The organism is Kitasatospora sp. NPDC088134 (genome assembly GCF_044741705.1).
In the GTDB taxonomy this organism is placed as follows: Bacteria; Actinomycetota; Actinomycetes; order Streptomycetales; family Streptomycetaceae; genus Kitasatospora.
Genome location: NZ_JBIUTD010000001.1, coordinates 1 through 57671 on the forward strand (window position 1 = coordinate 1; position 57671 = coordinate 57671).

Consider the following 57671-nt stretch of genomic DNA (forward strand, 5'->3'; position numbering starts at 1 on the left):
TGATCAATATCGCGGACACGGACCCGGTCGCCACGAGATCCTGGAATCGAGTCCGTGCCGCAGCGATCAAATCCGGACAGTTGGGGGGAATCCCCTATCGAACGCCCTCTTAGAGGAGGCTCGCATGGACAGCACTATGGACGTGGAGAACTCGGGCGGAGACGGGGGCGGTAGCGGGGGCGACGGTCATCCCGGCACGCCGTGGACTCCTCCGCCCACGCCGCCGTCGCCGGACGGGACCACCCCGCCCGGTGACGGCGGGCGCCGCAAGTGACCCTCGCACCCGGCCAGAGGGGCCACCCCGGTGAGGGGCGGCCCCTCCCTGTCTCCGACGCGTGGGCGCCGACATTCGCCGCCGTGCCCCGGGCGCTGTTTCTCCCGGACCTGGTATGGGCACACGACATGGCCAGCGGAACCAGCCGGCCCGTCGAGAGGAGCGCGGACGAGGCCGGCTGGCGGGCGGCCGCCGCCGCGGACGTCCCGATCGTCACGCAGTGGGACGACGGCGACCACCAGGGCACCGAGCCCGGCACAGTCCCCACCAGCTCCGCCTCGCAGCCCTCGCTGGTCGCCTCCATGCTCGACGACCTGAAGGCCGAGCCCGGGATGCGGATCCTGGAACAGGGCACCGGGACCGGCTGGAACGCCGCCCTGCTGAGCCACCGGCTCGGCGACAGCCACGTGACCACCATCGAGATCGACCCTGCCGTCTGCGCCCAGGCCCACACCGCACTCCACACCGCCGGCTTCCACCCACACGTGGTGTGCGGCGACGGCGCACACGGCCACCCGCCCGGTGCCCCCTACGACCGAATCATCGCCACCTACGGCCTGCGCGACATCCCCCCGGCCTGGATCGAACAGACCCGCCCCGGCGGACTGATCCTCGCCCCGTTCGGCACCCACTACTCCAACGCCGACGCCCTGCTCCGCCTCACCGCGACCGGCGACGGCACCGCGTCCGGGCCGTTCCTCCAGCCCGTCGAGTTCATGAAGATGCACTCCCACCGCCTCGCCTGGCCTGCCAACCCCGCCCCCGGCGGCACCGTCACCGAAACCACCACCACCGCCCAACTCCCCGACCACGGCAAGTTCGACCCCTTTCCCTTCGCCGCCGGACTGCGCCTGCCCGACGTCGTCCACGCCATCCAGCCCCACCCGGACGGCGCCCGGACCCTGTGGCTCTACTCACTGACCGTCCCTGCCTGGGCAGCAGTGGCCTTCCGCGACGGCGAGGACGTCCACCAGGTCCGCCAATACGGCGGCCGCCACCTGTGGGACGAGTTCGAAAAGGTCCTCACCTGGTGGCACGACGCTGGTGAACCACGTGTCGAACGACTCGGACTCACTGTCACCCCGGCCGGCTGGCATGCCTGGCTCGACGAACCCGGCCAGCCTGTCTGACCGCACCGGTGGCCAGAGTTCCGCCTGCTCGACGACGGCGAGCAGACGCCCCCACGCAGGCGGGGATGACCCTCAGCTGTCAGTCTCCTGCTGCTGGCGGGAGGCCTGCTCCCCACATCCGCGGGGATGGTCCCGCGATGCCGTCGAGGCTGAAGCAGCTGGCGTCCTGCTCACCGCGCCTGCGGGGATGGCCCCGAGGAGGAGCTGGCCCGCTGGTCGGACACCCCCTGCTCCCCGCGCCCGCGGGGATGGCCCCTACAGCGTTTGTAGCAGCAGTACCTGGCGTCACTGCTCCCCGCGCCCGCGGGGATGGCCCCGACGTCGCCAGGAGATCGGAGGAGTAGAGGCCCTGCTCCCCGCGCCCGCGGGGATGGCCCCATCACCGAGCTTCCGAAGGCTCTCACCGCTTTCTGCTCCCCGCGCCCGCGGGGATGGCCCCCCAGGTGTCCTGTGCCAGGTCTTCGGCGTTCGCTGCTCCCCGCGCCCGCGGGGATGGCCCCTGTATCGGTTCTGGCAGAACCGATGGTCGCCCCTGCTCCCCGCGCCCGCGGGGATGGCCCCCGCTCCACGTACGGGCCGCTGGAGACCGTGACCTGCTCCCCGCGCCCGCGGGGATGGCCCCATCACCGAGCTTCCGAAGGCTCTCACCGCTTTCTGCTCCCCGCGCCCGCGGGGATGGCCTCCGCCACCGGTCCAGTGAGGCGCTGTCGCGTTTTCTGCTCCCCGCGCCCGCGGGATGGCCCCCGGGTACTCCGTCCACCGGCCGCGCTGCTGCCCTGCTCCCCGCGCCCGCGGGGATGGCCCCGCGGCGATGGCGACCATCTTCGGCTCCGACGCCTGCTCCCCGCGCCTGCAGGGATGGCCCCGGGTCGGTGTCGAACGCGGCGACCGCGAGGGTCTGCTCCCCGCCTGCGTGGGGATGGTCCACAGGTGCGGCCGGTCCCGGGACGGATCAGCCGCTGCTCCCCGCCCGCGCGGGGATGGTCCACAGGTGCGGCCGGTCCCGGGACGGATCAGCCGCTGCTCCCCGCCCGCGCGGGGATGGTCCCGAGCCAGGGCGGGGCGGGACACGGATCGGGCGCTGCTCCCCGCCCGCGCGGGGATGGTCCCACGGGTGGGTCGCCGACCTACCCGGTGCTGCGCTGCTCCCCGCCCGCGCGGGGATGGTCCCGACGGCCTTGATCTCGCCCGCGATGCTCTCGACTGCTCCCCGCCCGCGCGGGGATGGTCCCTGGGCTTACGTCGTGGAGGAAATCCAGGTCAGCTGCTCCCTGCCCGCGCGGGGATGGTCCCCCCCTCGACCCCCACCCCTCGGCCAAGCGCGCTGCTCCCCGCCCGCGCGGGGATGGTCCCAACCGGCTGACCGACGCGATGCTGTCGCAGCGCTGCTCCCCGCCCGCGCGGGGATGGTCCCGGGCTCGGCCGCGACCTCGGGCCGAAGGTGATCTGCTCCCCGCCCGCGCGGGGATGGTCCCGGGGCGCTGAACACCGTCCAGCCGTCGCGGCGCTGTTCCCCGCCCGCGCGGGGATGGCCCCACCACGGACCATCCGCACACACTCGTGCACCTCTGCTCTCCGCGCCCGCGGGGATGGCCCCGGACGGCCCATCTCGTCCTCGGCGTCGGCGTACTGCTCCCCGCGCCCGCAGGGATGGCCCTCCCCCGACAAAACCGCAGGTCAAACATTCCCCCTGCTCCCCGCGCCCGCGGGGATGACCCTACGGCAGGGGCGGGTTCGGAACAGTCCATGCTCCCCGCCCCTGCGAGATGGTCTCCACGTCCGGTCGTGGTGTTGGGCGATGGTGACCTGCTTCCCTGGCTCTGTTCACGTCGCAGAGCAGCATTTCGACGGCAGTTTGGGAGTCAGCGCCCGAGCCGAATGTTCACGAGAGCGGTCAGCACCTTGGTAGTGACCAGCAGGACACCGGTTGCAGCCCACTTGGGGCGCAGGACAAAAGCGCTGGCTACGGGGTTCAGGCGGGAGCGAGCACCGCGCCGTTGCCGGACACCAGCGGATGACTCCCGTTCTCGTGAACATCGAGTCGTCCGGTCCGCAGGTGCCTCCCGAAGTCGTGACGAACTGACTCCGCAGCCCGTGTACAAAGCCACTTCCCCGGCTGTGGTGGGTCGGCGGCCTGTGCGGGTGGGCGGGTTCGGCGGATCGTGGTGCCGTGTCGTACGGCTGTGGGAGCATCACCCGGCGCCGCCACGCTCCTTGACACCTCCACAGCACCACCCGGCACACCATCACTCGGGCGACACCACACCCGACCACCGCCTTCCCTCCCCCTGTCCCCCTGCGAAGCACAAGGCCCGCCTCGACGCAGAGATAGAGAAGGTGGCGGTATGTCACTTATGGCCGAATCCCGCAAGATGGCGAATTCCCGCACTGCCACCGCATAACACCGCAGGTCAACACGCTGCTCCCCGCCCGCGCGGGGATGGCCCCGAGGAGGCCGGCGACCTCTTCAACCGCTTCACCTGCTCCCTGCCCGCGCGGGGATGGCCCCTACGAGGTGGCGAGCTGGATCGTGAAGCTCTGCTGCTCCCCGGGTCCGCGGGGATGACCCCGCGGAGTACGCGTTGACGACATCGGTGACCCACTGCTCCCCGCGCCTGCGGGGATGGCCCCCGGCGCAGGAAGCTGGTCTGCCGCTTGGCGAGCTGCTCCCCGCCTGCGCGGGGATGACCCCCACCAGAAGCACGGGAAGTACCAGAGCCTCCCCTGCTCCCCGCGCCTGCGGGGATGACCCCCGCTCCGCCAAAGCTGCCTCACTCGGCCACGGCTGCTCCCCGCGCCCGCGGGGATGGCCCCGGGCCCGCCACCACCTTGTTGCGCGTGCCGTCCTGCTCCCCACGCCCGCGGGGATGACCCCTGCTTGTCGAAGACGACGAGGAACACGGAGTCCTGCTCCCCGCGCCTGCGGGGATGGCCCCTGCTCGGTGGCGCGCCGGGCGGGCTCCGCTCGCTGCTCCCCGCCCGCGCGGGGATGGCCCCGACCTCCTCTACGAGGTGCGCACCGACCGACCCTGCTCCCCGCCTGCGCGGGGATGCCCCCGTGAACTTGCCCGACAAGCCGAACACCAGCAGTTGCTCCCCGCCTGCGCGGGGGTGGACCGGGTGCGGGTGAGTGGGTTCGCCGGATCACGGCGTCGTGTCGTACGGCCGTGGGAGCATCGCGCCGTACTCCGGGCTCCTTGACACCTCCACAACACCACCCGACCGACAACCCCCTCCTTCCCCGGCGGAGCACAGGCCTCGTCTCGACACTGAGAAAGTGACGGTATGTCACTTATGGCCGAATCCCGGAAGACGGCGAATTCCCGCACTGCCACCGCATAACACCGCAGGTCAACACCGCTCCCCGCCCGCGCGGGGATGACCCCAACTTCGGACTCAGCGGCGCGCAGACGACCACCCGCTCCCCGCCCGCGCGGGGATGACCCCGCGACCACGCAGGGCCAGCTCGCGCTGCTGGTCTGCTCCCCGCGCCCGCGGGGATGGCCCCTCAGCCCGAACACAGTGGCGGCGATCCTCGTCCTGCTCCCCGCGCCCGCGGGGATGACCCCTGACGGATCGACAGCCGCAGCACCTCCTGGAGGTGCTCCCCGCCTGCGTGGGGATGACCCCGTTGCGGGGATCGAGGCGGTCGATCCAGTCCCCTGCTCCCCGCGCCTGCGGGGATGGTCTGCTCCCCGCCCGCGCGGGGATGGTCCCGGCCGCCCGGACCTGACCCCGCAGGACAAGGCCTGCTCCCCGCCCGCATGGGGATGACCCCCAGGGGCCGATGTCGTACACCGGCGTGCCGTCCTGCTCCCCGCCCGCGTGGGGATGGCCCCAAGACCGCCCAGGACTTCCTGGAGGGCGACCGCTGCTCCCCGCCTGCGCAGGGATGGTCCAGCACCTGAGTCTCGTGCGAGACGCCGCCCAGTTGCTCCCCGTGCCTGCGGGGATGGCCCTGCGGTGATGGTTCTTGGTGGCTGGGATTTTCCGGGGGTGGGTGTTCAGCCGATTCGACCGAGGTGGATCACGATGACGGTGACGGTGGTCTCGGTGATCTCGTACATCACGCGGTAGCGGCCGACGTGTATGCGGCGCAGGTCGGCGGAGCCGTACTCGGTGCTGCCCGGCGGGCGCGGGGATGCGGCGAGCAGGTCGACGGCGTCCATGAGCTGCCGCAGGCCTTCGGGGTCGTCCTTGAGGAACCGGGCGGCGGCGTTGATGGCCGGCTCGTCCCAGAGGATCGTGTATTTCAAGCGGTCGGTCCCAGGCCGAGCTGGGCGCGGACCTTCTCGTGGGGCAGGCCGGTGCTCTCGCCGGCCGCCTGCCGTGCGCGGTACTGGGCCAGGGCGAGGGCGTCCTCGAGGTCGGCCAGTTCCTGCGGGTTGATCAGGACGGCGGCCGGCTGGCCGTGGTCGGTGATGGTGATGCGCTCACGGGCGTGGGAGGCACGCCGCACCAGCGAGCCGAGACAGGCCCGCGCCTCCGTGATCGGCAAGGTGTCACTCATGTACGCAACTGTACACTTCAATACTCTGCCGTACAGTCGACTTGAAACGAGCGACTCGGGACGAGTGACCTGCCCGCGCGGGGACGGCCCCCCGGAGGGCGGGTTGTCCTTGTCGAGGTCGGACTGCTCCCCGCCCCTGCGGGGATGGTCCCCGCCTCGCCGAAGACGTCGCCAACGCGTGGTTCTGCTCCCTGCGCCCGCGGGGATGACCCCGCCGCGCGGTCCCAGGCGCTTACCCACGGGGCTTGCTCCCCGCCCCTGCGGGATGGTCTCCACGTCCGGTCCTGGTGTCGGGGGTGGTGGTCTGCTTCCCCGGCTGTGGTGGGCCGGCGGCCTGTGCGGGCGGGCGGGTTCGGCGGATCGCGGCGCCGTGTCGTACGGCCGTGGGAGCATCACCCGGCGCCGCCACGCTCCTTGACACCTCCACAGCACCACCCGGCACATCACCACTCGGGCGACACCACACCCGACAACCGCCTTCCCCTCCCCCGGCGAAGCACAAGACCCGTCTCGACACAGAGAAGGTGACGGTATGTCACTTATGACCGAACCTCGGAAGATGGCGAATTCCCGCACTGCCACCGCATAACACCGCAGGTCAACAAGACTGCTCCCCGCCTGCGCGGGGATGCCCCCGCGATGTACTCCCGGCTGCACGCGAGCCGGAAGCTGCTCCCCGCCTGCGCGGGGATGCCCCCTAGCCGACACTCGGCGACACCTGGCGGACAGGCTGCTCCCCGCCTGCGCGGGGATGCCCCCAAGTGGGCCGTCCCGGTGGCGACCAGGACGGCCTGCTCCCCGCCTGCGCGGGGATGCCCCCTACTACGCGCTGAGCGCCGAGCAGCAGAAGAACTGCTCCCCGCCTGCGCGGGGATGCCCCCGGTCAGACCGACATCGCGTCCCGTATCTACACCTGCTCCCCGCCTGCGCGGGGATGCCCCCGGGATGAAGCCGTCGGCCCGCTGGGTGGGGACCTGCTCCCCGCCTGCGCGGGGATGCCCCCCCTCACCCAGAACGGGCCCGGGGACTCCGCCCTGCTCCCCGCCTGCGCGGGGATGCCCCCCGCACCCCCGCGACGGCGAGCAGGCACTGGACCTGCTCCCCGCCTGCGCGGGGATGACCCCGCATCCTGATCAGAAGGCGTGGATATGGACACCTGCTCCCCGCCTGCGCGGGGATGCCCCCCGCGGCTTCACCCGCAGCCGGATCATCCTCAACTGCTCCCCGCCTGCGCGGGGATGCCCCCGATCAACGTCCGAACCCCGACGGCAGATGAAGCTGCTCCCCGCCTGCGCGGGGATGCCCCCCACGCCGGTAACGTCCGGGCCGAGGTGATCGACTGCTCCCCGCCTGCGCGGGGATGCCCCTTCGCGTCCGTGTCGAGCATTTTTCCCCGCGGCCTGCTCCCCGCCTGCGCGGGGATGCCCCTCGGGGTCGATGGGCATGATGTCCATGGGTGCTCTGCTCCCCGCCTGCGCGGGGATGCCCCCTGCTGGATGCCCGATGCGGTGTGTGCGATCACCTGCTCCCCGCCTGCGCGGGGATGCCCCCGACACCATGAACAAGATCTTCACGCTGGGCATCTGCTCACCGCCTGCGCGGGGATGCCCCTGATCTGAGTGGGGGTCAGGTGACTCCCCACCGCTGCTCCCCGCCTGCGCGGGGATGACCCCGGGCTGTCCGCGAGGCTCGTGGTCCAGCCGGGCTGCTCCCCGCCTGCGCGGGGATGCCCCTCCTCCTCGCGCACCTGTGCGGGGACTACCTCCCTGCTCCCCGCCTGCGCGGGGATGCCCCCGCCTGGGTGTAGCTGGTGATCTCCCACAGCAGCTGCTCCCCGCCTGCGCGGGGATGCCCCCGGCAGATGGAGGCAGACGCCACCGAGGCGATGCTGCTCCCCGCCTGCGCGGGGATGACCCCGTCACCGGTCCTCCCGACGGGCCATCAGGTAGCTGCTCCCCGCCTGCGCGGGGATGACCCCGACGGTCCCGATCAGCGACACTTTGGTGTCGTCTGCTCCCCGCCTGCGCGGGGATGGTCCCGGCCGCAATGACGGCGTCCGTCCGAGTACCGCCTGCTCCCCGCCCGCGCGGGGATGGTCCCGCCCGGGCACCGGACTGCCCCACCGTGCCGAACTGCTCCCCGCGCCCGCGGGGATGGCCCCCGCCTGTTGGAGAAGAGCGCGCCCTACCGGGCCCGCTCCCCGTGCCTGCGGGGATGGCCCGCCGGCCGACCCGCCCCCGCCCTGCACAGCCAACTGCTCCCCGTGTCTGCGGGGATGGTCCCTCCGACCGCGGCGCGATGGCGGCCAGGGGCAATTGCTCCCCGCCCGCGCGGGGATGGCCCCCTGCAGCAGTCGGTGTCGCTGGTCCGCTGGAACTGCTCCCCGCGCCTGCGGGGATGGCCCCCACACGAGAGGTGGTGGCGTGATGCAGGGTACCTGCTCCCCGCCTGCGCGGGGATGGCCCCGGCCCGTCACACAAGTTTTCGAGTGCAAGAGTCTGCTCCCTGCGCCCGCGGGGATGGCCCCTCGCCGGCACCCGCGGCCTGGTGGAGCGCTACCTGCTCCCCGCGCCCGCGGGGATGGCCTCGCCGGCACCCCGCGGTGGTACCAGAGCATGTTCTGCTCCCCGCCTGCGCGGGGATGGCCCCGCCGACCGGCACGGCAACTTCGTCCTGCGCCACTGCTCCCCGCCTGCGCGGGGATGGTCCCCAGACGTCCGCCGTCGAAGCGAAGGCCTCCCGCTGCTCCCCGCGCCTGCCGGGATACTCCCTGTGTGCTGCCGATGTTCGAGGTCAGCCCCATCTGCTCCCCACACCTGCGGGGATGACCCCGTCAAACCGGCCCGTACGTGACCCCCAGTGCACTGCTCCCCGCGCCCGCGGGGATAGCCCCGGCCAGTGGCCCATGATCCCCTGTCCCCGGAACTGCTCCCGCGCCCGCGGGGATGGCCCCCAGGTGATGTGGTCCCAACTGATGCGCCCCCCGCGCGGGAATGGTCCCGGGACGGCGACGCCGACGGAGGCGACCACCGCCTACTCCCCGCGCCTGCGGGGATGGTCCCCGCTGCCGACGCAAACCGCCGACGGCCAGTTCCTGCTCCCCACGCCTGCAGGGATGGTCCCAGGCGGTGGACACGGACAAGATTCCGGCCCGGCTGCTCCCCGCCCGCGCGGGGATGGCCCCGAGGTCCTGCGCCTGCGCCAGGTCAGCTCTCTCTGCTCCCCGCGCCCGCGGGGATGGCCCCCGAGGTCGTGGCCGACATGGCACCGTTCCGGCTGCTCCCCTCCTGCGCGGAGGTCAGCCGTCGCTCTCGACCGCCTGGGCGCTGGCCGGGGAGTCCTCTCCGCAGCTGCGGAGGTCAGCCGGCCGCCGGCTCGTGGCCCGGCTCTGGTATGAAGTCCTCTCCCCGGTCGCGGAGGTCAGCCGGCGTTCCAGTCCATGCCGCCGTCGCGTAGGCCGTCTTCTCCGCGAACGCGGAGGTCAGCCGTCGTTCGGTGGAGCACCATGACGGGCTCTCCTGTCTTCTCCGCGTCCGCGGAGGTCAGCCGCCCGAGTGCCGGGTGCGGGCGTGCGAGGGGCCGTCCTCGAAGCGTTCCACGGCCTCCAGCCGGCCCCGCTCCCTCGCAGCCCTCCCCGCCCGCCGCCCTGCGCGTATCTCACGATCCAGGGCCACCGGGAGGGACCCGCCACCGTCAGGCGAACGGCATCGACATCACCGATCAAGTTCAGCAGCCGGACCGGGCGATCCGGCGCGGGTTCCGGGCAATGGCAACGGCGAGCAGTTCGGCGGCGACGAGGGCCGGGGCCCAGAGCCAGGTGCGGGGCAGGAAGGCGGCGGCCCCCAGGGCGACCAGGAGTGCGACGCCCTGCAGGGTGGCCGTGATCTCCGGGAGCACGCCCGGTGTCCGCCCCGTCGCGGACCGGACCGCAGCAGTGCCCCACAGCGCGGGGAGGACCAGGGAGAGCAGCAGGGCGAAGCCGAACAGCGGGACGGCGAGCACGCTGCCCAGGTTCCCGCCGCCGGGCGAGTCGTCGCCGGGGACGGGCACCGGGTGTTCGACCTGCCAGTTCGCTAGCCGGGTCGCCTGCAGGAAGACCGCCGGTACGACGGCCGAGGCCAGTGCGGCCGCGCTGTAGTGGCGCCAGTTGCGCGGTGTGCTTGCGCCGGTCCCTGTCATCGTCCCCGCCCCTGTCCCTCGCGCCGTTGTGGTCCTGCGCTCGCTGTTCGGACGTGGCGGGGAGCCGCGCCGGTTCCCGGGCCGCGCGGTTTTCACGGGTCCGGGTCGGACGGCCCCGGGCGGGGAGGTCCGCCTGCCAGCACCCGCGGCGAGACCCCCACTCGAGGACCGGGTCCGACCCGGGGAAGACATCACCGGACCGGCAACTCCCCGCTCCCCGGCGTCCTACCTGCATGCCACCATGAACCCGCACCGCTCCTTGACACCACAACACGCCCAACAACCAAGACGGGCAAAGAACCTGCAAAGCCGTCACAACGCCCCAGGTCACGAAGGTCCTTTCCGCCAGCACGGAGGTCAGCCGTAGTCGAGTTCGAGGGTCTCTTCCGCGAGCGGGTCCTCTCCGCAGCCGCGGAGGTCAGCCGTGCCCCCGATGGCGTAGATGTACAGCCGCTGCGTCTTCTCCGCGAACGCGGAGGTCAGCCGCGACCGCATCGGGCGCCGAAGCCGGGGGCCGCGTCTTCTCCGCGAACGCGGGGATGGTCCGGGGGCCTTTGTCCACACCCACAAGGGGTGCTTCTGCTCCCCGCGCCCGCGGGGATGACCCCTTGGCGGCCGGTGCAGGCCGTAGCGACGAACGTCTGCTCTCGGGCCCGCGGGGATGGTCCCGACTGCGCGATGGCGTAGTTCGGGATTTGGGCTCGCGACGCTACTTTCCGTGGCAGCATCGTCTCTTCTGCGTCGCATTGTCTTTGCTGCTGGAGCGTGAATGCCGTCGCCGTATGACGATCACCGCCGCATACAGACTGCCGTGATCGGCAGTGGAAGTTCGGATCTGGCGATCATTCTTCCCATGCAGGCGGACGAGCTGGCTGTGTGGAGACGGAAGCATCCCACGTACACCTACTGGTGCGGCACGTTGCTCGGCGGTTGCGGCGAGCCGCTGACCGACCGTCTCTATACTGATAAAGTCTGCCATTTCGCCCACCATCCGCATCATGCCTGCACGCGGACAGCTACGGGGGAGGACAGCGCAGACCATCTCTTCATGCGCCAGACGCTGGTTCAGTGGCTGCCCGAGCAGGGCTTCGCCGGCGATGTGCGGTGGGCAAGGAAGACAGAGGTGCCGAACTCGGGCATCGATGTGGACCTGTATGACGGGCGGACCCTCCGGATCCGGCTGGGCCGCGGGGCCGAGCACCTTTGGGGGGCCTCTGCGGAAGTGGTCCGACCCGGCCGTGGCGACTGGGTCTTCGGCACAGGCATGCCGGTGCCACGCGAGTTCTTCGACGAGCAGGGGTTCGTCTTCCGCATCCGTTTCGAGACACGTGGGGCAGAGCGCTGCCCCTACCTGGGCGTGCAGCAGGCAACTGGCGGCATCGAGTGGGCCCCCTTCACCCAAGCAGTGCTGACCGGCGACGGACTGACCACGCCGGCCACACGAAAGATTCGTGCCACCCGTAGGAAGACACCGGTCGGCGACCCTGCCACCGTGCCGAGATCATCGACAGACACGGACTCCGGACCCCGCGATATGGACGGTGACGTCCTGGTTACCGCTCTGCGCGAGGCCCTGGAACTGGACGCCCGTTGGGGCAATCGCCCGACCTGGACCCGTCTGATGCAGACGGTTGACACAGATCTCTCCAGTCGAAGCGACGAAGAACTGCAGGACATCCTCGCCGCCGTGGATCAGGTCTTCCACCGGAACGACCCAGTGCTCTCGGCGCTCATACGGACAGAATCCGGCGACCCGCTGCCCTTCCTGCCCGACGTCCTGGAGGATCTCGGGATCGGGCGAGCGTCATCGAGCGCGCAGCTCAGAAGGTGGTGCCAGAGGGAGTCCGATCGGGCTTTCGCCAAGTACGGTGTCCCACCGCGTACGATGCCGTCCCCGCTGCCCCTCGACGCAGCCGTCCCGGAGATACTCGTCGGACAGCCGCTCCAAACCCGGCAGCGCCGGTCGCCCGTGAGCAGTCGCCCTCCCCGACAAGCACCGGATCGCACAGCCCAACGCCAAGCCGCAGAACGAGACGCACTGGAGAAGCTTGTCGCCGAAGGCAGAACGCTCGCCAAGACGGTAACCGACGCGGCGACAAAGAAGCGGCTCACCGACGAACTGAGGCTCGCCCGGCGCTACCTCCAAGGAACCCTCCAGACCGCGGACAACAAACGCGGCAGTCAACTCCTGCGGAGCATCACCATCGAACTGGAAGCCGCCATCGCGGCAACACGCGCGAAAGCGGACAAGAAGAGCAGGAAAGAGCGCCGTTCACAGCCCGATACCCCCGCAGTACCGCGCCTCGACGAGACCATCGCCGCCGAGCAACGCCCCCAACACCTGCGCGACCACCTGATCGCCGTCGCACGACAAGGCGGAACGACAACCTGGCCCCAACTGCCGAAAACCACCGCGACCGCAAGCGACGCAGAACGCCGCCGACTGCTGACAGCCGTTGAACGCGAAGCCAGCTGGGCCGATGGCCCATTGATGTCCGCACTCGTGACAACTGCCGACGGAGGACCGCCCGCATACTTCCGTGGAATCCTTAAGAACCTCGGATTCGCCGTGCCGGTCTCGGACGAGGTCCTGCTGAAAATCTGGCACAGAGAACGCCAACGCGCCTACGCCGCTTACGCCGTACCTTCCCAACCCGTCCCACCCCGGCTGGTACCCCGAGCAGCCGACGTCGGCAACACATAACAAGGCCGACGCGGTCCACATCTGCGTCCTACACCTACGGAAAATTTCCCAGCCGGGCGGCCGACGAGCCGCTCTGGGCTGACTGCTCCCTGCCTGTGCGGGGATGACCCCAGGCCGTCGTCCAGGTACAGGTCGGGGCTGCCCTGCTCCCCGCCTGCGCGGGGATGGTCCCCACGTCTGGTCGTCGTATCGGCCGGTGGTGATCTGCTTCCCCGGCTGTGGTGGGCCGACGACCTGTGCCGTTGGGGCGGGTTCGGCGGATCGCGGCGCCGTGTCGTACGGCCGTGGGAGCATCGCGCCGTACTCCAGGCTCCTTGACACCTCCACAGCACCACCCGACCGGCAACCTCCCTCCCCAGCGAAGTACAGAACCCGTCTCGACACAGAGAAAGTGACGGTATGTCACGTATGACCGAATCTCGGAAGATGGCGAATTCCCGCACTGCCACCGCATAACACCGCAGGTCAACAAGACTGCTCCCCGCGCCTGCGGGGATGGTCCCACCGTCTACGAACCCATCTCCGCCGAACCCCCCTGCTCCCCGCGCCTGCGGGGATGGTCCCATGCCGAGCGCGCCGCCGATCAGCAGGGACTTCTGCTCCCCGCGCCTGCGGGGATGGTCCCGAGCAGTGGCAGCGCCGCGCGGTCAGCATCCTCTGCTCCCCGCGCCTGCGGGGATGGTCCCGTCAGCCATCCAGGAACTCCGCGCGCCAACAGCTGCTCCCCGCGCCTGCGGGGATGGTCCGGAGAACCGCGACCAGGACGCCGCACCCAAGGCCTGCTCCCCGCGCCTGCGGGGATGGTCCCTTCGCCGCCTTGGGGCGCGCAATCGGTGTGAGCTGCTCCCCGCGCCTGCGGGGATGGTCCCGGGATGGACGGGGACGACTGGAGCCGGATCAACTGCTCCCCGCGCCTGCGGGGATGGTCCCCGGGCCGGCAGCCCGACGAACTCCGTCGCGGCCTGCTCCCCGCGCCTGCGGGGATGGTCCGCTCGCTCGGCCGGTCGGGGTTCTGGATCAACTGCTCCCCGCGCCTGCGGGGATGGTCCCCAGTGCAGCAAGTGCCGGCCGCTGCCGAGGTCCTGCTCCCCGCGCCTGCGGGGATGGTCCTCCAAAATGACACGCCTGGAGAACGCGCAATCCCTGCTCCCCGCGCCTGCGGGGATGGTCCCTCGGGGGAAGTGGCCGCGCTGGCTGGGAGCATCTGCTCCCCGCGCCTGCGGGGATGGTCCCGAGCGCCTTCACGGTCTCGCCGAGCTTGGCGGCTGCTCCCCGCGCCTGCGGGGATGGTCCCTTCGCGCGAAGCCAGCCGGTCCAGCCCTCCGGCTGCTCCCCGCGCCTGCGGGGATGGTCCCGGGCAAGAGGCGCGGCAAGGCCGGCGGCCCCACTGCTCCCCGCGCCTGCGGGGATGGTCCCAGCGGGCAGCCGCCGGACTGCTGGACCAGCGGCTGCTCCCCGCGCCTGCGGGGATGGTCCCTGCACGGTGTTGAGGGCCGGCGGCGCGTCGGATTGCTCCCCGCGCCTGCGGGGATGGTCCCAGGGCGAAGTGCGTGGCGGCGGCGGTGTCCGTCTGCTCCCCGCGCCTGCGGGGATGGTCCCCAGAAGGAGCTGCCGGACCCGGCCGGGTACGGCTGCTCCCCGCGCCTGCGGGGATGGTCCCTGCACGGAGTGGCAGGGGCCGGCGATCGTCACCTGCTCCCCGCGCCTGCGGGGATGGTCCCGATTCCGTGCTGCTGCTTGGCCAGCAACTCGTCTGCTCCCCGCGCCTGCGGGGATGGTCCCTCCGCCCGGTCCACCGCCTTCTGTGTGGCCGCCGCTCCCCGCGCCTGCGGGGATGGTCCAGCTGCCGCAGCAGCGCCACCCCCTGATCGAGCCTGCTCCCCGCGCCTGCGGGGATGGTCCCCTCCGCAACTACGGCCCGAACAAGATCTACTCCTGCTCCCCGCGCCTGCGGGGATGGTCCCCAGCGCCTCCACGCCGCCAGGCGCCAGCAGCACTGCTCCCCGCGCCTGCGGGGATGGTCCCGGTGAGAGCATCGGTCTGATGAACCGACGGTTCTGCTCCCCGCGCCTGCGGGGATGGTCCCAACATCGCCTTCCGCACCACCGAGCGAAGCGCCTGCTCCCCGCGCCTGCGGGGATGGTCCCAGCCTGGTCAGTCCTGCCCACAAGGGCCCATTCTGCTCCCCGCGCCTGCGGGGATGGTCCATAGGAATGCGCGGAAATCCCGTGCGGAATGCACTGCTCCCCGCGCCTGCGGGGATGGTCCCACCGGCGCCAAGGTCGGTGCCGGACTGGTCACCTGCTCCCCGCGCCTGCGGGGATGGTCCCGTGCCGCTGGCGTCATACCAGTCGATCACCGGCTGCTCCCTGCGCCTGCGGGGATGGTCCCGACACGGTCCCCGGTGCCGGGTCGAGGCCGAGCTGCTCCCCGCGCCTGCGGGGATGGTCCCACGTCGTGCGCGTCGCTGCCGATGTTCGCTCGCTGCTCCCTGTCCGCACGGGGATGGCCTCGTCAACGGCGTGGCCTTGTTCCGCCCCGTGGGCTGCTCCCCGCGCCTGCGGGGATGACCCCTGACCCGAGAACATCAGGATCAGGTTCAGCACCTGCTCCCAGCGTCCGCGGGGATGGCCCCGGTTCGTTTAAGGTTCGGATCTCGGCGCTGACCTGCTCGCCGCTCCCGCGGGGATGGCCCCTGGCCTGGGCAGTTCGCGCGCTTCTGCACTTCCTGCTCCCCGCCTGCGCGGAGATGACCCCGGCCCGCTCGCTTGGAACGCCGCGTCCAGGAGCTGCTCCCCGCCTGCGCGGGGGATGACCTGATCCCTTGGCCGCTGTTGCCGGCCAGAGCAACCCCGCCTGTTCCGCGCCTCCGCGGAGGTGGCCACGGTGTGGTGTCGGAGGGCCGTGGGAGCATGCGCCCGCACCACCGCGCTCCTTGACACCTCCACAGCACCACCCGGCACATCATCACTCGGGCGACACCACGCCCGACAACCGCTCCCTCCCCTGCGAAGCACAAGACCTGCCTCAGCGCAGAGAAGGTGACGGTATGTCACTTATGACCGAATCCCGGAAGACGGCGAATCCCCGCGCGGCCACCGCATAACACCGCAGGTCAACAAGCTGTTCCCCGCCCGCGCGGGGATGCCCCCTACAATCCCTGGTGCGACATGGCCGTGTCCAACTGCTCCCGGCCTGCGCGGGGATGCCCTCTCCCCGCCGATCACCGGGGCCGTTCCGAACCTGCCCTGCTCCCCGCCTGCGCGGGGATGACCCTCAGGGCATGCGGCTCGTCCAGACCACCGGCAGCTGTTCCCCATGCACACGGGAGTGGCCCCGCGGAGGTCAGCCGCACTATGACTCCGGTGTCGCCATGTTGGTCGGGTTCTCTTTCCGGGCGTGGGTTTGATAAGAGTGCCCTCCCCTGCTGGTACACCATCGGTATACCAGCAGGGTACGATCGTGGTATGGCTGATGCGACGATCAAGGTCTCCCCTGATACGCGCGACCGGCTGGCCGCTCTCGCGGCGGCCCGCGGCACCACGATCGGCGCTCAGGTGGCCCTGCTGGTGGAGCAGCAGCCCACTGTGGAGCAGATCGCCGAACGTGTCGCAGAAGGCCGTCGCCTGCTGCGGGAGCGCTTCGGCATGACGCTGCCGGACGCGGAGTTGGACCGGGGTCCGGATCTGCTGCAGCGGGTCTACGACATCGCTGCGGCCGACGCGCGCGCCAAGGTCGCTCCCCGGCGCAGCGCGTGATCGTCCTGGATTCAAGTGCCCTGGCCGCCCTGGCCGCCGGTCATCCGCGCCTGCACCGGATCGTGGACTCCGCACTGCACAGCCCGTTCCAGCACCTGCTGATCCCTGTGCTGTGTCTGGTGGAGGCGGAGCTCGGGGACGAGGGCGTGGCGCAGGCGGTCCTGGCGCTGCCGGCGCTCGAGTTCGAGTCCCTGGACGCGACGTCCGCGGTGGTGGTGGCGACCATAGTCCGGGACGGATACGGAGGCCAGGACGTGGCCCACGCCATCGCCACGAGCCTGCCCACCCCGGTGCGCCCGCAGCAGCACCTGATCCTGACGGCCCGCACAGAGCTGTATCCGCCCGGGATCGCCACCGTCGACATCGACGACCCCCGCCTGGAACCGTAGACGCCGAAACTCTGGCGTCGCACCCGCGTGCCACGATGAATCTGCATCGCTCCCTGGCGCCACAACACACCCAAACAATCAACCCAGGCAAAGAAACTGCAAACCCCGCACAACATCGCAGGTCGCGAGGGGCTTCTCCGCTAGCGCGGAGGTCAGTCAGGCGGTGGGCGAGGGCCGGTGGGGGCTGCGTCTTCTCCGCCAGCGCGGGGATGGCTCCATCGCCCAGGAGCGCGAGCGCGCGGTGGCCTGCTGCTCCCCGCCCACGCGGGGATGGCCCCAGCATCACGGCCTGTTCGGCGCCGGCCGCCGCCCGCTCCCCGCGCCTGCGGGGATGGTTCCCACCACTGGAACTCCGGCACGCTGCCCATGGCCTGCCCCCCCTTGCGAGTGGAAGGCAGTTCGAGAATGGGCGAGTTCCCTGCCGGTGCCGCAGCGGCCCTGAAGGCCGCGGAGTCCCTGTGCGGGCCCGTCACGCTGACGGCGATCAGTGACCGGCGCGGCTCGGCGGTCTGGAAGGCCGGCGGTTCGGAGGGGGCGGTGGCCGTCAAGCTCGGCACCGGGGAGGCCGCCGAGGTCACCGCGCGCGAGGCGTCCGTGCTGGAGCGGCTTCCCGGGTACGACGTGCTGGTCGGCCGGATCGACGGCGGCGGGGTCTGGTACGTCACGCGCTGGGAGGAGGGGCCGAGCACCTGGCAGCGGTTCAGGTCCGTTCGCGCCGGGCGCGCCGACGCGCGGCCCGAGGCGCTGGCGAGCGCCGTCCAGGTCGCCCGGGCCGTCGCGGACCTGCACGGCCCCGGTTGGATTCACGGCGACCTCCAGCCCGCCCACGCGCTCCACACCGCGGACGGGGTGCGGCTGATCGGCTTCGCCTGGTCCCGCCGGCTCGGAGAAACGCCCTGGACGGCGTTCCGGGGAACGATGGTGCACCTCACCGCGCCCGAGCTGGCCACCGACATCACGGCCGGCGGTCAGCCCGTGCTGACCACCTTCCTGTCCGACGTGTACGCCCTCGCCGCCTCCCTGTGGACCGCCGCGACGGGAGACTGGCCCCTGGACTACGAAGCCGCGGGGATCGACCGGAAGGCCGCCGGACCGGTCGTGCTGCTCGAAGCGATCGGAGAACGGACCGTACCGCTCACCCCCACCGAGGCATGGCCCGAGCTTCAACAGGTACTCAAGGACGTGCTGCTGACCGATGCCAAGGACCGCCCGCCGGCCACCGAACTCGCCGACCGGCTCACCGCTCTCCACGAGGCCGGCCGCCGATGATCGAACTACGGGAACCGGTGCTCGACGACGCCCGGGCCATGCCCGGCATCCACACCCCGAGGCCGTGCGCTACCTCCTGCGACCGGACTGCGACCGGACACCTGGAACCGGGGCTGTGCCACCCTCGCCGTCCGCCACCTGCTCGGCCCGGCCCAACGCTTCGGCGTGTCCCGGGTGTACGCCCGGCACCACCCGGACGACCCGGCGTCCGGCCGCGTCCTCATCAAGGCCGGCTTCGCTCCGACCGGCGCGGAAGCCGGATTCCCGACCTGCTCCACCACTCTGCCGCGCCGACTCACGCCCGTCTCCGAAGCCTCCCCCACGGGCCCGCGCCTGCTCATTGACCATGCCTGACAGGTACTCAGCAGCGTGATCATCGCCCCCGCCGGATATGTCGCCCGCGATCCGGAGGCAGGCCCCGCAGCGCGCCACCCGAAGGGCATGGCTCCGCTGCGGTTCGCAGCCCGCGGCGGGGCGGCCGGGCCCGGGTGCCACGGGGCGGTGGGCGTCGCATGCTGGAGGCAGCCGAACGGAGGAGGCTTCCGATGGGTGTGCCGGTGGTGGCGGTGGTGGGGGCGGGGCCGTACGGGCTCGCGGTGGCGGCGCACCTGCGGGCGCGCGGGGTGCCGGTCCGGGTGCTGGGCGTGCCGATGGAGAGTTGGCGGGAGCGGATGCCGCCCGGCATGTTCCTGAAGTCGACGCCCGCGGCGTCGACCATCGCGGCGCCCCGCCCCGGCCACACCTTCGCCGACTTCCGCCGCGACCGCGGCGAGGCCGCGGTCGACGACCGGTACGCGATCCCCGTCGAGGAGTTCGTCCGGTACGGCGAGTGGTTCCAGCGGCGGTGCGTACCCGAAGTGGAGCGCGCGCAGGTGGCCGAGGTCGGGCGGGACGCCGGAGGGCTGCGGGTGCGGCTCGCCGACGGCACGGCGTTCGGGGCGGGCGCGGTGGTGCTGGCCAGCGGTTTCCCGCCGTACGCGTGGGTGCCGCCGGTGCTGCGCGAGTTGCACGCCCGGGGGCTGGTCTCGCACTCCAGCGCGTTCGGCGACCCGGCCGCGTTCGCCGGGCGGCGGGTCGCGGTGGTCGGCGCCGGGCAGTCCGCGCTGGAGGGGGCGGCGCTGCTGCGCGAGGCGGGCGCCGACCCGGTGGTGATCGTGCGGCGCCCGCAGGTGCCGTTCGGGACGCCGCCGCCGGACGGCGCGGCGCGCCCGGCCCCCGCCCGGCTGCGCTCCCCCGTGTCGGCGCTCGGCCCGGGCTGGCCGCTGCTGGCGATCAGCCGCGGCCCCGCCGCGTTCCGCCTGCTGCCCGACCGCACCCGCGCGCACCTGGTCCGCACCGTGCTGGGCCCGGCCGGGGCGTGGTGGCTGCGCGGGCGCTTCGAGGGCCGGGTGCCGGTGCTGGCCGGCCGGGAGCTGACGGGCGCGGAGGCCGTCGACGGCGGTGTGCGGCTGCGCCTCGCGGGCGCGGCGGAGCCGGTCGAGGCCGAGCACGTGCTGGCGGCGACCGGCTACCGGGTGGACGTGGCCCGCCTGGAGCTCCTCGACCCGGCGCTCCGGCGGGCGCTGCGCACCCACGGGGGCGCGCCGCGCCTGTCGGCGGGTTTCGAGTCCTCGGTGCCGGGCCTGTACTTCGCGGGCCTGGCGGCGGCGGACACCTTCGGCCCGGTGATGCGCTTCGTCTGCGGCACCGGTTTCGCGGCCCGCCGCCTCTCCCGCACCTTGACACGAAGGAACTGACGTAGCGTCAACTGCTTCCGGCAATAAGGCTCTTGGCCTTTCCCGCCGCGCGGGTCGCGCCGGTGCCCGCGCTGCGGGCGATTTCGAGGAGCAGCGGGACGGGGTCGTCGCGGCAGGCCCAGGCGCGGACGGTGCCGCGGACGGGCAGCAGGTGGCGCGGGGGGCGGCGGTCCTGCCAGGCGTGCGCGGCGGCGGAGAGCAGGTCGAGGCGTCCGACCCGGAAGCGGCGCACCAGTTGGGGGCCGGCGGGGACGGGGCGTCCGGTCAGCCACAGGTGCAGGGCGCGGACCACGTCGATGCCGGTGGTGGTCTCGAAGAGCCGGAACTGGGCGCCCTGGCGGGGGTTGAAGTCGACCAGCTTGTACCGGCCGTCGCGGCGGTCGTAGCGCCAGTCCAGGTCGGCGATCCCGCTGTAACCGATCCGGCAGCACAACTCGACTGCCAGTTCGGCGAGTTCGGGGTTGGGCAGCGACTGGGCGAGGGTGGTGAAGCCGCCGCCGGGCGGCCAGTCGCGTTCCTTGCGGCCGGTGAACACCAGTAGTGGCACGCCGTCGGGGCCGCAGGTCAGGTGGGTGAACCAGTCCTCGCAGTGTTCGGGCGGTAGGAACTCCTGGGCGAGGAGCACGGGTTGGCGTTCGCCGCGGTCGAGGTCGGGCAGCTCGGACTCCTGCCGGACCACGGTGGTGTGGCTGACCACGGGGTGGGCGAGGCGGCTGAACGGGGCGAGGTTCTTCAGCACCAGCGGGTAGCCCAGGTCGCGGGCGGCGTCGACGAGTTCGGCCGTGTCGGCGGGGGTGGCGGAGCGCGGGGCGGGCACGTCGTGCTCGCGGCAGATCCGGTACAGGCCGCCCTTGTCGGCGAGCCGGCGCGGCAGGTCGGCGGGGACGGGCGGCAGCAGCAGGTCGGGGGCGAGTTCGGCGGCGTGCTCGGCGAGCAGGCAGGCGGACTCGTCATCGGTGCAGACGGCGACCGCGGGCCGGCCGATGGAGCGGGCCACCGATCTCACGGTGTCGAGGAGTTGGGCGTCCGGTTCGGATCCGGTGGTGGGCCGCACGTGCACGCCGGCCAGGTAGCGCGAGGCGGCGGTGGCCGTCCACCTGCTCTCGACCATGGCGTGCACGGGCACGCCGAGGCGGCCGAAGGAGCGCACCGCGCCGATCGGGCTGTGCGAGTAGGGGTAGCGGCCGATCCGGACCATCAGGACGGGCACCTCGCGGTCCAGTTCGGGCCGGGCGGTGCGCGGCGGGGCGTGGTGCGACACGGTGGTTCACCTCTTTCGTTCTCCGGTGGGGCGGTTCGACAAGGGGGTGGTTCGACAAGGAGACGGTTCGGCAAGGGGCCCGACTCGTATGCCCGGTAAGGGAGTTCAGTGCTGCCAGACCTGCACCCAGTCGACGTCGAACCGGGCGGTGGTGGCGTCGGCGGGCGGTGCGGAGGGGTAGCCGACGGCCAGGTTCAGGACGAGTTCCATCGGGACGTGCGGGACCCGCGCCGGGTCGGTGATCCGGAAGCGCTGCACGCCGTCGACGTACCAGGTGACGGAGTCGGGTTCCCAGTCGACGGCGACCAGGTGGTAGCAGTCGGCGAGTTGCACCGGGCCCCAGGTGGTGCCGGTGTGGGCGTCGGCGCCGTCGGCGGTCTGCCAGTGCAGGTTCATGTTGACGGCGCTGTTGGTGCCGGGGAACTCGGCGATGTCGAGTTCCGGCGGGGCGGTGCGGGTGCCGGCGGGGATCAGCCAGACGGCGGGGAAGAAGCCTTCGGCGGGCGAGGGGAAGCGGACGGCGGCGGCGAAGTACCCGTAGGTGAAGGTCCGTCGGGGTTCGGCGTTCCAGCTGTCGCGGCCGGTGGTGACCATGCCGGAGGTCCAGGGGTACTGCTTGCCGTCGCTGCCGGTGGTGGCGCCGCGCTGCGCGGTGAGGTGCAGGGCGCCGCCCTGGACGGCGACCCGGCTGGGCAGGTACCACTCGGTTTCGCCGTTGCCGCCGTTGGTGCAGCCGTCGACGTTCCAGTCGTAGCAGGTCGCCCAGGTGCCGCGGTCGAGGCCGGTTCCGGTGCCGGTACCGGCGAAGTCCTCGCGCAGGACGCTGTGCCAGGGGCCGCCGGTGGCGGGGGCGCCGCCGTCGGCGGCGGCGGGGGCCGCGGCGGCGGCTTCGGCGAGGTGGCCGTCCCGGTCGGCGGCGGGGTCGCCCTTGCCGAGGCCGGAGCAGCCGGCGAGCAGCAGCAGGGCGAGGACGGCGACCAGCGGGGCGAGGTGGCGGGTGCTCGGGCGCCGGGGGCGGCGGGGGGCGAGGGCGCCGAGAGTGGTGAAGGCGGCGAGCAGGCCGAGCGCGCGGACGGTGGTGAAGGTGCCGGTGAGCAGCAGGGCCTCGGCGGTGAGGGTGGCGAGGGCGAGTCCGGCGCCGACGGTCAGCCCGGCGAGGCCGATCAGTTCGGGCAGCGCGGTGGGCCGCAGGAGGGGGCGGGCCAGCCGGACGGCGGCGGTGCCGGGGCCGACCAGCAGGAAGGCGGCGGCGAGAGCGGCGCGGACGGGGTTGCCGGGTTGCAGCGCGGTGGCCAGCACGGCGGCCCAGCCGGAGGCGGCGAGCAGCAGCCGGGCGGGGGTGGGGCCGGTGTGCGGAAGGAGCGGGTGGCTGGTCATCGCGCACCTCCTCGGCCGCCGGGTGCGGCGACGGGCGGCAGGTAGCGGTAGACGACGGCGTCGGGGGTGGTGAAGACGGCCTGGAAGCGGGGCGAGCCGGCGACGGCGGCGTGCACCAGGTCGACGGTGTCGGCGGGCAGGCGGCCGGTGAGCCGGCATTCGGCGGCCTGGGCGCGGGTGAGGATCAGGTAGGAGGGGCCGGTGGTGCGGGGGTCGTCCATCAGCTGCTGGACGACGGGCAGCGGGTCGGTGACCAGGCGGCGCTGGTCATCGGCGGTCAGCTGGCCGAGCACGGTGCGTTCGAGCTGGTCGTAGCGGCGTTCGCCGCCGGGCAGATCGGCGGTGACGGAGACCAGCCGGGAGCCGGGCGGCGCGGTGGCGGCGACGTAGTCGACGGCGGCGATCTCCTGGGTGCTGAACCAGTTCATCGCCTCCTTGCTGTAGTTGCCGAGCAGCAGGCCGGTGAGCAGGACCAGGACGGCGGCGCAGGCCGCGGGGGTGCGCCAGGGGGGCCGGGGGGTGCGGCCGCCGAACAGCAGGGTGGCGCCGAGGAAGGCGGCGGCGGGCAGCGCGAACAGGTAGGCGCGGAAGATCATTTCGCCGCCGTAGGGGTTGGCGAGCAGCAGCGGCAGCGGGGCGGCGAGCAGCATCGGCAGGCCGGTGCGGCGCAGTCGCCGGTCGACCAGCAGGGCGGTGAGGGCGAGCAGCAGGACGGCGGCGGCGGTGGCGCGGTCGGTCCAGGCGACCAGGACCTGGCCGGGGGCGGCGGCGCCGAGTCCGGCGACGCCGGAGAGCACGTTGCGGTCGGGCGAGAGCAGGGCGGCGGTGAGGTCGCCCAGGTTGGCGGCGACGTAGCGGCGGGCGACGGTGGCGTCCCACAGGACGGTGGTGGCGACGGCCGCGGCGAGCACCGGCAGCACCGTCCGCCGGTTGCGCCGGGGCAGCGCCAGCAGCAGCAGGGTGCTGATCAGCATCAGGGGGGTGAGCTGGTGGGAGGTGGCCACGGCGGCGGTCAGGACCAGCACCAGCAGGAACGGTCCGACCCGCCAACGGCCGCCCGGGGAAGGCCCGTTCGGGGAAGGCCCGTCCGGGGAAGGCGTGCTCGCGGCCAGGCGGCGCACCACCAGGGCGATCACCAGCAGGTACAGCAGGTAGGCGAAGGCCTGCGGGGAGTAGTAGTCCTGGCCGACCCAGCTGGTGGCGTAGTAGAGGAAGGCGCCGCCCCAGATCAGCCGGGGGTCGCGGGTGAGGGCGGCGAACAGCAGCAGCAGCGGGCCGAGCAGCAGCAGGTTGGCCAGCGGCTCGTACCAGTCGGCCAGGCCGAGCGCGGAGTGCAGGCCGGTGGCGCGCAGCAGGAGCACGTTGAGCTGGAAGAACCCGGGCCACTGGTTGTAGATGTCGAGGCCGTCGGCGTGCGGGACGGTGCCGTCGTGGCGCAGCATCGCGTCGACCACGGCGAGGTGCTTCCACGACCAGGCGTAGCGCGGCCCGGGGTAGAGCAGGCTGGGGGTGGCGTGCACGGCGGCGATCAGGGCGAGCACGTAGCCGGCGGCGAGCGCGGCGGGCGGGCGGGGCAGGCGCAGCAGCAGGACGAAGCCGGCGGCGAGCAGCGCGAGTGCGGCCCAGTACGCGGGGGGCAGCACCTGGAGCAGGCCGAGGTCACCCATCCGGTCGAGGCGGACGCCGCGCAGCGCGAGCAGCCAGAGCGCGACGGCGAGCGGCAGCGCGCCGTACGCGGCCCACCGGGTGCGGGGGGCGCGCTGCGCGGCGGGCGGGTCGGCCGGGCCGGTGGCCTGGTCGGGGCGGGCGGTGCGGGCTCCGGTCATGGTGGCGGCGCCTCAGGTCTGCGGCGGTCCGCCGACGGGGCTGCCGAGGGCGGTGCGGACCCGGCGGTAGCTGCGCCAGGCCCGGGTGTAGAGACTCTCGGGGGCGGGGGCGAGGCGGGCGCCGCGGCCGAGCGCCCACCGGTCGAAGACCCGGGCGGGGGTGTCCTGGTGGACCATCAGGCGGGAGATCCGCAGCGGGTCGTCGTTCTCGGTGCTGAGCCGGTTCTCGACGGCGGCGGCGGAGGTCCAGCCGGCGGTCCGGACCTTGGCGCGGACGGCGCGGCTGGAGTAGCCGTGCGGGTAGGCGTAGGCGGTGGCGGGGTGGCCGAGGGCGTCCTCCAGACGGTGCTTGCAGCCGGTGATCTCCTCGTCGAGGCGGCGGCCGTACACGGTGTCGAGCGGGACGTGGGTGACGGAGTGGCCGCCGATCTCGATGCCGAGGGTGTCGAGGGTGGTGACCTGGCGCCAGTTCAGCATGGGGGTGGCGGGCAGCAGGCTGCCGCCGGCCCGGCGGCCGGGCGGGTGGATCGCGCCGACGGTGAGGTAGAGGGTGGCGGCGAGGCCGCGGTCGGCGAGTTCGGGGGCGACGGTCCAGTAGAAGTCGGCGTAGCCGTCGTCGAAGGTGAGGACGGCGGCGTCGGGCGGCAGCGCGGGGCCGCCGTGCAGGGCGGCGACCAGGCGGCGCAGCGGGACGATCCGGCGGCCGGCGTCCTGGATGCGGTCGAGCTGGAGCTTGAAGGCGCGCGGGCTGACGGTGTAGGGGGCCAGCCACTGGGGCGGGTGGTCGGAGACCGAGTGGTAGAGGAAGACCGGGATCGTGGTCACGGCCGCCTCCCGGGGCGCGGGGCCGCGGCGGTGCCGACCGCGTAGCCGAGGACGGTGAGCACGGTGCCGGCGCAGAGCGCGGCGGCCCGGGCCAGGCGGGCGTGCCGCAGGTCGCGGGCGAGGGCGGCGGGCAGGGCGCGGCGCAGGTGGCGGCGTTCCTCGGCGAGGGCGCGGCGCGGTCCGGCGAGGCGGGCGACCCGGGCCTTGGAGCGGCCCTCGGCCCAGCAGCGGGCCCGGAAGTAGGCCCAGGCGGCCCGGGTCTCGGGGACGTGGTGGCGGACCACGGCGGCGGGGTCGTAGCGCAGCCGGGTGCCGGGGTGGCGGCGGGTCAGGCGCAGGCAGAGCTCGGTCTCCTCGCAGCCGAGCGGGCGGGTGCCGATCCGGCCGAGTTCGGTGCGGAAGCCGCCGGCCTCGCGCAGCGCGGCGCGGCGGAAGGACATGTTGGCGCCGGTCAGGTTGCGGACGGCGGCGGCGCGGCGGGGGGCGCCGCGGTGGGTGCAGCCGACCACCCAGTCGAACTCGGGCGGGAACCAGCGGGGCCGGCCGCCGTCCCAGCGGGGGGTGACCAGTCCGCCGACGCCGAGCACGGCGGGGTCGCGGTAGCCGTCGAGCAGGTGGCGGGTCCAGTCGGGGGCGGCGGTGGCGTCGTCGTCGAGGAAGCAGACGATCTCGCCGCGGGCGGCGGCGACGCCGGTGTTGCGGGCCCCGGACAGGCCGCGCGGGCCGCTGTTGGCGAGCACCGTGACTCCGGCCAACCCGGCTGCCCTGGCGGCGAGTTCGGGGTTGTGGTCGGCGATCAGCAGCAGTTCGTCGGCGGGCCGGCGCTGGGCCCGGACGGAGGCGACGGCGGCGCTCAGGTCGTCCCACCGGTCGAGGGTGTAGGCGCAGATGACCACGGTGACGGTGGCGGGTGGGGTGCTCATGCCGGCCTCCTGGGCGGTGCGGGCAGCCACCGCGGGAGGGTGGCGAGCAGTGGGACGGCCAGCGCGCAGGCAGCGATCAGCCAGGCCAGGCCGACGCCGGTCAGGCCGAGCGGCGGCAGCAGCACGGCGACCAGGGCGAGGACGAGTCCGGCGGAGCCGAACTCCAGCAGCAGCAGGGTGCGCAGCGCGCGGCGGACCCGGGCGACCTCGACGGCCACGCCGAGGACGACGTTGGGCAGCGCGGACAGCGCCATCAGCCGCAGGACGGTGCTGCCGTGCTCGGCGTAGCCGGCGCCGAACGGGAGCAGCAGCAGCGGCGCGGCGGCGGTGACGGCGGCGCCGGCGAGGGCAACCAGCGCGGCCGCGTGGCGCAGCATCCGGCGGCCGTACTCGGCGAGCCGGGCCGGGTCGCGGACCCCCTCGACGACCAGCGAGCCGCCCATCGAGGTGACGGCCACGTAGAAGGTGTCGGCGATGATGAACGCCAGCGCGTAGTAGGCGGCCCGGTCGGCGCCGAGCCGGCCGAGCACCAGCAGCGGGACGGCGGTGCCGCAGGCGACGGCCGCGGTCTTGCCGAAGTAGTCGGCGGTGGCGTACCCGAGGACCCGGCGGGGCCGGGGCGCGCCCGCGCGGTCGGCGCGCTGGTGGGCGGGGATGGCGTGCCGGAACAGCACGGTGCTGGTGACGGCGATCGCCGCCAGCAGGGCCAGCGACCAGGCGACCAGGATGCCGGCGGAGACGGCGAGGGCGGCGCCGAGGCCGAGCAGTACCGCTTTGACGACGTTGAACAGGGCGTTCTCGCCGAGTACCCAGCCGGTGCGGCGCAGCCCGGTGAGCGCGCCGTCCTGCAGCACGAAGACGGAGTAGCCGGCCGTCGCCACCAGGAACGCGGCGGCGGGCACCGGGTCGCGCAGGAAGGCGAGTTCGGGTGTGATCCAGGGGACGAGGAACAGGAAGCCGACGGCGGCGAGGCCGCTCGCGCCGATGCTGACGGCGTAGCAGCGCAGCACCAGCCAGCGGGTGTGCCGGCCCGCGGTGGGCACGAACCGGGTGAGCACGTCGCCGAGGTTGAACCGGCCGAGGCCGGAGAGCAGGCCCGCCACCGACAGTGCGGCCGTGCACCGGCCGACCGTCTCGGGGGGGTACCAGCGGGTGGCGAGGACCCAGAACACCGCGCCGAGCGCGGCCGAGAGCAGGGCGCTGCCGGCCAGCATGTGCCCGTTGCGCAGCAGTGGTTCGGCCGGGCCGCGGCGGGCCCGCGGCCCGCGCACCGGCGCGGTCCGCTCCCGCAGCGCCTTGGCGAGTTCGGCGCGCAGCAGGGCGGTGAAGGGGCGGGGCCGGGCCTCGACCCGTTCGGTGGTCGTGGTCATGGCTCGGCTCCTTCGCCGGCGCGGCGGCGTTCGCGGGCGCCGCGCAGGTAGCCGGCCGGGCCGTGCAGCAGGCCGAGCAGTTCGCGGTGGCCGAGGGCGGCGAGGGCGGGGTCGCGTTGCCGGGCGGTCCGGTCGCGGCGGCGCAGCGCCTGCCGGGCGCCGCGCGGGAGGCGGGCGGCGAGGGCGGGCAGCAGGTCGGGGTGGTGCACGGCGGCGGCGGTCAGGTAGGCGCCGAAGCCGATGCCGAAGTTGTGGACCTGGTCGGCGAGTTCGGGCCCGGTGCGGCGGTGACGGTGCCAGACCAGGGCGTCGGGCCGGTAGGCGAGGGTGGCGCCGGCCCGCAGCACCCGCAGGAACGCCAGCAGGTCCTCGCCGCCGCGCCCGGGGCTGCCCGCGCCGATCGCGGGTTCGAACCCGCCGATGCGGCGCAGCAGTTCGGTGCGGAAGGCCATGTTGGCGCCGGTGCCGCAGCGGCTGACGGTGAACGGGAACAGCGGGTCGTCGGCGGGCGGCCGGTCGAGCCGCCAGGCGGCGGGGGCGAAGCCCCGGGCGTAGCCGCAGTAGCGTTCGAAGGCGACCTGGGCGGGGGTGTCGAGTTCGGCGGGCAGTACCAGGCCGGTGACGCAGCCGATCGCCGGGTCGGCGGCGAAGGCGTCGGCGAGGGCGGCGGCCCAGCCGGGGTCGGTGAGCGTGTCGTCGTCAGTGAAGGCGATCAACTCGCCCCGGGCGGCGGCCAGTCCGCGGTTGCGGGCGCGGGCCAGGCCGGGGACGGGTTCGCGGAGCCGGCGGACCGGGCCGTCCGGCGGCTCCGCGCCGGCCGGTCGGCCGGGTGTGTTGTCGACGAGCAGGTACTCGATCCGCGGGTGGCGGTTGCGCAGCAGGGAGTCGAGGCACTGCCGCAGCATCCCCTCCCGGTCCCGGGTGCAGACGACGACGCTCACCAGCGGGCCGCCGACCGGCGCCGGTCGGCTCTGCCGGGGGTCCTCGATTCGCTCCGCCTCCGCCACCAACTCCCTTTCCAGCTTCCCTGGTCGGCCACGGTCGGCGGTGGTCGCGAGCAGCCCGAGCGGGCGGCCCTGCCGACGGATCAGCGCGAGCACCCGCCCGTCCGGGTCGGCGGGCCGCCCGTCGGGGCGGCGCGGTCCGCCGGGCCGGTCGGGGTCGAAGTCGACCACGGCGGCCGGCGCGTCCGGGATCAGCCCGCGGACCCCGGTCACCGCGGCCCAACCCTGTTGGGCAACAGGCGTGTTCATCGCTGCCCACCCCCTGCGGCCGTGGCCCCGACCGCCTGGGCGTGCCGGTCGACGGCGCGCTGCCGGCGGACGCTGATCAGGTAGCCGAGCGGGCCGTACAGCAGGCCGCACAGTTCGCGCCGCCCGAGGTGCTGCGGCCCGGCGACGGGGGCCGGCCCGTCGGAGCGGGTCCCGGCGCGGGCGCGGCGGGCCGCCTCCCACTGCCACAGGCCGCGCGGCAGGCGGCGCACCAGCGGGACCAGGGTGGCGGGGCGGTGGGTGACGGCGGCGGTCAGGTAGGCGCCGAAGCCGACGCCGAAGTTGTAGACCTGGTGGGCGAGTTCGTCGTCGGTGCGGGGGTGCGGGTGCCAGACGATGGCGTCCGGCTGGTAGGCGATGGCGGCACCGGCGGCGAGCACCCGGTGGAAGGCCAGCAGCTCCTCGCCGCCGCGGGCGGGGGTGCCCGCGCCGGTGGCCGGGTCGAACCCGCCGAGGCTGCGCAGCAGTCGGGTACGGAAGGCCATGTTGGCGCCGGAACCGCAGCGGCCGACGGAGAAGCGCAGCAGCGGGTCGTCGTCGGCGGCCAGCGACCAGGTGCGGGCCCGGTAGCCGCGGGCGTAGCCGCCGTACTGTTCGAGGGCGCGCTGGGCAGGGGTGTCGAGTTCGGCGGGCAGCACCAGACCGGTGACGCAGCCGATCGCCGGGTCCTCGGCGAAGGCGTCGGCGAGGGCGTCGATCCAGGCCGCGTCGACCAGCAGGTCGTCGTCCGCGAAGGCGGTCAACTCGCCCCGGGCGGCGGCCAGTCCGCGGTTGCGGGCGCGGGCCAGGCCGGTGACGGGCTCGCACAGGTAGCGGACCCGGTCGCGGTAGTGGTCGTCGATCAGGCGGCGGGCCCGGTCGTCGGCGGGGGCGTTGTCGACCACCAGCACCTCGTAGTGCGGGTAGGGGGAGCGCAGCAGGGTGTCCAGGCAGCGCCGCAGCGTCCCGGGGCGGTTGTGGGTGGGGACGACCACGCTGACGGTGGGGCGCTCGGCCCGGGCCCGGTCCCGCTCGGTCCGGCTGTGGCCGGCCGCGGGGACGGCGGTGGACCGGGCGGGGACGGGCAGTTCGCGGTGGGCGGCGGCGACCAGCGCCCGGGCGAGCGCGCCGGGCCGGCCGCTCGTCCCGGTGGCGTGCACCATGCCGAGCGGGTGCCCGTGCAGCCGTACCAGGGCCGACACCCGCCCGTCGGGGTCGGCGGGGCCGCGGCCGCCGGGCGAGCGCACCTCGCCCGGGTCGTCCAGGTCCAGTTCGACCACGGTGACGGGGGCGTGCGGCCGTCCGGGCGCACGGCCGCGCCGGTCACCGCCGTTCGTCGGGCCACCGGCGTTCGTCGCACCGCAGCTGTCCGTCGGGCCGCTCCCGTTGGTCGTACCGCAGCCGTTCATCGAGCCGCTCCCGCCGCGCCGGGGCGTTCCGCGAGCAGGGTGCGCAGGACCCGGCGGCCGTCGGCGACGGCGTGCAGGTGGGAGCGTCCGCTGCGGCGCGGGAGTTCGAGGCTGGGGACTTCGGCGATCCGCAGTCCCGAGCGCAGCGCGTGCACGATCATCTCCGCCTCGATCTCGAACCCGGCGGCGTGCAGGTCGAGTTCGGCGAGGAAGCTGCGGCGGAACGCGCAGTAGCCGTAGCACAGGTCGGTCAGCAGGGCCCCGTAGAGGCGGTTGGCGACCAGCAGCAGCGCCTTGTTGCCGAGGGCGCGCAGCAGGGTGAGGTCGAGCGAGCCGCCGCCGGCGATCCGCCGGGAGCCCTTGACGAAGTCGTAGCCGTGGTCGAGGAAGTGCAGGTAGTGCGGGATCTCGCCGGGGGACATCGAGCCGTCGGCGTCGATCATCACGATGTACTCGCCGGTGGCGGCGGCGAACCCGGCGCGCAGCGCGTTGCCCTTGCCGGGGGCGTCCTGGTGGACGCTGCGGACGGCGGGCAGGCAGGCCCGGGCCATCGCCACGGTGGCGTCCCGGGAGGAGCCGTCGACCAGGATGACCTCGTCGACGCAGACCGGGATCTGTTCGAACACCCAGGGGATGTTGCGGGCCTCGTCGCGGGCGGGCACCACCAGGCTGACGGTGTGTCGGCTGGTGTAGTCGCCGGCCCGGCGCCGGGGGCGGTCGCCCTCGGCCGGGTCGGCGGCGGGGTCGGCGGGGTTGGAGGGAGTGGCGGGCGGACCGGCGGGTCCGGTGCCGGCGGGTTGCCCGGTGGGCAGGGTGGCGGTCATCGCGGTGTGCCTCTCGCTGAGGCGGCAGCGGGCACGGCGGTGCCCGTGCGGAGGATGGAGTGCGGCGCCCGGCGTCCGACGTCAGGTGCGGTGGCCGTGGCGGCCGCGGTGCGTGGTTCCCCCGGCGTTCCCCCCGGCCGGGCTCCCCTGCCCGTCCCCCGCCCGGTCCCGCGTGGACGGGCGGCGCCGGAAGAAGGGCGACCGCCGTCCGGGGCGCGTGGCGCGCCGCGGGTGGGCCTGCTCGGCCGGGCCCGGGACGGTGCCCGTCCGGCGGAGTCAGGGTCTCATCGTCCGCCCCGGACCGGCGGACTGTCAATCACCTTTGCCCCCCTATGTCCGATTCTTCCCTCCGGAGGGGGCGTCCCTCCCGGTCCGGCCCCCGCGCTGTCCGAAACCGCCCATCCGCCGGCCGGAGCCTCGACCCCGCCGACCGGTTCCTCAACTCTCCTGGTCGACGCGGCTGTTCCGGTCGTTGCAGTCGTCCCGGCCGTCTGCGTCGGCGGCGGAGAGGTCGGCCTCCAGATCGGCCTCGGCGATCCGGCGGGCGATCTCGGCGGGCCGGACGGGGCGCCCGAAGTGCCAGCCCTGGGCGAGGTCGCAGCCCATCAGGCGCAGCCGCTCGGCGTCGGCGGGGCTCTCCACGCCCTCGGCGGTGACGGACAGGCCGAGGGTGTGGGCGAGCGAGACCAGGCCGCTGACGATCCGCCAGCCGAGGTGGGTGTCCTTGGCGGGGTCGTGCAGGTCGCCGACGAAGGAGCCGGCGATCTTCAGGTTGGAGACCGGCAGGTCGCGCAGGTAGGCGAGGTTGGACCAGCCGGTGCCGAAGTCGTCGACGGCCAGCGACACGCCCATGTCGACCAGGGCGTGCAGCGCCTTGAGCGCCTCGTCCTCGGGGCCGACCACGGTGGACTCGGTGATCTCCAGCTGCAGCATGGACGGGTCGAGCCCGGTGTGGCGCAGGATGCGGTCGATGTCGGCGACCAGTCCGGCGTTGCGGGCCTGCCGGACCGCCAGGTTGACGCTGAGCTTGGGCGCGCGGTCACCGAACCTGGCCACCCAGTCGGCGGCCTGCTCGCAGGCCTGCTCCAGCACCCAGCGGCCGAGCGGCATGATCAGCCCGGTCTCCTCGGCGACGCCGACGAACTCCTCGGGGCCGAGCACGCCCAGCTGCGGGTGGCGCCAGCGCACCAGCGCCTCGACGCCGGTCATCGCGCCGGTGCCGAGGTCGACCATCGGCTGGTAGTCGATGAAGAACTCGCCGTGGTCCAGGGCGGCGGGCATCCGCACCGAGACCGCGTACCGGCTGACGGCGCGCGCGTTCTCCTTCGGGTCGAACAGCGTCCAGCGGCCGCGCCCGGCCTCCTTGGCGCGGTACAGCGTCAGATCGGCGGCCCGGACGGCGGCGCCCGGCGTGGTGGTGGCGATCCGGCGCTCCAGCACGCCGATGCTGGCGCCGACGGCGAGCCGGTGGTCGCCGATCACGACGGGCTTGGTGAGCGCGGCCAGCACGGTCTTGGCGGCGGCGACGGCCTCCTGCTCGCCGCGGCAGTTCTCCAGCAGCACCACGAACTCGTCGCCACCGAGCCGGGCCACCAGGTGGCCGAGCGGGGTGAGCGCGGACTCCAGGCGGTCGGCCACCGCGGTCAGCAGCTGGTCGCCCATGTCGTGGCCGAGGCTGTCGTTGACGACCTTGAAGCCGTCCAGGTCGACGTAGCAGAGGCCGAACCGGGCGTCCGGCTCCGGGTCCTCGAACAGCTTCTCCAGCCGTTCGAAGAACGCGGCCCGGTTGGGCAGGCCGGTCAGCGGGTCGTGGGTGGCCTGGTGGCGCAGCCGCTCCTGGAGGCGGTAGCGGTCGGTGATGTCCTCCAGCATGGCGACCTGGTAGAGCGGCGTGCCGTCGTCGTCGCGGATCAGCGACACCGTCAGGTGGGTCCACACCACCTCGCCGTCGCTGCGGTAGTACGGCTTGTCGAACTGGAAGTACTCGCGCTTCCCGCTGATCAGGTCCTCGTAGGCCTCCCACACGCCCGGGGTGTCCTCGGGGTGGACCAGGTCGTTGACCCGCACGCCCTGCATGTCCTCGGGGCCGCCGCCGAAGATCTCCCCGAGGGCGCGGTTGACGGCCAGGATGTTGCCGTCGGTGTCGCCGAGGCCGATGCCGATCGCCGCGGACTCGAACAGGGCGCGGAAGCGGGCCTCGGAGACCCGCAGCGCCTTCTCCACCTCCTGGCGCGCGGTGTCGGCGGCCAGCCGGATCGCCTCCTGCTCGCGCAGCGTGCGCTCGCGCAGGGCGGCCGCCCAGCCGGCCGCGAAGGCACCGCTGAGCGCGGGGCCGCGCTCGTCCGGCAGCGGCCGACGCTGGATCAACTGCACGGCCTCGGACAGCAGTTGCGGGTCGGTGAAGTGGTTGTCGATCAGCAGCGCGCCGACCTGGGAGGCCAGTTCGGGGCGGAACGGCCGCTCCTCGGCTGCCCGGTGCAGCAGTTCGGAGGTCCGGGCGATCAGCGGGTTGAGCACGCCGGGCCGCACCGCGGCGCCGTGCCCGGTCCGCAGCATCGCCGCCCACGCGGCGTGGAACCCGTTGCCCGCGAGCGGCGACTCGTTCACGACAGGCGTCCGACGCCGGCCATGCCGGTCATCCGCTCGGGGTGCGGGCCGACCGACTCGGCGTCGTCCGGGTGCCACTCGGGGAGGTACACCACGCCGGGTTCCAGCAGTTCGTAGCCCTCGAACATGGCGGTGATCTGCTCGCGGTTGCGCATGGTCAGCGGCGTCGGCGTCGACCGGTAGAGCTTCTGGTGGCCCGCGGCCTGGTCGGGGCGGCCCTCCAGGGAGGCGTGCGAGAGGACCAGGATGCTGCCGCTGGGCAGCGCCTCGCGGAGGGTGGCGAGGATCTTGGCGGGGTCGTCCTCGTCGGTGACGAAGTGCATGACGGCGTTCAGGATCACCGCGACGGGCTCGCCGGGGGCGAGCAGTTCCTCGACCTCGGGGCGGGCCAGCAGGTCGGCGGTGTTGCGCAGGTCCGCGTCGACGATCCGGCTGAGCGGGTCGTCGGCCAGGATCAGGCGGCTGTGCGCGACGGCGACCGGGTCCATGTCGATGTAGACCACGCGCGCGTCCGGCTGGTACTCGCGGGCGACCTCGTGGACGGCGCCGAAGGTCGGGATGCCGGAGCCGATGTCCAGGAAGCGGCTGATGCCCTCCTGGGCGACGAACTGGGTGGCGCGGCGGAGGAACGCCCGGTTGGCCCGCATGATCTTCGGCAGGTCGGGCCAGAGTTCGATCGCCTTGCGGGCCATCTGGCGGTCCACCTCGAAGTTGTGCGAACCGCCGAGGTAGTAGTCGTACACCCGGGCCGCGTTCGGCTTGTCGAGGTCGGTCCCTGCGGGCACCCAATTCGGACGCGCCATGACGGCACCCCTTCCGACGTGGCAGTCGAAAAATGACAACAGGACATAAAGATCTTCCTATACTCCGGAACCGCATCGCAAGCCGGGAGAGCCGATCGGTGGCGTGTTCCGACCGCTTCCGCCCGGGTTCCGATCCGTCGTCCTTTTCCGCTCCCCCTCCCCTCGTCCCTCCCCTCTCCCCTGGCCCTTTACCGGTCTCCCCCAGCCCTTTACCGGCCGGAAAACGGGCAGCCGCCCACGTGCAGACTCTGCACGTGGGCGGCGCCTCCGGTGCCCGGCCGCCGTCGTCAGCCGGCGGCCGGGCGGGTCCGGGTCCGGCCGGACCCGTTTCCTCGGGTGCGGTCAGCTGGTGGCGGTGCAGGTCAGGGTCGGGACCGCGTTGCTGCCGGAGTAGCTGCCGCCGAAGCCGAAGCCGGTGGAGCCGTTGGCGGCCACCGCGCCGTTGTAGCCGGCGTTGTTGACGGTCACGGCCTGGCCGGACTGGCTCACGGTGCCGTTCCACAGGTTGGTGACCTGCTGGTTGCCCGCGAAGGTCCAGGTGACCTTCCAGGACTTGATCGCCGTGTTGCCGGCGGTCACGGTGACGTCGGCGTTGAAGCCGGCGCCCCAGTCGCTGCTGACCTTGTAGGTGGCGGTGCAGCCCGCGCCGCCGGTGCCGGTGCCCGCCTGGGTGGTGGCGACCAGCGCCGCCGAGGCAGCCGAGACGTTGCCCGCCGCGTCCCGCGCCTTCACCGTGTAGGAGTACGCGGTCGCGGCGCTCAGGCCGGTGTCGGTGAAGGTACGGCTCGACGTCGACCCGATCAGGGTGCTGCCGCGGTACACGTCGTAGCCGGTGACGCCGACGTTGTCGGTGGAGGCGTTCCAGGTCAGCGCGACGCTGCTGGAGGTGGTGGTCGCCGCCAGGCCGGTCGGGGCGGTCGGCGGGGTGGTGTCCGGGGTGGAACCGGAGGAGGTGGTGACGCTCAGCGCCACCGAGGCCGCCGAGACGTTGCCCGCCGCGTCCTTCGCCTTGACCGTGTAGGAGTACGCGGTCGCGGCGCTCAGGCCGGTGTCGGTGAACGAGGTGTTGTTGGTGGACCCGATCAGGGTGCCGCCGCGGTACACGTCGTAGCCGGACACCCCGACGTTGTCGGTGGACGCGGTCCAGGTCAGCGCGACGCTGCTGGAGGTGGCGGTCGCCGCCAGGCCGGTCGGGGCGGTCGGCGGGGTGGTGTCCGCGGTGCCGGTGCCGAGCGCCGGGTAGGCGTTCTTCACCAACTCCTGGAACTGGGCCGAGAACCAGTGGCCCGCGAGCGGGGCGTTCGGCAGGGCGCCCGACATGTTGTTGTTGTTGCGCGCGTTGCCCGTGTACGTCGGGTCGCACATCCCGTCGAAGCCCTTGCCCTCGTCGTTCGGGACGGCCGAGCTGGCGCCGTCCGACTCACCCGGGGGCTTCACCCACACGTACGCGGCGATGCCGTCCTCGGGGGCCGCCTTCGGACGCTCGCCGAGGCCTGCGCCGGACTGGTTGCACCAGTTGCCGGTCTGGAAGCGGCGGTCGATCCGGCCGCCGTCGACGTACGCGTCCACGGTGGTCTTCGGGCCCGGACCGGCCGGACGGTTCGCGCCGCCCCAGCCGTTGCGCGAGGTGTCGATGATCATGCCGATGTTCGAGTTGAACCCGGACGCGACCGCCTTGGTCCGCCACGCCTTGGCGAAGGACGCCTCGTCGACGTAGTTGTTCCAGTCGACCCACTTGCTCTGGCGGACGGTGGTGCCGTTCACCGTGTCGGTGACGCTGAAGTTCGGCTCGTGCAGCGCACCGTAGTTGGCGGTGTTGACGACGAAGCCCTGCACGTTGTTGAGCGTCGAACCGGACGCCGTGGCGGCCTGCTTGATGACGTCGATGGCCGGCTGCAGGTTGGAGTCCCAGCCGAGCCAGCCGTGGTGGCCGGCGTCCACGTAGTTGTAGACGTTGGGGATCGCGCCGAGCTTGGACAGCGCGTACCCCACGCCGTTGATGTAGTTGCCGTTGGCCTTCATGGTTTCGCAGTTCGGCGTCGAGGTATTCGTGCCGCCCGCGTTGGTGACCAGGTTCGGCAGCGAGTCCAGTTCGACGGTGGTGACGATCCGCAGGTTCGCGTAGGCCGGGTCGGCCAGGATCGCGGCGATCGGGTCGATGAACTCGCTCTTGTAGCGCGGCAGGTCGGTGGGGCCGAGCTCGCCGTTCGAGGCCAGGGCGGCGCAGTCCCGGCCCGGCAGGTCGTAGATGACGACCTGGAACACGTACGGCTTGCCCGCGGCCTGCTGCACCGCGGCGTCCAGGTGGGCCCGCAGGCCCATGCCGCCGTTGGCGCCGTTGATCGCGGCGATCCGGTCCAGCCAGACGAAAGTGGGCTGGTTGGAGACGGCCGAGCCGCCGGGCTCGGCGGCGGCGTGCGCCGACCACTCGGGGTTCACGTAGACACCGGCGCCGACGAAGGGGTTGTCGACCCGGGTCGCGGCGTGGGCAGCGGTTGTCGTCATGGCAAGGGGGATCACGGTCGCGGCGCTGAGCACCGCGGCCGCAGCAGCCGTCCGAAGACGGCGCGTCAGGTTGGCCGACACAGTGACGGGAGTCCTTTCGGGTGGGGGACGGACTCACGGAAGACGCTCCCAACTGATGGGAGCGCTCCCATATTTGGCCCGGACTGAGCTGAACTCTGCTCGGGGACAACCGATATGAAGCCATGACCTCGAACTCCCGTCAAGAAGTTCGACAGAACCCGTGGGAGCGCTCCCGCTCAAGCCCCTGGACGCAACCCGCGCGGGGGCGGGCCCGAGCAGGGGGCCTGCGACGCGACACCGGGGGTTCGGCCGAACTCCGCGCGGGCGAAGGCGAGTTCGGCCGGGCGCCGAGGCGGGGCCGGGAGCCTTCGCCGGGGCTCCGACCGGGCTCTGTAGCGGCTCTTCGGCACAGCTCAGGGGCGGCTCCGGGGCAGCTCCGACAGGGCCCGGGTACCACCGCCGACACCGTGCGGACCGGCCGTGCGGCTCCGGCCCAGCCACAGCAGGCCCGGACGGGGCCCTGCCCAGTTCAAGCAGGGCCTTCGGCGCAGCTCAAGCACGGTCTTCGGCACAGCTCGGGCGGGCAGCCGGGCAGCCGGGGCAGCCCGGCAGGGCCTCGGCGGGGCTGCGGCGGGCTCGGGTGGGGCCCTATGCGACTCCGACAAGGCCCGGGCACAGCCCAGGTGGCTTTCGGCACAACTCAGGCGGGCCGCCGAACAGCTCCGGCGACGCTCTGGCAGGGCCGTGGCGGGCTCGGGTGGAGCCCGATGCGGCCCTGGGGCGACCCTCGGCAGCCTCCAGCAGATCCGGCCGGCCCCGGGGGGGTAGCTTCCGCCGCAGCTCAGACGGGGTCCTGGCTCGGCCCCGGTGCCACCTCGGCATGCTCCCGGCCCGGCCGTCCGGTGGCCTCAAGGCGGCGCGGGAGCACTGCCCGGGGCGGGTCGGCGGCGGCTCCGCTCCACGGCGTGCCCTTCACTGCCCAGCCCCCACCCTCCCCCTATGGGCCATCAACTCTCTTCTCTTGCCGCCAAGTTGATGTTTCTGGGGGGCATCCCACCACCTGCCGGGGAACCCCACTGCCGACCGTCGCCGCACCCGCACCCGCGACCCTCCGAGTGACCACCCAGGCGGCCGAAACTTTCACGTTCGGTGGGGCGCGAGGGCGGGGCGGGCGGATGCGTGCCGATCCGGCGGCGGGGGGTCGCGGCGTGGCAGGCTGTCCCCCGGACCGAGGAGGAACAGATGGTTGCCCGTGCGAGGTTCGACGACGATCAGCGCCGTGCCAGGCTCGCGGTGCGGCACTGCCTGGCGCCTGGCGCGAGGGCCGACCGGGCGGAGCGGGCGGTGGACGCCCTGGTGGCGGTGCACGCCACCGATCCCGCGACGGTGTTCCTGGCGGTCTCGGCCCGGCTGGCCGTCCCGGGTGTCGCCGACACCGAGCGCGCGCTCTACCGGGACGGCACCGTGCTGCGCCGCCACGGCATGCGCAACACGCTGTTCGTGGTGCCCGCCGAGCTGGCGCCGGTCGTTCACGCCTCCACCACCGCGAAGCTCGCCGCCCGCGAACGCGCCCGCATGCTCAAGGACTTCGCCGCGAGCGGCCGGGACGCCGCCTGGACCGCCCGGATCGAGGCCGCCGTGCGCTCCGCCCTGGCCGACGCCGCTCCCGACGCCCTCGCCCCGGACGCGACAGCCGCCGCCCCGGACCCCGAGGCCGGCCTGACCGGCAGCCAACTGAGCGAGCTGGTCCCGGAGTTGCGCGAGGGGATCGACTACGGCGTCGGTACGTCCTACCAGGCCACTCAGCCGGTCGGGATGCGGCTGCTGCGCGTGCTCGGCATCGAGGGGAGCATGGTTCGCCGCCGTCCGGTGGGGAGTTGGACCAGCAGCCGGCACCGCTGGGTTCCCGGTCCGCCCGTGGCCGCCGCGCCCTCGGCCGCCGAACGGAACGGCGCCCAGGCCGAGTTGACCCGGAAGTGGCTGGCGGCGTACGGCCCGGCCACCGAGGCGGACCTGGTCTGGTGGACCGGCTGGGGCGTGCGCGAGGTCCGGGCTGCCCTCGCCGCGTGCGCCGCCGTCGAGGTCGAACTCGCCGACGGGAGTGCCGGGTTCGTCCTCCCGGACGATCTCGAACCGGTCGCCGCCCCGGCCCCGTGGGCGGCGCTGCTCCCGGCCCTCGACCCCACCGCCATGGGCTGGAAGCAGCGGGACTGGTACCTCTCCCCCGAGCACCACGCCGCCCTGGTCGACCGGACCGGCAACCTCGGCCCGACGGTCTGGTGGGACGGCCGGGTGATCGGCGGCTGGGCCCAACGCCCGGACGGCGACGTCGTGTTCGAACTTCTCACCGACCCCGGCGCAGCGGCCCGGAAGGCCGTCACCGCCGAGGCCGACGCCCTCCGCGACCTCCTCGCCGACACCCGGGTCACCCCGCGCTTCCGCACTCCGCTGGAGCGCCGCCTCACCTCCTGACCCGCCGCCCCGCCCCGCTCCTCCGGCTCTCGCAGCCTGCCCGGCCGCGATCCGCTTGCAGTGCACGGCTGTTGAGGAGGTCCGCCCCTGCGCGTACTTCTTCCGGAGCTGCAGGTCGGCGGGGATGTCAGGGTTGCGGGGGCGTCAGGACTTGGGGGTGGCGCTGTTCTTCGCCGTCTTGAGGAGGTCGACGAAGTCGATCGTTTCGGTCGCGCTCGGGGCGGTCGTGTTGACCGGGGTGCCGTAGTCGGAGTAGACCGCCGTCGAGGAGACCACGCCGGCCTTGGTCTCGAACTGCTCGATCTTCTTCGCCAGCAGGCCGTCTTCGCCGACCCAGACCTCGATGTGGTCGGTGGTGACTCCGCCGGCGCTGTACTGCTGTCGGAGCTCGTCGGCCTGCTCCGGGGTCAACCCGCGACTCGTCGCCTTGGCGAGGTCGTCGAGCGTGAGGTTCGCGGTGTACATCGTGGTCGGCTTCCCGTCGATGTCCTCGGTTCCGGCCTTGGCGGCCTTGCCGGAGGCGATCAGGGCCCGCACCGAGGCGACCGGATCGGCGCCCTGGATCTGCTTCTTCACGCTGTCACCGGACGCGCCCATCGTCTTCGTCAGGTTCGCGTAGTCGTACTTGACCCAGTGGGCGCCGCCGAGTTGGGCGGTCAGCGCCTTGCCCATGTCGATGTACATCGCGTCGTGCAGGTAACGGATGGTCAGGGTGCCGTCGCCGCCGGCCGCGATGAGCTGCTGGGAGAACGCGCCGCCCATGTCACCGGTCAGCTCGCCCTGCATGCCGTGCTCCCAGGAGAGCGCGCCCTTCATGCTGATGTTCGTCTTCCCGAGCATCATCCAGGTCTGCACCTTCGCGGACTTGGCCGCTCCGGTCTTCTCCCCCACCTGGGCGAGCAGCGCGGCCGGCGCCAGCTCGACGGGGGACGTGCCGCCCTTCGCCGTGCCGGAGGCCGTCGGGGCGGCGTCGCCGTCGACGTGCTTGGTGCCGCAGCCCGTCACGGTCAGCGCGAGCACGACGGCGGTGGCGGCGAGGAACGCCCGCCCGGTCCTGATCATCATGTCTTCGTTCTCCCCCTGCTCGCCTGCCCCGGCCCGACCGCGATGTCCGTCACCGCCCGCCGCACGACCGAGGGCCCCTGTCCGTGCCGATGGCCACCGCCCGGGAACGCTTTCCGCCCCGGGTCGCTTCGCACACGGCGTGGCGAACTGTATCCGACCGGCACGACAACCGTGACAGGAGTTTCCGGCGTCCACCGACCTGCGAACCTCCGGCCCGAACGGGGCAGCCGAACCGCGCATGCCCCGGGCCACAGCCACAGCCGGGGCCGGGGCCGGGGCCGGGCCAGTAAACGTTTCAGCTGCCCGCGTGTCCCCACTCCCGCTGCCCGCCCTCGGGTGTCAGGCAGTGGGCGATGCTCCCCGTTCGGCGCGCAGTGCGTGTCGGCGCAGCCGCCGGTAGGCCGTGCTTCGGCGGATGCTGGTCAGGGAGCGCAGGTAGTCCCAAGGGGCTTCGTCGGCATAGCCGTTGAGGGCGTGGAAGTGCGGGGCGGCCAGGTCGTGCCGGCCGGCGAGGCCGAAGGTTGCCGCGAAGAGGCCGTGGGCTTCGAGGAACCGGTATCCCCCTCGGAAGTCGGGGTGCAGGACGGATGCCCGTGCGGCGTCGACGAGTTCGTCGACGGTCTCGGGGCGGTGCAGGTGTGCGGGGTCCTTCTTGCCTCCGACGTTGAGCCACCGCTCGATGTGCGCCTGGGCCAGGAGGGCCGGGTCGAGGGCGCCTGCCGGTGCGGCGGCGCGGCACTGCCGGGCGAAGGCGAAGGCGGCGTTCCACGAGCCGCCCCACTTGGGCAGGAGTTGCTGGAGCAGTTGCGACTGGGCCTCGTAGTCGTGGGGGTCCTGCTCGGCGAGGCAGTCGTAGCGGGCCCTGGTCCGGGTGAGGCCGAGGCCGAGTCCCCGGGAGGTGATCAGCGACAGTCGGCGGGCGTCGGTGTTGTCCGGTACCCGGGTGAGCACCTCGGAGATGAGTTTGTCGGCCACGGTGAGGCGGCGGCGGAAGACGACGGCCTGTTCGGCGGAGACGTACTTGGCCCGACCGTTGCCCCGGGCCTCCCAGGCGAGGCGGACGTAGCGGTGGGCCTGCAGGACCAGTGGCAGCGTTTCGCCGGGACGGTCGGCCGCGACCTGCTGGAGGAACGCCCCGGTCTCCGGGGTCCGGGGCAGGACGGCCATGGCGGTGCTGCGGTCGGCCGGGTCCGTCAGCGCGGCGAAGAAGGCCGCCGTCTCCTCCCAGCGCCGCTGCTCGGCGGAGTCCCGCAGCGCCGCCAGGTCGGGGAAGGCCTTGAGCAGGTCGAACTCGGGTATCCGCGCGGGTGGTTCGGTGGGTGGCTGCGGGTGCGGCGTGATCAACATGCGGGAGAGCCTAATGAGGCGGTCCGACCGACATCTCGTGCGCTCCGCCCCGCCGGCTCCGCCCCTCATCGGCCCGTAGCACTTGCGCCGATGCCCGACCGAGCCGCCCGCAGCCTCGCCGTTCCTCATTCCACCGGAATCGACGACCGGTCAGGGCAACGGTCCGAAGCCGCCTCGCCCGGGGCAGCTTCATACCTGCGCAAGCTCCGGGCCTCGTTCCGAGACGGTCGGTCAGCCCCAGTCCTGCAGTTGCTGGATCAGGCCCGCGTCGCCCTCGATCCGCAGCGAGTCGGCCGGGATGCGCATGTACATGAGCAGGGCCATCTCGCTCGCCGTGCCGTGGACGGCGGTGGTGGGCTTGTTCTCGGCGGCCTCCGCCGCGGTGAGGCGGACGTAGCGGGAACCTGCGGCGTCCACCGTCTGGCGCCAGATGCCGGCCCCGGTGACGTGGTAGTCGATGGTGGCGGGTTCGCCCGGCCACGGGGACGTGCCGGTGCAGACGGTGGCGAGGAACTCGTCGACGGCGTCGAGCGCCTCGGCCGGCGGCAGGTCCTGCGGGGCGCCGGAGGCCAACTGGGCGTCGTAGGTGTGGATCAGCGTCTCCGGGACGCGGCGGCGGGCCACGGTGGCCACCGTGTGCGACGAGGCCAGCGGCTCCCACCAGGCCCAGCAGCCCCGGTCCGGGCCGGCCTCGCGCAGGGCGGCGAGCAGCTGCTCCGTCGAGTCGGCCAGCCAGGCCACGAGCGCCTCGCGCTCCCTGGGTGCCGCCCGCCCGTCCTTGCTCGGCCGCTCGTCGCCCGGCGCGGTGTTCAGCACGATGTGGGCCCAGAAGCGGTCCCCCTCGCTGAGGTGGTTCGCCAGGTCGTACAGCGTCCAGCCCGGGCAGGACGGGACGTCGGCGTCGAGGCTGGGGGCTTCGGCGACGGCGGCGCGGAACGCGGCGGAACGCTCGTCGAGCATCCGCAGCAGGACGGGGAAGTGAAGGTGCTCAGTCACGCAGACCTTCTACCACCCGGCCCGGAACCCCCGCACTCGATTAAAACCGACCGGCGGCAGCGGCCCACGGCACCACCGGGTCCGCCACCGGGTCGCGGAAGAGCCTGCCGGGACGACGCCGCGCCGGTCCACCGGCGCGTGGACCGCCCAGGCCCTGGCCGCGTTCATCGGGCCGCGGGTGCCGGAGGCGAGGGACGAGCACGCCGCGCGCACCGCCGGGCAGTCGGCGGCGCCCGTTCCTCGGGGGCGGGGTGAGGCTCTCCCGATCAGGTGGGCCCCGGCGGTGCGGCTGCGGTCGGCGACGGTGCGGGCGGTGTCCGGGGCGAGGGCGAGGACGCGGGCGCCGGGGATCGGCACGGTGCCGTCGCTGCGGGCGGCGGGTGCGGTGGGTTCAGTCCGCGCCGCGCCGGACCGGTGGCCGGAACACCCCGGTCGCCGCATCGCCGTATCGCCGCCCCTCACGCTCCGCGCCCGTCGGGGCCGGCGCCCTCCCTTCGGCGGGGGTCTCGATCTAGCGTGGGTGGCGTCGGCGGCGTCGGCGGAGGAGGGAGTGCGCGGTGGTGGACGGGTTCTCGCGGGCGGCGACGGGGAGTGCCAAGTGGGCGCGGGCGGGGGCGGGGAGCATCGCCATGGGGGTCGCGGACATGGATCTGCCGGGGCCGCCGGCGGTGGGGGCGGCGCTGCGGGTGCGGGCGGGGCATCCGGCGTTCGGGTATCCGGTGGCGGAGGCCGCCGACCGGGCGCTGGTGGCGCGGTGGTACCGGTGGCGGCACGGGGTGGAGGTGGATCCGGCCTGGGTGATGCTGCTGCCGGTGGCGCCGGGGACGGCGGTGCGGCTGCTGCTGGAGGCGGTGCGCCCGCTGTCGGGCCCGGCGGTGTTCACCACTCCGGAGTGGGGCGGGTTCGCCCGGGTGTGCCGGGCGGCGGGGGTGGAGTTCCGGGAACTGCCGCTGCTGCCGGCCGGCGCACCGGCAGACGACGCCCCGAACCCCGCCGGGGGCACCCCGAGGAGCAGCACGCAGAGCAGCACACAGAGCAGCCCGGAGAACGGTGCGGAGAACGGTGCGGAAAGCGGTTTCCGGTTGCCCTTGGAGGAGATCGCGGCCTGCCGTCCGGGCCTGGTGCTGCTGAGCAGTCCGCACAATCCGACGGGGCTGCTGCGTTCGGCCGGGGAGATCCGGGCGCTGGCCCGGGCGGTGGCGCCGGGGCTGCTGGTGTCGGACGAGGTGCACGGGGACCTGCGGCATCCGGACGCGGGGGCGCCGCACCCGGTGGCGGTGACGGTGGCGGACGGGGCGGCGAACGTGGTGACGCTGAACTCGGTGGGCAAGACCTTCAACGTGTCGGGGTTGCCGAGCTGTTTCGCGCTGGTGCCGGATCCGGCGTTGCGGGAGCGGCTGGCGGCGGTGATGGCGGGGTTCGGGCTGTGGGAGGGCGGTCTGCTGGGGGCGGTGGCGCAGCGGGCGGCGCTGGCGGAGGGCGGGCCGTGGCTGGAGGGGTTGTTGGGGCACCTGGTGGCGGCGCGGGAGTTGGCGGTGGCGGCGCTGGGGTCGGCGGTGCTGGCGCGGCCGGAGGCTTCGTACCTGTTGTGGCTGGACGGTTCGGGGCTCGGGACCCGCGCGGAGCTGATCACGGAGCGTCAGGTCGAACTGGCGGACGGTTCGGATTTCGGACGGGCCGGTTCCGGGTGCCTTCGGCTGAATTTCGCCCTGCCGCTGGACCGGCTGCGCACCGCTCTCACCCGCTTGACCTGCGAGAAGAACACTTGAGCGGCATCGAGGTTTGCCCCGGAGCAGACTGAGCAGGAACAACCGGGCCCGAGTCGCGTACCGAGGGATGGTGAAACCCGGTGACATCTGTACGTCCGCAGCAGGCCGCCGAAGAGGCGGAGTCGGCACGGAGCGTGAGCCGTACGGCGGAGTTGACCGAGGCTTCGGCCGAGCGTCAGCTGGGCGCCATCTGCTTCAAGATCGGTCCGCCCGCCCTGGTGGGTGTGGAGGCGGAGTGGTTCGTCCACGACACCCGATGTCCGGGCGCACCGGTGGACCCCGCCCGGGTGGCGGCCGCGTTGGCGGTGCTGCCCGAGGCGGCCGACGGACCGGTGCTGCCGGCCGGTTCGCGGCTGACGCGTGAACCGGGCGGGCAGGTCGAGCTCAGCTCCCCGCCCGCCGCCGATCCCGCCGCGTGCGCGGCGGGGCTGAGCGCCGACCAGGCGGTGCTGCGGGCGGCGCTGGCCGCCGAGGGGCTGCGGTTGACCGGCAGCGGCACCGATCCGCTGGACCGCGAGCGCCTGATGCAGGCGAACCATCCGCGCTACCGGGCGATGGAACGTTACTTCGGTCGGGGCGGCCCGTGGGGCCGGATCATGATGACGGGCACCGCCTCGGTGCAGGTCTGCGTGGACGCCGGGACCGAGGACTCCTTCGCCCGGCGCTGGGCGCTGGTGCACCGGCTGGGGCCGGTGCTGGTCGCCGCGTTCGCCAACTCCCCGCTGCTGGAGGGGCGTCCGACCGGCTGGAAGTCGACCCGGCAGCTGGTGTGGTCCCGGATGGACCCGTCCCGCACGCTCGCCCCGGCGCTGTCGGGCGATCCGCGCGAGTCCTGGGCCCGGTACGTGCTGGACGCCGAGGTGCTGTGCGTGCGCCGCCCGGAGGGGCTGCCGTGGGACGCCCCGGCGGGGCTGACCTTCCGGGAGTGGCTGCGCGGCGGGGGCGAGCGGCCCGCGACCCTCGCCGACCTGGACTACCACCGCACCACGCTGTTCCCGCCGGTGCGGCCGCACGGCTACCTGGAGCTGCGGATGATCGACGCGCAGCCCGGTGAGGGCTGGCGGGTGCCGCTGGCCCTGGTGACGGCGCTGCTGGACGACCCGGTGGCGGCCGGGCGGGCCGCGGAGGCGGTGGAGCGGCTGGGCCACGCGGGCAGCCGGGCCCCGCGGTCGGGGCTGTGGCGGCGCGCCGCGGCCCTCGGCATGGCCGACCCGGACCTGCGCCGCGCCGCCCTGGACTGTTTCGCCGCCGCCGAGGGCGTGCTGTCGCGCACCGGCAGCCCGCTCCGTGCGGCCCTGACCGAGTTCGCCGCCCGTTACCCGGCACGGGGCCGCTGCCCCGCCGACGACCAGCTGGCCGCCTTGCGCACCGGCACCGGCCCCGCCCTGCAGGAGGACGTACCGTGCTGAACGCCGACCGGACCGACCCCGCGCTGCTGCGCGACCTGATCGCGGCCGAGCTGATCGCCGCCCGGGAGCGCACCGCCGGTCTCACCGAGGCCGTGGACGACGCCGAACTCGTCGCCCAGCATTCGCCGTTGATGTCGCCGCTGGTGTGGGACCTGGCGCACATCGGCAACCAGGAGGAGCTGTGGCTGCTGCGCAACGTCGGCGGCCGCGATCCGATGCGCCCGGAGATCGACCCGCTGTACGACGCCTTCGAGCACCCGCGGGCGGAGCGGCCCCGGCTGCCGCTGCTGCCGCCCGCCGAGGCCAGGGCCTACGCGCACGAGGTGCGGGGGCGGGTGCTGGACCTGCTGTCGACCTCCCCGCTGGAGGGCGCGCCGCTGCTGGAGGCGGGGTTCGCGTTCGGGATGGTGGCGCAGCACGAGCAGCAGCACGACGAGACGATGCTGATCACCCATCAGCTGCGGCAGGGCCCGGCGGTGCTGGACGCGCCGCCGCCGCCCGCGGCCGCCGGGGGCCCGCTGCCGGCCGAAGTGCTGGTCCCGGCGGGGCCGTTCACGATGGGGACGGACACCGAGCCGTGGGCACTGGACAACGAGCGGCCCGCGCACCGGGTCGAGCTGCCGGCGTTCTGGCTGGACACGGTGCCGGTCTCTAACGGCGCCTACCAGCAGTTCATCGCGGACGGCGGCTACGGGGACCGGCGCTGGTGGACGCCGGAGGGCTGGGCGCACCGGATGGACGCGGACCTGTCGGCGCCGCTGTTCTGGTTCCGGGAGGGCGGGCAGTGGCTGCGCCGGCGCTTCGGGCACGTGGAGCCGGTGCCGGCGAACGAGCCGGTGGTGCACGTGAGTTGGTACGAGGCGGACGCGTACGCCCGGTGGGCGGGGCGGCGGCTGCCGACCGAGGCGGAGTGGGAGAAGGCGGCCCGGCACGATCCGGCGGCGGAGCGCTCCCGGCGGTTCCCGTGGGGTGACGGGGCCCCGGGCCCGGAGCACGCCAACCTGGGCCAGCGGCACCTGCGCCCGGCTCCGGTAGGAGCCTATCCGGAGGGCGAAGCTCCTTGCGGTGCGCGGCAGTTGATCGGTGACGTGTGGGAGTGGACGGCGAGCGACTTCGCGCCGTACCCGGGGTTCTCGGCCTGGCCGTACAAGGAGTACTCGGAGGTGTTCTTCGGCCCGGAGTACAAGGTGCTGCGCGGCGGGTCGTTCGCGGTCGCGCCGGTGGCCTGCCGGGGGACGTTCCGGAACTGGGACTATCCGGTGCGGCGGCAGATCTTCTCCGGTTTCCGTACCGCCCGGGATGCCGAGGTGCGGGCCTGATGTGCCGTCACTTCGCTTATCTGGGGCGGCCGGTGGCGATCCGGTCGGTGCTGCTCGATCCGCCGTTCGGGCTGCTGCGGCAGTCCTGGGCGCCCCGGCTGCAGCGCCACGGGACGGTCAACGCGGACGGCTACGGGGTGGGTTGGTACGCGGAGGGCGACGAGCGGCCGGCCCGGTACCGGCGCGAAGGGCCGATCTGGGCGGACGGCGATCTCGCCGACCTGGCCCGGGTAGTGCGCTCCTCGGCGGTGCTGGGGGCGGTCCGTTCGGCGACGGCGGGCTGTGCGGCGGGCGCGCAGGCGGCGGCGCCGTTCGCCGCCGGGCGCTGGCTGTTCAGCCACAACGGGGCGCTGCCGGGCTGGCCGCGGGCGTTCGCGCCGCTGGCCGGGCTGCTACCGCCGGACGAGTTGCTGGAGTTGGAGGCGCGGACCGATTCGGCGCTCCTGTGGGCGGTGGTGCTGAACCGGCTGCGGGCCGGGGCGAAACCCGGCGAGGCGCTGGCGGAAGTCTGCCTGGCCGCCGCCGAGTTGGGTGACGCCCGGCTCAACCTGCTGCTCACCGATGGCACTTCGGTCGCCGCGACGGCCTGGGGCGACACCCTGTTCCAGCGCCGGGACGCGGACGGCTCGGTGCTGGTGGCGTCCGAACCCTTCGACGACGGGCCCGGCTGGTCCGAAGTCCCCGACCGCACCCTGCTGGTGGCCGACGCGGCCGGCAGCTCCCTGACCCCGTTGACCCCGCAGAGCCCGTTGACCCCGCAGAGCCCGTTGACCCCGCAGAGCCCGTTGACCCCGCAGAGCCCGTTGACCCCGCAGAGCCCGCGGGCCGCGACCGGCCCGCGCACCCGAGAGGACGTTCCGCGATGACCGGATACCGGCTGACCCGCCTGCTGCCCGAGGGCCACCTGGCGCGGGCGCTGCGCGCGGACGTGCGCGCGGGCCTGACCGCGCGGCCGAAGCGGCTGCCCCCGAAGTGGTTCTACGACGCCCGCGGTTCGGAGCTGTTCGAGGAGATCACCCGGCTGCCCGAGTACTACCCGACCCGGGCTGAGCGGGAGATCCTGACCGACCGGGCGGCGGAGATCGCGGCGGCGACGGGGGCCCGGACGCTGGTGGAGCTGGGGTCGGGCTCCTCGGAGAAGACCCGGCTGCTGCTGGACGCGCTGCGGGCCGCGGGCACCCTGGAGCGGTACGTGCCGGTGGACGTCAGCGAGAGCGCGCTGGAGTCGGCGGCGAAGGCGCTGATCGCGGAGTACCCGGGGCTGGAGGTGTCCGCGGTGCTGTCCGACTTCACCACCAGCCTGGGCCTACCGGAGGGCGGCGGGCCCAGGCTGGTGGTGTTCCTGGGCGGCACGCTGGGGAACCTGCTGCCGGCCGAGCGGGCCCTCTTCCTGTCCGGGCTGCGGGCCCAACTGCTGCCGGGCGACGCCCTGTTGCTGGGCACCGACCTGGTGAAGGACCCGGCGGTGCTGGTCGCGGCGTACGACGACGCGGCCGGGGTGACGGCGGCCTTCAACCGGAACCTGCTGGCGGTGCTGAACCGGGAGCTGGACGCCGACTTCGACCCGGAGCAGTTCGAGCACGTGGCGCTCTGGGACGCCGAGCGGGAGTGGATCGAGATGCGGCTGCGCTCGCGGCGGGACCAGACGGTGAAGGTCGCTGAGCTGGGCCTGCCGGTGCACTTCGAGGCCGGGGAGGAGCTGTACACCGAGGTGTCGGCGAAGTTCCGGCGCGAGCGGGTGGAGCGGGAGCTGTTCGCGGCGGGCCTGCGGCTGACGGACTGGTGGACGGACGCGGCGGGCCGGTTCGGGCTGTCGCTGTCGCGGCCGGCCGAGGACGTCGTGGACCGGACGGCCTGAGCCCGGTCGTGGCCCGGGGCGCACGCAGGCGTAATTCGCTGGCGTGCGCCCCGGGCGGTCCGGAGAATGCCCGGGTGCAGAACACTGAGCAGCGGACGGCGACCGTCCTGGTCGAATGGCAGGGAGAACTCCTCGGCGCGGTGGGGCCGTTCGCGGCCTCCTCCCCGTACTGGGCGCAGGTCGGGGAGATCGGCCGGGCGGCCTCGGCGGCGGCGGGGGTGCCGCTGGCAGTGCTGCGGCTGCTGTCGGTGGACGGCGGGGAGGGCGGCGCGAACGGCGCGGTGACGTACCTGGCGGTGGCGCTGGAGCGGCCGACGGGCGAGCTGGAGCCGGTCGGGGCGGACCCGCGGGCCGGGCATCCGCTGCGGCTGCCGTGGGCGTCGGCGGCGGGCCTGCGCGCGGAGTGGGCCTGGGCGGACGGCGTGCTGGCGTCGCTCGGGCGGGAGCGCAGCGGCCCGGTGGAGCAGGTCCGGAGCTGGAACCTGTCGGCGCTGTCGCGGTTCCCGACCGGGTCGGGTGCGGCCTGGCTGAAGAGCACGCCGCCGTTCGCGGTGGCGGAGGCGGCGGTGATCGCCCGGGTGGCGAAGGCCGACCCGGGGCTGGTGCCGCCGGTGCTCGCGGCGGACGGGCGGCGGATGCTGCTGGCCGAGGTGCCGGGCGTGGACTGCTGGGGCGTGCCGGAGGACGGCATGCTGGAGATCCTGGACCGCTGGTCGGCCGTGCAGGCGGCGCTGGCCGCGGACGGCCCCGGCGAGTTGGCGGACCGTTCGCCGGCCGTCCTGGCGGAGCGCTTCCCGGCCCTGCTGGAGCGGCTGCGGCCGGAGTTGGCCGAGGAGGAGTACGCGGCGGCCCTCGACCTGGCCGGGCGGCTGCCCGCACTGGCGGCCGAACTCGCCGACTGCGGGCTGCCGTTGACGCTGGTACACGGCGACTTCCACCCCGGCAACTGGCGCTTCGGCGACGGCCGCGGCACCGTCCTGGACTTCTCCGACGCGATGTGGGGCCACCCCGCCGTCGACGGCCTGCGGCCCGCGCCGTACCTGTCGCCGGAGCGCTGGGCGCAGGTCCGGGCCCGCTGGTGCGCCGGCTGGCGGGAGCTGGCCCCGGGCAGCGACCCGGAGCGGTCCCTGGAGCTGGCCGCCCCGCTGATGCACGTCCACTTCGCGCTGCGCTACCAGGAGTTCCTGGACGGCATCGAGCCGTCCGAGCAGCCGTACCACGCGGGCGACCCGGCGGCGGAGGTGCGGCGGGCGTTGCGGGCCCTGGGGACGGCGCTGTTCCCCCGGAGCGGGTCGGAGCCGCTGGGCGCGGCCCGTGAGCTGTACCAGGCGCTGATGCGGACGGGGGACGAGAGCGTGGCACCGCTGTTGGACGTCTGGGCGGAACAGGCCCTGCCCGGGTATCCGGCCCGGCTGGCCGCAGCGTCCGGGTTCCGCTCGTTCACCGAACTGCCCGCGGACGAGCAGAGCTGGTTGGAGGGCGAACTGTACGCGCTCGGCCGGGTCGCAGGTGTACTGACCTTGGACTTCCAGCCGCCGTACGGTGACGGTCCGGTACGGGACGGCGTGCGGCTGGAGCGGGAGCAGTTCACGGCATTCTTCGCCCGGCTGGGGATGACGGAGGTCGGTGCGGCGGGCGGGTTCGACCCGTTCCTGCACGAGATCGCCGAGCTGGTGCCCGCCGAGGACGCGGACGCGCCGATCGAGCTGCTGGACGTGCTGTGGCCGGGCCTGCTGTACGGCGAGCTGCTGTTCGTCCGCGCGGGCGTGCGGGTCCGGGCCGGGGCGCGGGTCGCGGAGCCGGGCTGGGCGGACGGCTCTCCGATGTACTGGGCGCACCGCCGACGCGCTCGGCGGCCCGTGGACGGGTCGGACGGCTGGGGCTCCAACTCGCAGTGGGGCAACAACCACCGGATGGACTTCCGGACCGCCGACGGCGACCTGCTGAACGTCCTGCGCCACCCCGACCGGCTGTCGGACCACTGCGTCGAGCAGGACGGGCTGACCCCGGCGGAGGCCGAGGAGTTCCTGCGGCACCGCTGCCTGCTGCGCCGCCCGGTCGGGCGGCCCGCGCTGGTGGCGGACTCGCAGCACGCGGCGGACCTGTTCCCGTTCAACTGGTCGCTGCCGGAGCCCGCGGAGTGCCGGCCCGACTGTCGGGGGCACGGAGAGACCGTGTGGCACATGGCCTGACCCACGGTCAGGCGCTGCGGGCGGCCGCCCCTTCGGAGGAGGGGCGGCGCCAGCGGGCCTGGTGGAAGATCGGGTCGACGGCGACGACGCAGAGGGCGTGCATGGGGTCGTCGGTGCGCCGGGGGTCGAAGAAGCCGACCAGGTCGTCGAGGCAGGACTCGCCGCGGCGGTGGATCTCGCGGTCGGTGGCCACGGTGTCGCCGGCCCGGGTGAGCAGGTCGCCCAGTTGGAAGAGGAGTTCGGGGCGGGCGGTCAGGACGGCCGTCCCGGCGTGTTCGGTGAACCGGGCGGGGTGCCGCAGGGAGAGGCGGTGCACGGCGTCGGAGCAGTGGTCGGGGCGGGGTGCCGGGGCGGTCACGGTGAGCGGGGTGCCGGTGCGGCGCATCCGGCGACGCAGGGCGGGCCAGTCGGAGGGGCGCAGGCCGGTGTCGGTGCGGGCGATCAGCAGCGGCACGGCCGGGGTCTCGACGTGGCCGTGGACCAGTGGCGGGGCGTCCGGCGGGGCGGGGACGTGGACGGCGCTGTGCGGGCCGGTCGCGGCGATCCGGAACAGTGCGCCGAGGCGCAGCAGGTCGGCGCGGGGTGCGCGGAGGAACCCGACCCACTGGTCGGGCGGGTGGAGGTGGGTGTTGCGGAGCAGGGGGCCGCTGCTGAGCACCCGGTCGAGCCGGTGCCCGGTGTCGCCGACCCGGTGACTGGTCAGTCGCAGTCGCATCCGTTGCCCGTCGCTCTCCCCCATCCGCCCAGTACAGCACGGGCGGTGGCGGCCGCGAACCGAATTCTCCGGCGGCCGGGCCGGACCGGGCGGACGGCGGGTCAGCAGTCGCGCCAGCGGTCGACGACGGCCTCGGCGACCTCGAAGCCGGTGCCGCAGTCGGCGCAGTCGGCGGCGCCGAAGACGTAGGTGAGCTTGCGGGCCAGGTCGGGGTGGCCGTCGGCGGTGGTGCGGGTGTGCAGGCGCCGTGCCAGGCCGGTGAGTTCGGCGGGGTCGCGGGGGCGGAGCGGGTGCCGCGGGGCGGTGTCGCGGTTCATGTAGAAGCCGTCGGTGGTGGTGAAGTGGCCGTGCTCGCCGAAGACCACGTAGTTGTCGGTCTCGCAGGCGGGGCAGGCCACTTCGTACTCCTCCTCCTGGAGGGCGTCGAGCTGTTCGCCCCAGACCTCGACGCCCTCCAGGTGGAGCAGGGTGCCGAGGAGGGAGGCGTAGTTGCCGGGGTCGGCGGCGAGGCCGGGGTCGTGCAGGGACTCCTCGGTGAGGGCGTGCAGTTCGGCGATCTCGGCGGCGTGGGAGCGGTGCGGGTCCGCGGTGTCGTCGGGGCGGTCGGTGCTGCCGATAACGGAGCCGGCCAGGAACAGCGGCATCCGGCGCTCGGTGGGCGGCCAGCGGCGGGCGGCGGCGGTGAGGGCGGGGAGCGCGGCGTAGCTGGCGGTGTAGACGCTTCCCTGGTGGTAGAGCCTGGACCACAGTTCGCCCCAGGTGTCGTCCGCCGGGTCGGGCGTCATGGCGGCGAGCAGGGCGGGAACGTCCTCGGCGGTGCCGTAGGCGTGGTGGAGCCGGGACCAGTCTGTCATGCCGCCGATCCAAGCAGAGCGCGCGGACAGTGCCGCGCCGGGGCCCGCGGACGGCGCCGGGAACGGGGGCGGGGACGGGAACGGGGTCAGGCCGGGTCGGCGGGGCGGAGGCGGCGGTGGCGGAGGTCGAGGCCGTCGAGGAGGGCTTCGAGGCCGGTCTCGAAGGCGCCTTCGTCGATGGTGCGGCGGTGTTCGGCGAGGCGGTGGGCCTCGCCGAGGTGGGGGTAGTCGGCGGCGTAGAGGGCGGCGTCCTCGGGGAAGCCGGCGGCGAACGAGCCGAGGGCGGAGCCGGTGACGAAGTAGCGCATCAGGGCGCCGATCCGGGTGGCCTGGCCGCGCGGCCAGCCGGCGTCGACCAGGCAGCCGAAGACGGCGTCGGCGAGGCGCAGGGCGTTGGGGCGGCGGCCGGGGCCCTGGGCGAGGACGGGGACGACGTGCGGGTGGGCGGCGAGCGCGGCGCGGTAGGAGCGGGCCCAGTCGCGCAGGGCGGTCCGCCAGTCCTGCGGCGCGTCGAACATGGTGAGGTCGACCTCGCCCATCACACTGTCGACGACGGCGTCGAGGAGTTCGTCCTTGGTGGCGAAGTGGTTGTAGAGCGAGGGTCCGCTGACGGAGAGTTCGGCGGCCAGGCGGCGGGTGGAGAGCGCGGGCAGCCCTTCGGCGTCGACCAGGGCGAGGGCGGCGGCGACGATGCGGTCCCGGCTGAGCAGGGGTGTGCGCGGTCGGGCGATCTCCGCCTCCTCGGGTGCCGGGGCCGACTGGGTGTCGGGCCATTGTCGCAGGTGCCCTGCTGCCGCACGGGCCCGTCCGCCGCAGAGGCCCGTCCGTCGCGGGTGCCCCTTTCGCGGCGGGCCGGGGCGGGCTACAGTCACCGTAAAACTTGCAGCGCTAGTTTATCGGGCGCTGCGGCCGGATCGAGTGGTCGGGGTGTGGCCGGATGGACCTGGAGCTGACCGAGGAGCAGGCCGCGGTGCGGGCGCTGGCGGCGGAGTTCACCGATCGGGAGATCGCGCCGTTCGCCGCCGCCTGGGACCGGGCCGAGTCGATCGACCTGGGCGTCGTGAAGAAGCTCGGCGACCTGGGCTTCCTCGGGCTGACGGTGCCGGAGGAGTACGGCGGCAGCGGCGGCGACCACCTGGCGTACTGCCTGGTGCTGGAGGAGCTGGGGCGCGGCGACTCCTCGGTGCGCGGCGTGGTGTCGGTGTCACTGGGCCTGGTCGCCAAGTCGATCAACGCGTTCGGGACGGAGGAGCAGAAGCGGCACTGGCTGCCGCGGCTGTGCTCGGGCGAGGCGCTGGCCTGTTTCGCGCTGACCGAGCCCGGGACGGGGTCGGACGCGGCGAACCTGACCACCCGGGCCGAGCGGGACGGCGGCGACTGGCTGATCTCCGGCGCGAAGATGTTCATCACCAACGGGACGTGGGCCGAGGTGGCGCTGGTGTTCGCGCGCACCGGCGAGCCCGGACACCGGGGGGTAAGCGCTTTCCTGGTGCCCACCGACGCGCCCGGTTTCGGCCGCACCCTGATCCACGGCAAGCTGGGCCTGCGCGGGCAGGCCACCGCCGAACTCTCCCTCGACCGGGTCCGGGTGCCGGACTCGGCGCGGCTCGGCGAGGTCGGCAAGGGCTTCACGGTGGCGATGGCGGCGCTCGCCAAGGGCCGGATGTCGGTCGCGGCGGGCTGCGTCGGCATCGCGCAGGCCAGTCTGGACGCGGCGGTGCGCTACGCCGGGGAGCGCGAGCAGTTCGGCAAACCGATCGCCCACCACCAGCTGGTGCAGGAGCTGCTCGCCGACATCGCGGTGGACGTCGACGCGGCCCGCCTGCTGACCTGGCGGGTCGCCGACCTGATCGACCGCCGCCTGCCGTTCGCCACCGAGTCCTCGGTCGCCAAGCTGTTCGCCTCCGAGGCGGCGGTGCGCTCCGCCAACAACGCGCTCCAGGTGTTCGGCGGGTACGGCTTCATCGACGAGTACCCGGTCGGCAAGTACCTGCGCGACGCCCGGGTGATGACCCTGTACGAGGGCACCAGCCAGATCCACAAGCTGCTCATCGGGCGCTCCCTGACCGGGATCAACGCCTTCTGAGCCGTTCGCCCCGGCGTCCCGTCGCACACCCGGCGGGGCGTCGGCCCGCGCACACCGGCGCGGACCCGTGCGACCCGCGCGAACCCGTGCGGAACCATCGAGAACAGGAGCCCGCAGAAGTGCTTCCGGTCTTCATCGCCGCCGCCCGCCGCACCCCGATCGGGCGGCTGCGCGGCGCGCTGTCCGCCGTCCGCCCCGACGACCTGTCGGCGGCCGCGCTGCGCGGCCTGCTCGACCAGGTCCCGGCGCTCGACCCGGCCCGGATCGACGACGTGTACTGGGGCGCCGCCAACCAGGCCGGCGAGGACAACCGCAACGTGGCCCGGATGGCGGCGCTGCTCGCCGGGCTGCCCGACACGGTGCCCGGCGCCACCGTCAACCGGCTCTGCGCGTCCGGCATGGAGGCCGTCACCTCGGCCGCCCGGGCGATCGGCTCCGGCGAGGCGGACGTGGTGGTGGCCGGCGGCTGCGAGTCGATGAGCCGCGCCCCGTTCGTGCTGCCCCGGCCCGACGAGGCGCTGCCGCACCGGATGGAGACCTTCGACACCCGGCTGGGCTGGCGGCTCACCAACCCCCGGATGAAGGACCTGCACGGGGTGCTGTCGATGGGCGAGACCGCCGAGGAGGTCGCCGCCCGGTACGGCATCGGGCGCGAGGACCAGGACGCGTTCGCGCTACGCAGTCACCGACTGGCCGCCGCGGCACGGGAGTCGGGGCACTTCGACGCCGAACTGCTGCCGGTGGTGCGGCCGGACGGGACGGTGGTCGAGCGCGACGAGTCGATCCGCCCCGACACCACCGCCGAGAAGCTGGCCGCCCTGAAGCCGGTGTTCCGGAGCGGCGGCACCGTCACCGCGGGCAACGCCTCGCCGATGAACGACGGCGCGGCCGCGCTGCTGCTGGTCAGCGAACGGGCGCTGGCCGAGCTGGAGTTGGAGCCGCTGGGCCGGTACGTGGCGGGCGCCTCGGCGGGCGTGCACCCGGACGTGATGGGCATCGGCCCCGTCCCGGCGACCCGGCGGGTGCTGGAGCGCTCCGGCTGGAAGCTCCAGGATATCGCCACCGCCGAGTTCAACGAGGCGTTCGCGGCCCAGGCACTGGCCTCGGTACGGGAGTTGGGCATCGACCCGGAGCTGGTGAACCCGTCCGGCGGGGCGATCGCGCTCGGCCACCCGCTGGGCTGCTCCGGGGCCCGCATCCTGACCACCCTGCTGCACCGGATGCACCGCACCGGCGCCCGCCGGGGCCTGGCCACCATGTGCGTCGGCGTCGGGCAGGGCTCGGCCGTGCTGGTCGAGCGGGAATGAACTTCCCTAGCAGGGCAATGACATGACGGATCATCAGGAAACCATGGAACAGCGGCGGGAGACGGCAGTGGGCAGGTTCGACGGCAAGGTGGCCGTGGTGACGGGCGGCGCGCAGGGCATCGGCGCGGCCACCGCGCGCAGGCTGGCCGAGGAGGGCGCGGCGGTGGCCGTGGTCGACCTCTCGACGGAGCGCGCCGAGGGCACGGTGAAGGAGATCCTGGCGGCGGGCGGCGCCGCGCGGGCATTCGGCTGCGACGTCGCCGACTACGACGCGGTGGAGGCCGTGTTCGCCGCCGTGGTCGAGGAGTTGGGCGGGGTGCACATCCTGGTGAACAACGCCGGGATCACCCGCGACAACCTGTTCTTCAAGATGCCCAAGCAGGACTGGGACGCGGTGCTGACGGTCAACCTGACCAGCGCCTACAACTGCGCGCACGTGGCGCAGAAGTACTTCGTCGCGCAGAAGTACGGCAAGATCGTCTCGCTGAGCTCGCGCTCGGCGCTCGGCAACCGCGGACAGGCCAACTACGCGGCGGCGAAGGCCGGCATCCAGGGCCTGACCGCCACCCTGGCGATCGAGCTCGGCCCGTTCAACGTCAACGTGAACGCCGTCGCCCCCGGCTACATCGCCACCTCGATGACCGCGGCGACGGCCGAGCGGGTCGGCGCCACCCCCGAGGAGCACCAGGCCGAGGTGGCCGGCCGCACCCCGCTGCGCCGGGTCGGCCGCCCCGAGGAGATCGCCTCCGTGGTGGCATTCCTGGTCAGCGAGGACGCCTCGTACGTCAGCGGGCAGACGCTGTACGTCAACGGCGGCGCCCGCTAGGGCGGGTAGCGTTCCACACCGGGTGCGGCGGGCGCCGCCGCACCCGGACGGGAGCGCGGAGTGAGTGAAGCGACGGGCGAACGCTGGGAGTTCGCGGACGGGCCGGGAAGTGGGGCGGACGGTTCGGTAGCCGGCCTGGTGGCGGGGCTGCGCGGGCGGATCGGCGGCGGGCGGCTGGAGAACTGGCTGCACAGCTCACTGGGGCGGCAGTTGGCGGTGGTGTCGAACGGCGAGCGGGCGATGGTGCTGCTGCTCTCCGGTCCCGGCGACCCGGGCGAGCACGCCGTGACCCCCGGCGCGGACGGCTGCAGCGACGGCTTCGTGCTCGCCAACGGCCAGGCCGACACGTACCCGGACGCGGACACCGTCCCGCTGGAGCGGGCCCTGCACCTGGTCGCCCACCTGCTGACCACCGGCGCCCCTCCCCCGGACGCCCCCTGGTCGATCGACCGCTGAGCGCCGCCGGGCCCGAACTCCGTTCGACGGGAAGGACGTTCGGACAGCAC

40 protein-coding genes and 3 CRISPR repeat arrays are annotated in these 57671 nt (G+C 73.8%); of the genes, 18 read left to right on the forward strand and 22 right to left on the reverse strand.

The features are described 5' to 3' along the window. Positions 1–402 precede the first annotated feature (402 nt). Entirely contained in the window at positions 403–1404 is a 1002-nt protein-coding gene (locus ACIOHG_RS00005) for a methyltransferase domain-containing protein (protein WP_400943271.1), read from the forward strand. 44 nt (positions 1405–1448) lie between these two features. Then, a CRISPR array of direct repeats spans positions 1449–3123; the repeat unit is 29 nt; unit sequence CTGCTCCCCGCCCGCGCGGGGATGGTCCC. Positions 3124–5408: 2285 nt separating this feature from the next. On the opposite strand, the gene ACIOHG_RS00010 is transcribed toward ACIOHG_RS00005, so the two are convergent. The 4 genes from ACIOHG_RS00010 to ACIOHG_RS00025 form a co-directional block, all read right to left on the reverse strand. Further along, the gene (locus tag ACIOHG_RS00010) at positions 5409–5660 is read right to left on the reverse strand and encodes a type II toxin-antitoxin system RelE/ParE family toxin (protein ID WP_400943274.1); all 252 of its coding nucleotides are present in this window, start codon (positions 5658–5660) and stop codon (positions 5409–5411) included. After that, complete coding sequence (locus ACIOHG_RS00015; RefSeq protein ID WP_400943277.1) at positions 5657–5914, reverse strand: type II toxin-antitoxin system Phd/YefM family antitoxin; 258 nt, start codon at positions 5912–5914, stop codon at positions 5657–5659. The genes ACIOHG_RS00010 and ACIOHG_RS00015 overlap by 4 nt, the downstream gene beginning before the upstream one ends. Positions 5915–6521: 607 nt before the next feature. After that, positions 6522–8867: direct repeats of the CRISPR family, unit length 28 nt; unit sequence CTGCTCCCCGCCTGCGCGGGGATGCCCC. Positions 8868–9640: 773 nt separating this feature from the next. Continuing rightward, a complete protein-coding gene (locus tag ACIOHG_RS00020) occupies positions 9641–10093 on the reverse strand; it encodes a hypothetical protein (RefSeq protein ID WP_400943280.1) in 453 nt (150 codons plus the stop codon). 357 nt (positions 10094–10450) lie between these two features. Further along, a complete protein-coding gene (locus ACIOHG_RS00025; RefSeq protein WP_400943283.1) occupies positions 10451–10588 on the reverse strand; it encodes a hypothetical protein in 138 nt (45 codons plus the stop codon). A gap of 316 nt (positions 10589–10904) precedes the next feature. Here ACIOHG_RS00025 and ACIOHG_RS00030 point away from each other — a divergent pair, with 316 nt between their 5' ends. The 6 genes from ACIOHG_RS00030 to ACIOHG_RS00055 all read left to right on the forward strand — a co-directional run bounded on the left by ACIOHG_RS00030 (position 10905) and on the right by ACIOHG_RS00055 (position 19949). Beyond that, positions 10905–12797: a competence protein CoiA family protein gene (locus tag ACIOHG_RS00030; protein WP_400943286.1), complete on the forward strand. Its 1893-nt coding sequence runs from the start codon at positions 10905–10907 to the stop codon at positions 12795–12797. Between the two features lie 474 nt (positions 12798–13271). Beyond that, positions 13272–15682: a CRISPR direct-repeat array (repeat unit 28 nt; unit sequence CTGCTCCCCGCGCCTGCGGGGATGGTCC). 582 nt (positions 15683–16264) lie between these two features. Further along, positions 16265–16555, forward strand: a complete 291-nt coding sequence (locus ACIOHG_RS00035; RefSeq protein WP_400943289.1) for a hypothetical protein — start codon at positions 16265–16267, stop codon at positions 16553–16555. Continuing rightward, the gene (locus ACIOHG_RS00040; RefSeq protein WP_400943292.1) at positions 16552–16944 is read left to right on the forward strand and encodes a hypothetical protein; all 393 of its coding nucleotides are present in this window, start codon (positions 16552–16554) and stop codon (positions 16942–16944) included. The genes ACIOHG_RS00035 and ACIOHG_RS00040 overlap by 4 nt, the downstream gene beginning before the upstream one ends. Positions 16945–17349: 405 nt before the next feature. Next, entirely contained in the window at positions 17350–18213 is an 864-nt protein-coding gene (locus ACIOHG_RS00045) for a protein kinase (RefSeq protein ID WP_400943295.1), read from the forward strand. Between the two features lie 87 nt (positions 18214–18300). Further along, positions 18301–18567 carry a GNAT family N-acetyltransferase gene (locus ACIOHG_RS00050; RefSeq protein WP_400944803.1) on the forward strand — a complete coding sequence of 89 codons (267 nt, stop codon included), beginning with the start codon at positions 18301–18303 and terminating at the stop codon, positions 18565–18567. 191 nt (positions 18568–18758) lie between these two features. Beyond that, the gene (locus ACIOHG_RS00055) at positions 18759–19949 is read left to right on the forward strand and encodes an FAD-dependent oxidoreductase (RefSeq protein WP_400943297.1); all 1191 of its coding nucleotides are present in this window, start codon (positions 18759–18761) and stop codon (positions 19947–19949) included. Between the two features lie 7 nt (positions 19950–19956). Here ACIOHG_RS00055 and ACIOHG_RS00060 read toward each other — a convergent pair whose 3' ends face one another. The 12 genes from ACIOHG_RS00060 to ACIOHG_RS00115 all read right to left on the reverse strand — a co-directional run bounded on the left by ACIOHG_RS00060 (position 19957) and on the right by ACIOHG_RS00115 (position 36929). Continuing rightward, positions 19957–21210, reverse strand: a complete 1254-nt coding sequence (locus ACIOHG_RS00060; protein ID WP_400943300.1) for an ATP-grasp domain-containing protein — start codon at positions 21208–21210, stop codon at positions 19957–19959. A 105-nt stretch (positions 21211–21315) separates the two neighbouring features. Beyond that, the gene (locus tag ACIOHG_RS00065) at positions 21316–22587 is read right to left on the reverse strand and encodes a family 16 glycosylhydrolase (RefSeq protein WP_400943303.1); all 1272 of its coding nucleotides are present in this window, start codon (positions 22585–22587) and stop codon (positions 21316–21318) included. Beyond that, positions 22584–24413, reverse strand: coding sequence for a glycosyltransferase (locus tag ACIOHG_RS00070; RefSeq protein ID WP_400943306.1), 1830 nt, complete (start codon positions 24411–24413; stop codon positions 22584–22586). Before ACIOHG_RS00070 ends, ACIOHG_RS00065 begins: the two co-directional genes overlap by 4 nt. Positions 24414–24425: 12 nt before the next feature. Further along, positions 24426–25238 carry a polysaccharide deacetylase family protein gene (locus ACIOHG_RS00075; RefSeq protein ID WP_400943309.1) on the reverse strand — a complete coding sequence of 271 codons (813 nt, stop codon included), beginning with the start codon at positions 25236–25238 and terminating at the stop codon, positions 24426–24428. Then, positions 25235–26161 carry a glycosyltransferase family 2 protein gene (locus ACIOHG_RS00080; RefSeq protein WP_400943312.1) on the reverse strand — a complete coding sequence of 309 codons (927 nt, stop codon included), beginning with the start codon at positions 26159–26161 and terminating at the stop codon, positions 25235–25237. Before ACIOHG_RS00080 ends, ACIOHG_RS00075 begins: the two co-directional genes overlap by 4 nt. After that, positions 26158–27531 (reverse strand): lipopolysaccharide biosynthesis protein, encoded by a 1374-nt coding sequence (locus ACIOHG_RS00085; RefSeq protein ID WP_400943315.1) that lies wholly within the window; start codon positions 27529–27531, stop codon positions 26158–26160. The genes ACIOHG_RS00080 and ACIOHG_RS00085 overlap by 4 nt, the downstream gene beginning before the upstream one ends. Then, a complete protein-coding gene (locus ACIOHG_RS00090; RefSeq protein ID WP_400943318.1) occupies positions 27528–28784 on the reverse strand; it encodes a glycosyltransferase family 2 protein in 1257 nt (418 codons plus the stop codon). Before ACIOHG_RS00090 ends, ACIOHG_RS00085 begins: the two co-directional genes overlap by 4 nt. After that, on the reverse strand, positions 28781–30190 hold the full coding sequence (locus ACIOHG_RS00095; protein ID WP_400943321.1) for a glycosyltransferase family 2 protein: 1410 nt from the start codon (positions 30188–30190) through the stop codon (positions 28781–28783). The genes ACIOHG_RS00090 and ACIOHG_RS00095 overlap by 4 nt, the downstream gene beginning before the upstream one ends. Further along, the gene (locus tag ACIOHG_RS00100) at positions 30187–31014 is read right to left on the reverse strand and encodes a glycosyltransferase family 2 protein (RefSeq protein WP_400943324.1); all 828 of its coding nucleotides are present in this window, start codon (positions 31012–31014) and stop codon (positions 30187–30189) included. Before ACIOHG_RS00100 ends, ACIOHG_RS00095 begins: the two co-directional genes overlap by 4 nt. Positions 31015–31452: 438 nt before the next feature. Next, the gene (locus tag ACIOHG_RS00105; RefSeq protein WP_400943326.1) at positions 31453–33621 is read right to left on the reverse strand and encodes a putative bifunctional diguanylate cyclase/phosphodiesterase; all 2169 of its coding nucleotides are present in this window, start codon (positions 33619–33621) and stop codon (positions 31453–31455) included. Then, entirely contained in the window at positions 33618–34424 is an 807-nt protein-coding gene (locus ACIOHG_RS00110) for an SAM-dependent methyltransferase (protein WP_400943329.1), read from the reverse strand. The genes ACIOHG_RS00105 and ACIOHG_RS00110 overlap by 4 nt, the downstream gene beginning before the upstream one ends. Positions 34425–34766: 342 nt before the next feature. After that, positions 34767–36929, reverse strand: a complete 2163-nt coding sequence (locus ACIOHG_RS00115) for a glycoside hydrolase family 6 protein (protein ID WP_400943332.1) — start codon at positions 36927–36929, stop codon at positions 34767–34769. A gap of 1263 nt (positions 36930–38192) precedes the next feature. On the opposite strand from ACIOHG_RS00115, the gene ACIOHG_RS00120 reads away from it, so the two are divergent. Then, on the forward strand, positions 38193–39422 hold the full coding sequence (locus ACIOHG_RS00120) for a winged helix DNA-binding domain-containing protein (protein ID WP_400943335.1): 1230 nt from the start codon (positions 38193–38195) through the stop codon (positions 39420–39422). A 144-nt stretch (positions 39423–39566) separates the two neighbouring features. Here ACIOHG_RS00120 and ACIOHG_RS00125 read toward each other — a convergent pair whose 3' ends face one another. From ACIOHG_RS00125 to ACIOHG_RS00135, 3 genes are all read right to left on the reverse strand, one after another. After that, positions 39567–40487: a hypothetical protein gene (locus tag ACIOHG_RS00125; protein ID WP_400943338.1), complete on the reverse strand. Its 921-nt coding sequence runs from the start codon at positions 40485–40487 to the stop codon at positions 39567–39569. Between the two features lie 339 nt (positions 40488–40826). Continuing rightward, the gene (locus ACIOHG_RS00130) at positions 40827–41834 is read right to left on the reverse strand and encodes a hypothetical protein (protein WP_400943341.1); all 1008 of its coding nucleotides are present in this window, start codon (positions 41832–41834) and stop codon (positions 40827–40829) included. A gap of 231 nt (positions 41835–42065) precedes the next feature. Beyond that, positions 42066–42830 carry a maleylpyruvate isomerase family mycothiol-dependent enzyme gene (locus ACIOHG_RS00135; RefSeq protein ID WP_400943344.1) on the reverse strand — a complete coding sequence of 255 codons (765 nt, stop codon included), beginning with the start codon at positions 42828–42830 and terminating at the stop codon, positions 42066–42068. 629 nt (positions 42831–43459) lie between these two features. On the opposite strand from ACIOHG_RS00135, the gene ACIOHG_RS00140 reads away from it, so the two are divergent. The 6 genes from ACIOHG_RS00140 to ACIOHG_RS00165 all read left to right on the forward strand — a co-directional run bounded on the left by ACIOHG_RS00140 (position 43460) and on the right by ACIOHG_RS00165 (position 51377). Next, positions 43460–44599: an aminotransferase class I/II-fold pyridoxal phosphate-dependent enzyme gene (locus ACIOHG_RS00140; RefSeq protein WP_400943347.1), complete on the forward strand. Its 1140-nt coding sequence runs from the start codon at positions 43460–43462 to the stop codon at positions 44597–44599. A gap of 80 nt (positions 44600–44679) precedes the next feature. Then, positions 44680–46008, forward strand: coding sequence for an ergothioneine biosynthesis glutamate--cysteine ligase EgtA (gene egtA, locus ACIOHG_RS00145; RefSeq protein ID WP_400943349.1), 1329 nt, complete (start codon positions 44680–44682; stop codon positions 46006–46008). Next, entirely contained in the window at positions 46002–47327 is a 1326-nt protein-coding gene (gene egtB, locus ACIOHG_RS00150; RefSeq protein WP_400943352.1) for an ergothioneine biosynthesis protein EgtB, read from the forward strand. Before egtA ends, egtB begins: the two co-directional genes overlap by 7 nt. Then, complete coding sequence (gene egtC / locus ACIOHG_RS00155) at positions 47327–48193, forward strand: ergothioneine biosynthesis protein EgtC (protein ID WP_400943355.1); 867 nt, start codon at positions 47327–47329, stop codon at positions 48191–48193. The genes egtB and egtC overlap by 1 nt, the downstream gene beginning before the upstream one ends. After that, positions 48190–49185 carry an L-histidine N(alpha)-methyltransferase gene (gene egtD / locus ACIOHG_RS00160; protein ID WP_400943358.1) on the forward strand — a complete coding sequence of 332 codons (996 nt, stop codon included), beginning with the start codon at positions 48190–48192 and terminating at the stop codon, positions 49183–49185. The genes egtC and egtD overlap by 4 nt, the downstream gene beginning before the upstream one ends. A gap of 74 nt (positions 49186–49259) precedes the next feature. Then, positions 49260–51377 carry a phosphotransferase gene (locus ACIOHG_RS00165; protein ID WP_400943361.1) on the forward strand — a complete coding sequence of 706 codons (2118 nt, stop codon included), beginning with the start codon at positions 49260–49262 and terminating at the stop codon, positions 51375–51377. Positions 51378–51384: 7 nt separating this feature from the next. On the opposite strand, the gene ACIOHG_RS00170 is transcribed toward ACIOHG_RS00165, so the two are convergent. The 3 genes from ACIOHG_RS00170 to ACIOHG_RS00180 form a co-directional block, all read right to left on the reverse strand. Further along, a complete protein-coding gene (locus tag ACIOHG_RS00170; RefSeq protein ID WP_400943364.1) occupies positions 51385–52092 on the reverse strand; it encodes a hypothetical protein in 708 nt (235 codons plus the stop codon). Between the two features lie 101 nt (positions 52093–52193). Next, positions 52194–52946 carry a hypothetical protein gene (locus tag ACIOHG_RS00175; protein WP_400943367.1) on the reverse strand — a complete coding sequence of 251 codons (753 nt, stop codon included), beginning with the start codon at positions 52944–52946 and terminating at the stop codon, positions 52194–52196. Positions 52947–53032: 86 nt separating this feature from the next. Beyond that, complete coding sequence (locus ACIOHG_RS00180; protein ID WP_400944805.1) at positions 53033–53677, reverse strand: TetR/AcrR family transcriptional regulator; 645 nt, start codon at positions 53675–53677, stop codon at positions 53033–53035. 206 nt (positions 53678–53883) lie between these two features. On the opposite strand from ACIOHG_RS00180, the gene ACIOHG_RS00185 reads away from it, so the two are divergent. From ACIOHG_RS00185 to ACIOHG_RS00200, 4 genes are all read left to right on the forward strand, one after another. Beyond that, on the forward strand, positions 53884–55032 hold the full coding sequence (locus ACIOHG_RS00185) for an acyl-CoA dehydrogenase family protein (RefSeq protein WP_400943370.1): 1149 nt from the start codon (positions 53884–53886) through the stop codon (positions 55030–55032). 119 nt (positions 55033–55151) lie between these two features. Beyond that, positions 55152–56339, forward strand: coding sequence for a thiolase family protein (locus tag ACIOHG_RS00190; RefSeq protein ID WP_400943373.1), 1188 nt, complete (start codon positions 55152–55154; stop codon positions 56337–56339). Positions 56340–56406: 67 nt separating this feature from the next. After that, complete coding sequence (fabG, locus tag ACIOHG_RS00195; protein WP_400944807.1) at positions 56407–57165, forward strand: 3-oxoacyl-ACP reductase FabG; 759 nt, start codon at positions 56407–56409, stop codon at positions 57163–57165. A 60-nt stretch (positions 57166–57225) separates the two neighbouring features. After that, the gene (locus tag ACIOHG_RS00200; RefSeq protein WP_400943376.1) at positions 57226–57621 is read left to right on the forward strand and encodes a hypothetical protein; all 396 of its coding nucleotides are present in this window, start codon (positions 57226–57228) and stop codon (positions 57619–57621) included. Positions 57622–57671: the final 50 nt, after the last annotated feature.

What these genes read in the sequence shown, in the direction of transcription:
- ACIOHG_RS00090 (WP_400943318.1), bottom strand. Translation starts at nt 28,784, where the DNA reads ATGAACACGCCTGTTGCCCAACAGGGTTGGGCCGCGGTGACCGGGGTC.
- ACIOHG_RS00065 (WP_400943303.1), bottom strand. Translation starts at nt 22,587, where the DNA reads ATGACCAGCCACCCGCTCCTTCCGCACACCGGCCCCACCCCCGCCCGG.
- ACIOHG_RS00005 (WP_400943271.1), top strand. Translation starts at nt 403, where the DNA reads ATGGCCAGCGGAACCAGCCGGCCCGTCGAGAGGAGCGCGGACGAGGCC.
- ACIOHG_RS00035 (WP_400943289.1), top strand. Translation starts at nt 16,265, where the DNA reads ATGGCTGATGCGACGATCAAGGTCTCCCCTGATACGCGCGACCGGCTG.
- ACIOHG_RS00185 (WP_400943370.1), top strand. Translation starts at nt 53,884, where the DNA reads ATGGACCTGGAGCTGACCGAGGAGCAGGCCGCGGTGCGGGCGCTGGCG.
- ACIOHG_RS00130 (WP_400943341.1), bottom strand. Translation starts at nt 41,834, where the DNA reads ATGTTGATCACGCCGCACCCGCAGCCACCCACCGAACCACCCGCGCGG.
- ACIOHG_RS00045 (WP_400943295.1), top strand. Translation starts at nt 17,350, where the DNA reads ATGGGCGAGTTCCCTGCCGGTGCCGCAGCGGCCCTGAAGGCCGCGGAG.
- ACIOHG_RS00055 (WP_400943297.1), top strand. Translation starts at nt 18,759, where the DNA reads ATGGGTGTGCCGGTGGTGGCGGTGGTGGGGGCGGGGCCGTACGGGCTC.
- ACIOHG_RS00170 (WP_400943364.1), bottom strand. Translation starts at nt 52,092, where the DNA reads ATGCGACTGCGACTGACCAGTCACCGGGTCGGCGACACCGGGCACCGG.
- ACIOHG_RS00175 (WP_400943367.1), bottom strand. Translation starts at nt 52,946, where the DNA reads ATGACAGACTGGTCCCGGCTCCACCACGCCTACGGCACCGCCGAGGAC.
- ACIOHG_RS00020 (WP_400943280.1), bottom strand. Translation starts at nt 10,093, where the DNA reads ATGACAGGGACCGGCGCAAGCACACCGCGCAACTGGCGCCACTACAGC.
- ACIOHG_RS00115 (WP_400943332.1), bottom strand. Translation starts at nt 36,929, where the DNA reads ATGACGACAACCGCTGCCCACGCCGCGACCCGGGTCGACAACCCCTTC.
- ACIOHG_RS00140 (WP_400943347.1), top strand. Translation starts at nt 43,460, where the DNA reads ATGGGGGTCGCGGACATGGATCTGCCGGGGCCGCCGGCGGTGGGGGCG.
- ACIOHG_RS00080 (WP_400943312.1), bottom strand. Translation starts at nt 26,161, where the DNA reads ATGAGCACCCCACCCGCCACCGTCACCGTGGTCATCTGCGCCTACACC.
- ACIOHG_RS00100 (WP_400943324.1), bottom strand. Translation starts at nt 31,014, where the DNA reads ATGACCGCCACCCTGCCCACCGGGCAACCCGCCGGCACCGGACCCGCC.
- ACIOHG_RS00120 (WP_400943335.1), top strand. Translation starts at nt 38,193, where the DNA reads ATGGTTGCCCGTGCGAGGTTCGACGACGATCAGCGCCGTGCCAGGCTC.
- ACIOHG_RS00070 (WP_400943306.1), bottom strand. Translation starts at nt 24,413, where the DNA reads ATGACCGGAGCCCGCACCGCCCGCCCCGACCAGGCCACCGGCCCGGCC.
- ACIOHG_RS00125 (WP_400943338.1), bottom strand. Translation starts at nt 40,487, where the DNA reads ATGATGATCAGGACCGGGCGGGCGTTCCTCGCCGCCACCGCCGTCGTG.
- ACIOHG_RS00025 (WP_400943283.1), bottom strand. Translation starts at nt 10,588, where the DNA reads ATGCGGTCGCGGCTGACCTCCGCGTTCGCGGAGAAGACGCAGCGGCTG.
- egtC (WP_400943355.1), top strand. Translation starts at nt 47,327, where the DNA reads ATGTGCCGTCACTTCGCTTATCTGGGGCGGCCGGTGGCGATCCGGTCG.
- egtD (WP_400943358.1), top strand. Translation starts at nt 48,190, where the DNA reads ATGACCGGATACCGGCTGACCCGCCTGCTGCCCGAGGGCCACCTGGCG.
- ACIOHG_RS00095 (WP_400943321.1), bottom strand. Translation starts at nt 30,190, where the DNA reads ATGAACGGCTGCGGTACGACCAACGGGAGCGGCCCGACGGACAGCTGC.
- ACIOHG_RS00110 (WP_400943329.1), bottom strand. Translation starts at nt 34,424, where the DNA reads ATGGCGCGTCCGAATTGGGTGCCCGCAGGGACCGACCTCGACAAGCCG.
- ACIOHG_RS00015 (WP_400943277.1), bottom strand. Translation starts at nt 5,914, where the DNA reads ATGAGTGACACCTTGCCGATCACGGAGGCGCGGGCCTGTCTCGGCTCG.
- ACIOHG_RS00085 (WP_400943315.1), bottom strand. Translation starts at nt 27,531, where the DNA reads ATGACCACGACCACCGAACGGGTCGAGGCCCGGCCCCGCCCCTTCACC.